The sequence below is a fragment of the Arthrobacter sp. P1_D12 genome, from assembly GCF_056406175.1.
The window spans coordinates 57,251-114,921 of the sequence record NZ_JBFUAR010000010.1 but is presented as its reverse complement, the minus strand read 5'-3'; the positions used below and the strand labels follow the sequence as shown (position 1 = coordinate 114,921).

The 57,671-nt window shown below is 63.2% G+C and carries 39 protein-coding genes and 2 pseudogenes (2 of these 41 running past the window's edge); 26 read left to right on the top strand and 15 right to left on the bottom strand.

Features of this window, described 5'->3' with window-relative positions; genetic code table 11:
• Window positions 1-594: the 3' portion of a dynamin family protein gene (locus AC1DZV_RS09715; RefSeq protein WP_476953570.1), read on the top strand. It extends 1,179 nt beyond the left edge of the window; the window shows 594 of its 1,773 coding nt (coding positions 1,180-1,773); the start codon falls outside the window, past its left edge; the stop codon is at window positions 592-594.
• Window positions 591-2,243 (top strand): GTPase, encoded by a 1,653-nt coding sequence (locus AC1DZV_RS09710; RefSeq protein WP_476953560.1) that lies wholly within the window; start codon window positions 591-593, stop codon window positions 2,241-2,243. Before AC1DZV_RS09715 ends, AC1DZV_RS09710 begins: the two co-directional genes overlap by 4 nt.
• A 34-nt stretch (window positions 2,244-2,277) precedes the next feature.
• On the opposite strand, the gene AC1DZV_RS09705 is transcribed toward AC1DZV_RS09710, so the two are convergent.
• Both AC1DZV_RS09705 and AC1DZV_RS09700 read right to left on the bottom strand, forming a co-directional pair.
• A complete protein-coding gene (locus tag AC1DZV_RS09705; protein WP_476953559.1) occupies window positions 2,278-2,814 on the bottom strand; it encodes a DUF1697 domain-containing protein in 537 nt (178 codons plus the stop codon).
• Between the two features lie 13 nt (window positions 2,815-2,827).
• On the bottom strand, window positions 2,828-3,547 hold the full coding sequence (locus AC1DZV_RS09700; RefSeq protein ID WP_026266447.1) for an IclR family transcriptional regulator: 720 nt from the start codon (window positions 3,545-3,547) through the stop codon (window positions 2,828-2,830).
• A 130-nt stretch (window positions 3,548-3,677) separates the two neighbouring features.
• Between AC1DZV_RS09700 and leuC the strand changes: the two genes are divergently transcribed.
• Window positions 3,678-5,132, top strand: coding sequence for a 3-isopropylmalate dehydratase large subunit (leuC, locus tag AC1DZV_RS09695; protein ID WP_223916419.1), 1,455 nt, complete (start codon window positions 3,678-3,680; stop codon window positions 5,130-5,132).
• Window positions 5,133-5,206: 74 nt separating this feature from the next.
• The gene (leuD, locus tag AC1DZV_RS09690) at window positions 5,207-5,809 is read left to right on the top strand and encodes a 3-isopropylmalate dehydratase small subunit (protein ID WP_476951170.1); all 603 of its coding nucleotides are present in this window, start codon (window positions 5,207-5,209) and stop codon (window positions 5,807-5,809) included.
• Window positions 5,810-5,895: 86 nt separating this feature from the next.
• On the opposite strand, the gene AC1DZV_RS09685 is transcribed toward leuD, so the two are convergent.
• Window positions 5,896-7,509: a PIG-L family deacetylase gene (locus tag AC1DZV_RS09685; protein ID WP_476953558.1), complete on the bottom strand. Its 1,614-nt coding sequence runs from the start codon at window positions 7,507-7,509 to the stop codon at window positions 5,896-5,898.
• A 566-nt stretch (window positions 7,510-8,075) separates the two neighbouring features.
• On the opposite strand from AC1DZV_RS09685, the gene murA reads away from it, so the two are divergent.
• The 4 genes from murA to AC1DZV_RS09665 are packed head-to-tail and all read left to right on the top strand — an operon-like array spanning window position 8,076 to window position 12,412.
• Window positions 8,076-9,401 (top strand): UDP-N-acetylglucosamine 1-carboxyvinyltransferase, encoded by a 1,326-nt coding sequence (gene murA, locus AC1DZV_RS09680; RefSeq protein ID WP_028278332.1) that lies wholly within the window; start codon window positions 8,076-8,078, stop codon window positions 9,399-9,401.
• A 10-nt stretch (window positions 9,402-9,411) separates the two neighbouring features.
• Window positions 9,412-10,218 (top strand): lysophospholipid acyltransferase family protein, encoded by an 807-nt coding sequence (locus AC1DZV_RS09675; protein WP_476951172.1) that lies wholly within the window; start codon window positions 9,412-9,414, stop codon window positions 10,216-10,218.
• On the top strand, window positions 10,215-11,267 hold the full coding sequence (locus AC1DZV_RS09670; RefSeq protein WP_476953557.1) for an NAD(P)H-dependent glycerol-3-phosphate dehydrogenase: 1,053 nt from the start codon (window positions 10,215-10,217) through the stop codon (window positions 11,265-11,267). Before AC1DZV_RS09675 ends, AC1DZV_RS09670 begins: the two co-directional genes overlap by 4 nt.
• A gap of 14 nt (window positions 11,268-11,281) precedes the next feature.
• Window positions 11,282-12,412 (top strand): D-alanine--D-alanine ligase family protein, encoded by a 1,131-nt coding sequence (locus AC1DZV_RS09665; RefSeq protein WP_476951174.1) that lies wholly within the window; start codon window positions 11,282-11,284, stop codon window positions 12,410-12,412.
• A 63-nt stretch (window positions 12,413-12,475) separates the two neighbouring features.
• Here AC1DZV_RS09665 and AC1DZV_RS09660 read toward each other — a convergent pair whose 3' ends face one another.
• The gene (locus AC1DZV_RS09660; protein ID WP_476953556.1) at window positions 12,476-12,976 is read right to left on the bottom strand and encodes a DUF3515 domain-containing protein; all 501 of its coding nucleotides are present in this window, start codon (window positions 12,974-12,976) and stop codon (window positions 12,476-12,478) included.
• 583 nt (window positions 12,977-13,559) lie between these two features.
• Between AC1DZV_RS09660 and AC1DZV_RS09655 the strand changes: the two genes are divergently transcribed.
• From AC1DZV_RS09655 to AC1DZV_RS09615, 9 genes are all read left to right on the top strand, one after another.
• The gene (locus AC1DZV_RS09655; protein WP_476951176.1) at window positions 13,560-13,835 is read left to right on the top strand and encodes a hypothetical protein; all 276 of its coding nucleotides are present in this window, start codon (window positions 13,560-13,562) and stop codon (window positions 13,833-13,835) included.
• A 2-nt stretch (window positions 13,836-13,837) separates the two neighbouring features.
• Window positions 13,838-15,091 carry a glycosyltransferase family 4 protein gene (locus tag AC1DZV_RS09650; protein ID WP_476951177.1) on the top strand — a complete coding sequence of 418 codons (1,254 nt, stop codon included), beginning with the start codon at window positions 13,838-13,840 and terminating at the stop codon, window positions 15,089-15,091.
• Entirely contained in the window at window positions 15,088-16,836 is a 1,749-nt protein-coding gene (locus AC1DZV_RS09645) for a glycosyltransferase family 4 protein (protein WP_476951178.1), read from the top strand. The genes AC1DZV_RS09650 and AC1DZV_RS09645 overlap by 4 nt, the downstream gene beginning before the upstream one ends.
• Window positions 16,836-17,723, top strand: coding sequence for an ABC transporter permease (locus AC1DZV_RS09640; RefSeq protein ID WP_476951179.1), 888 nt, complete (start codon window positions 16,836-16,838; stop codon window positions 17,721-17,723). Before AC1DZV_RS09645 ends, AC1DZV_RS09640 begins: the two co-directional genes overlap by 1 nt.
• A complete protein-coding gene (locus AC1DZV_RS09635; protein ID WP_476953555.1) occupies window positions 17,710-18,597 on the top strand; it encodes an ABC transporter ATP-binding protein in 888 nt (295 codons plus the stop codon). The genes AC1DZV_RS09640 and AC1DZV_RS09635 overlap by 14 nt, the downstream gene beginning before the upstream one ends.
• A 53-nt stretch (window positions 18,598-18,650) precedes the next feature.
• Complete coding sequence (locus tag AC1DZV_RS09630) at window positions 18,651-20,504, top strand: glycosyltransferase family protein (protein WP_476951181.1); 1,854 nt, start codon at window positions 18,651-18,653, stop codon at window positions 20,502-20,504.
• Window positions 20,485-21,765, top strand: coding sequence for a UDP-N-acetyl-D-mannosamine dehydrogenase (gene wecC / locus AC1DZV_RS09625; protein ID WP_476951182.1), 1,281 nt, complete (start codon window positions 20,485-20,487; stop codon window positions 21,763-21,765). Before AC1DZV_RS09630 ends, wecC begins: the two co-directional genes overlap by 20 nt.
• A 188-nt stretch (window positions 21,766-21,953) precedes the next feature.
• Complete coding sequence (locus tag AC1DZV_RS09620; RefSeq protein ID WP_476953554.1) at window positions 21,954-25,016, top strand: bifunctional glycosyltransferase/CDP-glycerol:glycerophosphate glycerophosphotransferase; 3,063 nt, start codon at window positions 21,954-21,956, stop codon at window positions 25,014-25,016.
• A gap of 94 nt (window positions 25,017-25,110) precedes the next feature.
• A complete protein-coding gene (locus AC1DZV_RS09615) occupies window positions 25,111-28,971 on the top strand; it encodes a CDP-glycerol glycerophosphotransferase family protein (protein ID WP_476953553.1) in 3,861 nt (1,286 codons plus the stop codon).
• Window positions 28,972-29,053: 82 nt separating this feature from the next.
• On the opposite strand, the gene AC1DZV_RS09610 is transcribed toward AC1DZV_RS09615, so the two are convergent.
• Complete coding sequence (locus tag AC1DZV_RS09610) at window positions 29,054-31,426, bottom strand: CDP-glycerol glycerophosphotransferase family protein (protein ID WP_476953552.1); 2,373 nt, start codon at window positions 31,424-31,426, stop codon at window positions 29,054-29,056.
• Window positions 31,427-31,755: 329 nt separating this feature from the next.
• On the opposite strand from AC1DZV_RS09610, the pseudogene AC1DZV_RS09605 reads away from it, so the two are divergent.
• Window positions 31,756-32,037 (top strand): annotated as a pseudogene (locus AC1DZV_RS09605) (IS21 family transposase); the annotation flags it as partial.
• 18 nt (window positions 32,038-32,055) lie between these two features.
• Window positions 32,056-32,849: pseudogene (istB, locus tag AC1DZV_RS09600) on the top strand (IS21-like element helper ATPase IstB).
• A 28-nt stretch (window positions 32,850-32,877) separates the two neighbouring features.
• Here the strand turns inward: istB and AC1DZV_RS09595 are convergent.
• Together AC1DZV_RS09595 and AC1DZV_RS09590 are read right to left on the bottom strand one after the other, a co-directional pair.
• Window positions 32,878-33,333, bottom strand: a complete 456-nt coding sequence (locus AC1DZV_RS09595) for an SRPBCC family protein (RefSeq protein WP_476953551.1) — start codon at window positions 33,331-33,333, stop codon at window positions 32,878-32,880.
• Between the two features lie 175 nt (window positions 33,334-33,508).
• A complete protein-coding gene (locus AC1DZV_RS09590; RefSeq protein WP_476953550.1) occupies window positions 33,509-36,025 on the bottom strand; it encodes a discoidin domain-containing protein in 2,517 nt (838 codons plus the stop codon).
• 523 nt (window positions 36,026-36,548) lie between these two features.
• Here AC1DZV_RS09590 and AC1DZV_RS09585 point away from each other — a divergent pair.
• Window positions 36,549-38,138: a glycosyltransferase gene (locus AC1DZV_RS09585; protein WP_476953549.1), complete on the top strand. Its 1,590-nt coding sequence runs from the start codon at window positions 36,549-36,551 to the stop codon at window positions 38,136-38,138.
• 286 nt (window positions 38,139-38,424) lie between these two features.
• Here the strand turns inward: AC1DZV_RS09585 and AC1DZV_RS09580 are convergent, their stop codons facing one another.
• The 7 genes from AC1DZV_RS09580 to rfbA form a co-directional block, all read right to left on the bottom strand.
• Window positions 38,425-40,275: a fibronectin type III domain-containing protein gene (locus tag AC1DZV_RS09580; protein ID WP_476953548.1), complete on the bottom strand. Its 1,851-nt coding sequence runs from the start codon at window positions 40,273-40,275 to the stop codon at window positions 38,425-38,427.
• 386 nt (window positions 40,276-40,661) lie between these two features.
• Window positions 40,662-44,504: a CDP-glycerol glycerophosphotransferase family protein gene (locus tag AC1DZV_RS09575; RefSeq protein WP_476953547.1), complete on the bottom strand. Its 3,843-nt coding sequence runs from the start codon at window positions 44,502-44,504 to the stop codon at window positions 40,662-40,664.
• 57 nt (window positions 44,505-44,561) lie between these two features.
• A complete protein-coding gene (locus AC1DZV_RS09570) occupies window positions 44,562-45,260 on the bottom strand; it encodes a phosphocholine cytidylyltransferase family protein (RefSeq protein WP_476951191.1) in 699 nt (232 codons plus the stop codon).
• Between the two features lie 268 nt (window positions 45,261-45,528).
• Entirely contained in the window at window positions 45,529-47,349 is a 1,821-nt protein-coding gene (locus AC1DZV_RS09565) for a TIGR03767 family metallophosphoesterase (RefSeq protein WP_476953546.1), read from the bottom strand.
• Between the two features lie 51 nt (window positions 47,350-47,400).
• Window positions 47,401-48,546, bottom strand: coding sequence for a non-hydrolyzing UDP-N-acetylglucosamine 2-epimerase (wecB, locus tag AC1DZV_RS09560; RefSeq protein WP_476953545.1), 1,146 nt, complete (start codon window positions 48,544-48,546; stop codon window positions 47,401-47,403).
• Window positions 48,547-48,599: 53 nt separating this feature from the next.
• Window positions 48,600-48,836: a hypothetical protein gene (locus AC1DZV_RS09555; RefSeq protein WP_476951194.1), complete on the bottom strand. Its 237-nt coding sequence runs from the start codon at window positions 48,834-48,836 to the stop codon at window positions 48,600-48,602.
• 224 nt (window positions 48,837-49,060) lie between these two features.
• Window positions 49,061-49,924: a glucose-1-phosphate thymidylyltransferase RfbA gene (gene rfbA / locus AC1DZV_RS09550; RefSeq protein WP_476951227.1), complete on the bottom strand. Its 864-nt coding sequence runs from the start codon at window positions 49,922-49,924 to the stop codon at window positions 49,061-49,063.
• Window positions 49,925-49,976: 52 nt separating this feature from the next.
• Between rfbA and rfbB the strand changes: the two genes are divergently transcribed.
• A complete protein-coding gene (rfbB, locus tag AC1DZV_RS09545; RefSeq protein ID WP_476953544.1) occupies window positions 49,977-50,975 on the top strand; it encodes a dTDP-glucose 4,6-dehydratase in 999 nt (332 codons plus the stop codon).
• A 3-nt stretch (window positions 50,976-50,978) separates the two neighbouring features.
• Window positions 50,979-52,391 carry a sugar nucleotide-binding protein gene (locus AC1DZV_RS09540; protein ID WP_476953543.1) on the top strand — a complete coding sequence of 471 codons (1,413 nt, stop codon included), beginning with the start codon at window positions 50,979-50,981 and terminating at the stop codon, window positions 52,389-52,391.
• A gap of 52 nt (window positions 52,392-52,443) precedes the next feature.
• Here AC1DZV_RS09540 and AC1DZV_RS09535 read toward each other — a convergent pair whose 3' ends face one another.
• Entirely contained in the window at window positions 52,444-53,025 is a 582-nt protein-coding gene (locus tag AC1DZV_RS09535) for a YdcF family protein (RefSeq protein ID WP_476953542.1), read from the bottom strand.
• Between the two features lie 60 nt (window positions 53,026-53,085).
• On the opposite strand from AC1DZV_RS09535, the gene thiL reads away from it, so the two are divergent.
• The 4 genes in view from thiL to rsmD are tightly spaced (at most 39 nt apart) and all read left to right on the top strand, a layout consistent with a single transcriptional unit that may run on beyond the window.
• Entirely contained in the window at window positions 53,086-54,168 is a 1,083-nt protein-coding gene (thiL, locus tag AC1DZV_RS09530; protein WP_476953541.1) for a thiamine-phosphate kinase, read from the top strand.
• Between the two features lie 22 nt (window positions 54,169-54,190).
• On the top strand, window positions 54,191-55,297 hold the full coding sequence (locus AC1DZV_RS09525) for a DAK2 domain-containing protein (protein WP_476953569.1): 1,107 nt from the start codon (window positions 54,191-54,193) through the stop codon (window positions 55,295-55,297).
• Entirely contained in the window at window positions 55,287-57,539 is a 2,253-nt protein-coding gene (locus AC1DZV_RS09520; protein ID WP_476953568.1) for an ATP-dependent DNA helicase RecG, read from the top strand. Before AC1DZV_RS09525 ends, AC1DZV_RS09520 begins: the two co-directional genes overlap by 11 nt.
• 39 nt (window positions 57,540-57,578) lie before the next feature.
• On the top strand, window positions 57,579-57,671 hold the 5' end (the start) of the coding sequence (gene rsmD, locus AC1DZV_RS09515) for a 16S rRNA (guanine(966)-N(2))-methyltransferase RsmD (RefSeq protein ID WP_476951200.1). It continues 522 nt past the right edge of the window; the window shows 93 of its 615 coding nt (coding positions 1-93); its start codon is at window positions 57,579-57,581; its stop codon lies beyond the right edge, outside the window.

Here is a 57,671-nt window from a genome sequence, read left to right as displayed (position 1 = left end):
CGGGGTGAACCGGCGCCTGCGGTCAGGGTGGAAACCGCGATCGAAACGGGACTGCAGGCGGTCATTGTCGATCAAGCCGCCAAGGCCGCCGAGCATACCGACCAGCGGTGGCGTTCAGACCCCGCCGGCAGGCAGGTGCTGGGCACCGACGATCTTTCGGGTGCCTCCGAGGGCTTCGCGGACGCTGTGGCGGCCGAGATCCGCGCTTGGCAGGGGAACCTGATGGAACTCATCCGCACCGAAGGCCAGGGCAAGCGCACCCAGGCCCGCTGGTTGTCTTTCGGCATCAACGGCCTCGGCGCTGCCCTGATGATTGTGGTGTTCTCCATGACCGCGGGCCTGACCGGGCTTGAGATCGGAGTCGCCGGCGGCACCGCCGTCGTGGGTCAGCGCCTCCTGGAGGCAGTATTCGGGGAGGACGCCGTCCGCCGGCTGGCCCGGACCGCGCGCGAAGACCTGCATCTGCGGTGCCGGGGCCTGCTGGCGGCGGAGTGCCAGCGGTTCTTGACCCGGCTGGAGGTCGACGGCGGCGTGCCGCCCTCAGCCATCGCGGGCCATGCGGCGGCACTGCGCCGGCTGGCGGCCACGTCATGAGCCGTCATGGCGCCGCCCGCGAGGCGTCCCAGCTCGATCGCAGACTGGAAGCGCTCAACAACGCCACAGAGCTCGCAGACGGAGTCCTCCCGGAGGAGACCCTGGCCGGTGTCCTGCAGGTGCTCGACCGCGCGAGTTCGCGGCGGTCGCTGTCCGGAGACCACACGGTGGTTGGGTTTTTTGGAGCCACAGGCAGCGGCAAGTCATCGCTCTTCAATGCCGTAAGCGGCGAGGAGATCGCGACGGCGGCCGTGCGCCGTCCGACCACCACCGAGCCGCTGGCGGGCATTTGGGGCGTCCAGGGCAGCGATGCGCTGCTGGATTGGCTGGAGGTCCGAAAGCGCCACGCTGCGGCGCCGATCAAAGGGTTCGCCGACGACGACACCGGGCTGATCCTTCTGGACCTGCCGGACTTTGACTCGACCAGGGCCGCCAACCGGGGGATTGTGCAGCGGATGGTGGGCCTCGTGGACGTCCTCGTCTGGGTCCTCGATCCGCAGAAATATGCCGACGCCGCCGTGCACAACGATTTCCTGGCACCGCTGTCCTCGCACGGGGCCGTCACGATCGTGGTGCTCAACCAAATCGACAGGCTCCCGGAGCACGAGGTGCGGCCGGTCCTGGAATCCCTCACAGCTATCCTGGCGCGGGACGGGCTGGACAAAGTTCAGGTCCTCGGGGCTTCCGCCGTGCTGGGGGCGGGGGTGGAGAAGGTGCGGGCCGCGATCCGGCAGGTGGCGAAGCAGCGTAAAGCGATGTCACAGCGACTTGCGGCAGATGTCACGCTGGCCGCCGCCAGGCTTACCGAGGCGTCCGGCCTGCCCCCGGGTGGCACGACGGCCACGGGTGGCGGGACGGCCGCCGGTGCGACGGCCGCGGCCAAGTCCCGGCTGGCGGGGGAGTTGGCTGTGGCCGCCAATGTGCCGCTGGTGGTCGACGCCGTCGCCCGGTCCTACCGGCTGGAGGCAACCCGGCGCACGGGCTGGCCGGTGACCCGCTGGCTGGCCAGGTTCCGGCCGGATCCGCTGCGGCGTCTGAACTTGCGCCGCGAGGGCGCCAAGCCTGAACTGAACCGGACCTCGCTGCCTCCTGCCGGGGCGCCGGAACAGGCGCGGACAGATGCCGCCGTCCGGGAATTCGCTGAGGCGGCGTCCGCCGGTGCCCCTGGCCCGTGGCGGGCGGCCATCCGAGGCGCCGCCCGGGAAGGAAACGACCGGCTGCCGGATGCACTGGACCAGGCAATTGCCTCCACAGAGTTGTCCGCTGGCACGAAGTCCTGGTGGTGGGGTGTGTTCAATGCGGTTCAGTGGCTCGCCTTGGTAACGGCCCTGGCCGGATTCGCGTGGCTGGGAGTCCTGGCTGCGCTCGGCTACCTGCAACTGCCAGTGCCAGAGGTCCCACGGGTCCAGGGCTGGCCGGTTCCTACGGTGATGATCGCCGGGGGAGTGCTGCTGGGCATCGTCCTGGCGATTGGGGCGCGGTTCATTTCCGGAGCCGCAGCAGCGTCACGCAGTGCCGTGGCACGGAAGCGACTGACAGCCGCCGTCGCCGCCGTCGCGGGGGAACTCGTCGTGGCGCCCGTGGAACGTGAGGTCAGCCGCCTGGCGAAGTTCACTGCCACGCTGAAGGCCGCCGCGGGTCGGCAGTGAGCCGTCCGTGCGCGGCCGGCCGGATGCGGCCTGCCTAAATCCCGGCCGCGGCGTCGCGGACCTTGATCATGGTGCGGAGGTTGCGTGTGGTGGTGGCAGCCTTGTACTTCGCCTTCGAGGAGAGCTTGCTGAAAGGGCTGTCCAGGGTGCCGCCGGCGGGGGCGAGCCAGGCCAGGGCTTCCGGGCCCAGCCGGGTGAGCTCTGCCTCGTCCAAGGCCCTGCCTGCCTCGAGCAGCTCCGAGAGGACCTCTTCATCAGAGGCGAGCGTCAGGTACGTATGGGTGGACGCGTCGTCGGCCGGGTAGGGGCACGCGTCGACCAGGGCTGCCACACGGCCCGCGGTGAGCACAACCACCCAGGCGTCGTAGCCGAAGGTTTCCCGCAGGCACGCCTCGAATTCCTTTTTGACGCCGGCCGGATCCAGCTCGCTGGCCAGCACGACGTTGCCGCTGGCCAAGAGGGTCACGACACCCGAAAATGGCCGGGACTTCAGGGCGTTCTTGAGATCGGCCATCTTGATATTGATGCCGCCCACGTTGATGCCCCGCAGGAAGACCGCATAGCTGTTCATGGGCACAGCATACTTAGTCGTTGGTCTTGCGCAGCGCTTCCGTCAGGACACGGCCTGCGTTGCAGACCACTTCGGCGTGCAGGCGCCCCGGCTGGCGGGTCAGGCGCTCGATCGGGCCGGAGATGGACACCGCGGCAATCACGCGGCCGGACGGCCCTCGGACGGGGGCCGAAACGGAGGCGACACCGGGCTCGCGTTCGCCGAGGCTCTGGCCCCAGCCCCGGCGTCGTACTCCGGCCAGGACGGTGGGGGTGAAGCGGGCGGACTGGAGGCCTTCCAGGAGGCGGTCGTGGTCCTCCCACGCCAGCAGCACCTGGGCGGCGGAACCGGCCTTCATGGACAGCTGGGTGCCGACGGGGATGGTGTCGCGCAGCCCGATCGGGCGTTCGGCGGAGGCCACGCAGACGCGCCAGTCACCCTGGCGGCGGAAGATCTGGGCGCTTTCGCCGGTGGCGTCGCGCAGCTGCATGAGAACGGGGCCGGCGGAGGCGATGAGGCGGTCCTCGCCGGCGGCGGAGGCCAGTTCCACCAGACGGCTCCCGAGCACGAAGCGGCCCTGGATATCGCGGCTCACGAGCCTGTGGTGCACCAGCGCGAGAGCCAGCCGGTGCACGGTGGGCCGGGCCAGTCCCGTGGCCGCCACCAGCTGCGCCAGGGTGGTGGGGCCGGCCTCAAGTGCGTCAAGCACATGGGCCGCTTTATCGATGACACCGACTCCACTAGAATTGTCCATGTAATGATATTGACGTCTCATTATCTGAGATGCAAGTCAACGCGCTGGCGTATTACTTGGCTGTGCTGGTTCAGTGGAAGAGATAGTCCGTCGGAACGCACAATACTTACCGCAGTGAAGGGAGCAGGCCGTGGCAAAGACACTGGCCGAGAAGGTCTGGGACGCGCACGTTGTGCGCAAGGGGGACGGCGAAGGAGCCAACGCCCAGCCGGATCTCCTCTTCATTGACCTCCACCTGGTGCACGAGGTGACATCGCCGCAGGCTTTTGAAGGTCTGCGGCTCGCCGGCCGCAAGCTGCGCCGGCCGGACCTCACCATCGCCACCGAGGACCACAACACTCCCACGCTGGATATCGACAAGCCAATTGCCGATCTCACCAGCCGGACCCAGATCCAGACCCTGCGCAACAACTGCCAGGAGTTTGGCGTCCGCCTGCACTCCCTCGGCGACGCCGAGCAGGGAATCGTGCACGTGGTTGGCCCCCAGCTGGGCCTCACGCAGCCCGGCATGACCGTGGTGTGCGGCGACTCGCACACCTCAACCCACGGCGCCTTCGGAGCGCTCGCCATGGGCATCGGCACCTCCGAGGTGGAGCATGTCATGGCCACCCAGACGCTGTCCCTAAAGCCGTTCAAGACCATGGCGATCAATGTTGAGGGCACGCTGCGCCCCGGCGTGAGCGCCAAGGACATCATCCTGGCCGTCATCGCCAAGATCGGCACCGGCGGCGGGCAGGGCTACGTGCTGGAATACCGCGGCTCCGCCATCCGTGCGCTGTCCATGGAAGCCCGGATGACCATCTGCAACATGTCCATCGAGGCCGGCGCCCGCGCAGGGCTGGTGGCTCCGGACCAGACCACTTACGACTACATGCATGGCCGCCCGCATGCGCCCGAGGGCGCCGACTGGGATGCCGCCGTCGAATACTGGAACACGCTGCACACCGACGACGACGCAGCGTTCGACGTCGAGGTGGACCTTGACGCCGACACCCTGGAACCCTTCGTGACGTGGGGAACCAACCCGGGCCAGGGCGTGTCGCTGTCCGCAAAGGTGCCCTCGCCCGATGACTTCGGCGATGAGAACGCCAAGGCCGCCGCCGAACGCGCCCTGCAGTACATGGGGCTCGAGGCCGGCACCCCGATGAAGGACATCCGGGTGGACACTGTGTTCCTGGGGTCCTGCACGAACTCCCGGATGGAGGACCTCCGGGCCGCCGCCGACATCATCCGGGGCCGGACCAAGGACCCGGCCGTGCGCATGCTGGTGGTGCCCGGCTCCGCCCGCGTCCGGCTTGAGGCTGAAGCCGAGGGCCTGGACAAGGTCTTCAAGGACTTCGGGGCCGAGTGGCGCTTCGCCGGCTGCTCCATGTGCCTGGGCATGAACCCGGACCAACTGGAGGTGGGGGAGCGCTGCGCCTCCACATCCAACCGCAACTTCGAGGGGCGCCAGGGCAAGGGCGGCCGCACCCACCTCGTCTCGCCCGTGGTCGCTGCGGCGACGGCAGTCCGAGGCACCCTGAGTTCGCCGTCGGATTTGGACCCTGCTCCGGAGTCCGCTGCGGTCCGGGTCGGCGCCGCGTAGCCTCCGCCTTCCCCGCCCAGATCCGAAGCCTCGCTCCACACAGCCTCGATCCACACAGTCCCGAAGGATCCGCCATGGAAAAGTTCACCACTCACACCGGAATCGGTGTCCCGCTGCGCCAGAGCAACGTCGACACGGACCAGATCATCCCCGCCGTGTACCTCAAGCGCATCACGCGCACCGGCTTTGAGGACGCGCTCTTCGCCGCGTGGCGCAAGGACCCGTCCTTCATCCTGAACCAGGCGCCGTTCAGCGCAGGATCCGTTCTGGTAGCGGGTCCCGACTTCGGCACCGGCTCCTCCCGCGAGCACGCCGTCTGGGCGCTGAAGGACTTCGGCTTCAAGACGGTCCTGTCCTCGCGCTTTGCCGACATCTTCCGGGGCAACTCCGGCAAGCAGGGCCTGCTTGCCGCCGAAGTCGCCCAGGACGACATCGAGCTCATTTGGAAAGAACTTGAAAACGCTCCGGGCACCGAGGTGACGGTGGACCTCGTGTCCAAGACCGTGCAGTGCGGCAATATTGTGGCGCCGTTCGAGATTGACGACTACACGCGGTGGCGCCTCCTCGAGGGCCTGGACGACATCGGGCTGACCCTGAAGCACGAACCCGACATCACCGCGTACGAGGCCACCCGGCCCTCCTTCAAGCCCAAGACGCTGCCCGCCCGGTTGTCCTGAGGCCCCATTGGCGTAGCCGGCCGGTCCGATGCTGCGAGGCCGCAGTCAGCCACACAGTGGTCTTGTCGATTCGATGAAGGCGGCCGCTATTCCGTGTAGGCCTGGAGTTCGGAGAGTCCGATGTTCCTGGTGGTGCCGCTGACGGTGGTGACTGTCAGTCTCAGGCTCGTGGTGGCACGGGCCGTGAAGGTGACGGTGGTCGCTTTGCCGGCGTTGTCCAGGGAGGGCACGGCCACGGTGCTGCCGTCGGAGAAGGTGAGGGTGCCGGCCGTGATCTGGTCGGCGGCATTGGGCCGGTCGAAGAGTACGACGAAGTTCAAGTCGACGGCGGTGGGGAAGGTGAGCTCGAGGTAACTTCCCGTTTTGCCACCGGCGGTGGCCCATTCCCGGCTGGAGTCAGTGGGGTAGCCCGCGGCGACGCCGTCGATGGCCTTCGTTGTGGTCTGGCCCGAAACGGAGTTCTGGGAACTGGCGGTGACCATCGCCGATCCAGCCACGTTGGCGCTCGTGTAGGCCTGGAGTTCGGAGAGTCCGATGTTCCTGGTGGCGCCGCTGACGGTGGTGACTGTCAGTCTCAGGCTGGTGGTGGCACGGGCCGTGAAGGTGACGGTGGTCGCTGTGCCGGCGTTGTCCAGGGAGGGCACGGCCACGGTGCTGCCGTCGGAGAATGTGAGGGTGCCGGCCGTGATCTGGTCGGCGGCATTGGGCCGGTCGAAGAGTACGACGCGGTTCAAGTCGACGGCGGTGGGGAAGGTGAGCTCGAGGTAACTTCCCGTTTTGCCACCGGCGGTGGCCCATTCCCGGCTGGAGTCAGTGGGGTAGCCCGCGGCGACGCCGTCGATGGCCTTCGTTGCAGTCTGGCCAGAAGCGGAGTTCTGGGAACTGGCGGTGACCATCGCCGACCCAGCCACGTTTGCGTCGCTACTCCGAGTCATGGCAGGCAGGGCGACGGTGTATGACCGGGAGAATCGGGCGCCCATCGCCTCGGTGGCACAAACTTCGGCCGTGTTGCAGGTCCTGTAGTCGTATTGCGCGTATGTCAGGAAGGCGTTGGTCTTGGTGGTTAGATCTGGTTCGGAAACGTTGGACGGTCGTAGGACGATGCCATATCCCTGATATCCGGTGAGAGTGTGAGGGAGGCTGTACCGTTGCTGCGTCGCGAGTACGAGGTAGGCCACGGTGTGGTGGTCGCTGTGGTCGCCGTCGCCATAGCTGCCAGCGAAGTCCAGCGTGGCGATCTGGTCCGGCTGGTAACTGTTCATCAATGCCAGCAGGGTGTCCTGGAGCGTCGATAAGGTGTACGAGGAGGAGCCATCTACGGTGGTTATGGTGTTGAGCACACCGCCGTACAGTTTTTGGAGACTCTGGTATCCGTTGTTGGACCCGCCACTTCCGTCGGGGAATCCGTCAGGCAACCGCATGAATGCGAGCGAAATTTTCGTCGCACCGTCGAGCGTCGCCACCGGAATCGGGTGGCCGGCAATTCCGGCATCCGTTGTCGTCCAGGTGTTTGCGACGCCGGCGAGCTCCGCGTAGGCAGCTCTTACGCCATTCTCGCGTGATGTCCAATAGTCGGCGGTTTGGTTTGCATCGCCGGCGGTGACGTAGAGGGTACGAACGCACAGGCCTTCGCGGATCACGGAGATGAGCGCGGGGCTCTGGAAGAGCAGGTCGTCGTCCTGGTGGGCGACGATGTTCATCACAGTACCGGCAGGGCATCCGGGGTCCGCGGACGCGCCAGGGGCGGTTGCAGTGCTCCAAGCGAGCGCGGCGACTGCCGCCACAGCGAAGAATTGTTGGGACAGCCGACGAAGTCGGGGAAACGCCATTGGACTCACCCTCACTGGTCACCATGCAATTGCCCGTTTGGTGACAACCGCACCGCTGTTGTCACTGGCTCGACGAGCGGTTACTTTCGAGGATGGTGGCCTCCGGCACGCCCCGCTACGGGGACGGTTACTCGTTAAGTTGGTCGCGCCACGTGTCTTTGGGCGGCGACTACTTGGTTCGTCCGGGTTCGACCAACAGGTAGCGCGTTACGGGCGTCGGGGCCAAGGTCTTGCGACGCGTAGCGCGTCGACCTTGAGAAGGAGGCCACGGGAGTCTGCCCAAACCGTGACTTACGGGGCGACTGGTCCGGCGTCGTCTATCCGGGCGCCGAAGGCATCTCGATGGGCACGTATTTCAGATCGGTAACGGATGCTCCTATGCTTAGCTGGTGCCTTTGTAAGGATTTGGGGGCTAGTAGTCGTGAGGAAACCGGTATATGAGTAGTGTTCTGACAATCCGCGGAGGCGTCCCGCTAACTGGCCGCGTCACCGTTCGCGGGGCCAAGAATCTTGTCCCAAAGGCCATGGTTGCTGCCCTTTTGGGCAACGAGCCATCGGTGTTGCGCAACGTGCCTGAAATCAAGGACGTCGAGGTTGTCACCAGCCTGCTCCAGCTCCACGGCGTCAGGGTGGACAAAGATCCCGTCACCGGCGATCTGACGCTTGACCCGAAGGGCGCCAAGACGGCTTCCAGCACGGCCATCGACGCTCACGCCGGCGATTCGCGCATCCCGATCCTGTTGTGCGGACCGCTGATCCACGCCATCGGCGAAGCCTTCATCCCGGACCTGGGTGGCTGCAAGATCGGCGACCGTCCGATCGATTACCACCTCAATGTCCTGCGACAGTTCGGCGCCGTCGTGGAAAAGCGCCCCGGCGGCATCCACATCTCCGCGCCCAACGGGCTCAAGGGCGCCAAGATTGCGCTGCCCTACCCGTCCGTGGGCGCCACTGAGCAGGTCCTGCTGAGCGCCACGCGCGCAGAAGGCATCACCGAACTCTCCGGGGCGGCCACCGAACCGGAAATCGTGGACCTCATCGCGGTGCTGCAGAAGATGGGCGCCATCATCAGCGTCCAGACTGACCGCACCATCCGCATCGAAGGCGTCCGGGACCTCGGCGGCTACAACCATCGCGCCCTCTCGGACCGCAACGAGTCCGCCTCCTGGGCTTCCGCGGCCTTGGTCACCCGCGGCGACATCTTTGTCGAAGGCGCCACCCAGCGCGACATGATGACCTTCCTGAACACGTACCGCAAGGTCGGCGGCGGCATGGACATCGGCGACGACGGCATCCGCTTCTACCACCGCGGCGGCAAGCTCAACCCACTGGTCCTCGAAACAGACGTGCACCCCGGATTCATGACGGACTGGCAGCAGCCGCTCATCGTAGCCCTGACCCAGGCCGAGGGCGTTTCGATTGTCCACGAGACCGTGTACGAGAACCGGTTCGGCTTCACCGATGCACTGATCCGCATGGGCGCCAATATCCAGGTCCACCGCGAGTGCCTCGGCAGCGTGCCGTGCCGCTTCGGCCAGCGCAACTTCCTGCACTCCGCCGTCATCTCCGGTCCGGCACAGCTCAAGGGCACCGACATCGACGTCCCCGACCTGCGCGGCGGATTCAGCCACCTCATTGCCGCCCTGGCCGCCACCGGCACCTCCCGCGTCACGGGAATCGACATCATCAACCGCGGCTACGAGCGCTTTACCGAGAAGCTCGCGGGCCTCGGCGCCGATTTCGACATCACCTCGGCCAAGTAGCGGGGGTCCCGTGAAGGAATCCGCCAAAAGTCACGTCACGTTCGTGACAGTCGCCGGGATCATCCGGCCCGTGATGAACCTCCTCATGGGCAAGAAGTGGGAAGGCCTCGAAAAGCTCCCCGTCGGCGGCTTCATCGCCGCGCCCAACCACTGCACGGAGATCGACCCGCTGGTGGTGGGGCACATGCTCTACAACCAGAAACGGATGCCGCATTTCCTCGCCAAGGCCGGCCTCTTCAACGTGCCGGTGCTTGGCGCTGTCCTGCGCTCCACCAAGCAGATCCCGGTGGAGCGTTCGACGACGGGGGCGAACCGTTCGCTGCAACTCGCCAAAGAGATCGTGAACGAGGGCGGTGCGATCATCATCTACCCAGAGGGAACCCTGACCCGGGACCCGGCACTCTGGCCGATGAAGGGGCACACCGGTGCCGCGCGCATGGCTCTGGAGAGCGGCATTCCCGTGGTGCCCATCGCCCACTGGGGTGCCCAGGAGGTCTTCCCGCGGTATGCGAAACGTTTCTACATTTTTCCCCGCAAGACCTCCCGCCTGGTGGTCGGGGATCCCGTGGACCTGAGCGCCTTTGAGGGCCACCCGCTGGACAAGGCGACGCTCGACGCAGCCACGAATGCCATCATGGACGCCATCACCGGCCTCCTGGCAGGACTGCGTGGTGAACAACCGCCCCCGCAACGGTGGAACCCAGCGGCGCACAACCAGTCCACGCAGGGCCGCTTCGTCGAGCGGGGCGGCGCCAAAGGTAAAGCCATCCAAGAGGGTGGCGCATCGAACGAGAACATTGGGGACAGCACCGGATGACGGTTAACTTTGAACGAGCAACATCCGCCACCACCGTGGCCGTCCTGGGGGCAGGTTCCTGGGGCACCACCTTCGCCAAGGTTGTTGCCGACGCCGCCACGGCCTCCGGGGTCGAACGAACCATCCGCCTCTGGGGCCGGCGCCCCGAAATCGTGGACCAGATCAACACCCTGCACCGCAACGAGCAGTACCTGAACGGCATCACGCTGCCCTCCAGCATCACTGCGTCGAAGGACGTATCCGAAGTCCTGGCGGGCGCGGAACTGGTCATCCTGGCCGTGCCGGCACAAACCCTGCGGCCGCAACTGCAGGCCTGGAAGGAACATCTGGCGCCCGGCGCCGTCGTGGTGTCCCTCATGAAGGGCCTCGAGCTCCACACCGATGCCCGCATGAGCGAGGTCATCAGCGCGGAGCTGGACCTGCCTGCCGACCGGGTCGCCGTGGTTTCCGGCCCCAACCTGGCCATGGAAATCGCGCGGGAGGAGCCAACAGCCTCGGTGGTGGCCTGCACGGACCCGATCACGGCAGGCTGGATCGCCCGCAGCTGCACTGCCCCCTACTTCCGCCCCTACACCACAAGCGACGTGATCGGCGTCGAAATCGGCGGCATCGTCAAGAACGTGATCGCCCTGGCCGTGGGAATCTGCGAAGGAAAGAAGATGGGGGACAACACCAAAGCCTCCGTCATCACGCGCGGCTTGGCCGAGACCTCACGGCTGACACTCGCCCTTGGCGGCGAAGCCCGGACCATGGCGGGGCTCGCAGGCCTGGGCGATCTCGTGGCGACCTGCTCCTCCCCGCTGTCCCGAAACCACACGGCCGGCAGGCTGCTCGGCAAGGGGCTGACCCTGGACCAGGTCACCGCCGAAATGAAGCAGACGGCTGAAGGCATCAAATCCAGCCAGGCTGTCAACGAACTCGCCGGAAAGCTCGGCGTCGACATGCCGATCACGGCCGCCGTCGTCGCGGTCCTTGCCGGAAAACTGTCCGTCGATGAACTGGGTCCGCTGCTGCTGTCCCGGGATCTGAAAGCCGAAGGCGACCACTGAGAGTGTCAGGGAACATGACCACAGAAGACCGTCCGGTCCAGTCCAAACCCCGCGTGGCGGTGCTGTTCGGCGGCCGCTCCAGCGAGCACGCCGTCAGCTGTGTGACAGCCGCCGGCGTCCTGGGAGCCATCGATAAGGACAAATACGACGTCATCCCGATCGGGATCGCCAAGACCGGCCAGTGGGTTTTGGCGTCCGGCGGAACCGACGAGTGGTCGCTCTCCGCCTCGTCGCTGCCCGAGGTGGCCCCCTCGGCACAGACCGTCACCCTGGCCGAGATCGGCGGCGAGCACCAGCTGATCGTCGCAGCCCCGAATACCGTCCCGCAGGAGCTGGGAGCCGTCGACGTCGTCTTCCCGCTGCTGCACGGGCCTTTCGGCGAAGACGGCACCATCCAGGGCCTCCTGGAACTGTCCGACACCCGCTACGTGGGCGCGGGCGTGCTCGCGTCCGCCGTCGGCATGGACAAGCACTTCATGAAGGTGGTCTTTGAATCGGCCGGGCTCCACGTGGGACCTTACATCGCCGTGACTGACCGGCAGTGGCGCAACGATCCCGAGACCGTCCGCAAGCGCGTGGACCAGCTCGGCTTCCCGGTATTCGTCAAGCCGGCCCGGGCAGGGTCTTCCATGGGCATCTCCAAGGTGGACTCCCTCGAGGGCCTCGACGCCGCCATAGAGATCGCCCGCGAGCACGACCCCAAGCTGGTCATCGAGGCCGGCATCACGGGCCGCGAGATCGAATGCGCCGTGCTGGAGGGCCGGGGGACCGATGCTCCCCGGACGTCCATGCCGGGCGAGATCTCCGTCGCGGGCGGCGGCCATGAATTCTATGACTTCAACGCCAAATATGTGGACGACGCCGCGGCCCTCAGCTGCCCGGCCGACCTCCCCGAAGAAGCGATCACCCGTGTCCGGGAACTGGCCGCGCTCGCCTTTGACGCCGTCGGCGGCGAGGGACTGAGCCGCGTTGACTTCTTCTACACCTCCGATGGCGAACTGATCATCAACGAGATCAACACCATGCCCGGGTTTACGCCTAAGAGCATGTACCCGCAGATGTGGAAGGCCTCAGGACTGGGCTACGCCGAGCTGATTGACGAGCTGATCCACTTGGCCCTGCACCGCAAGACCGGCCTGCGCTAGAACCGGCTGCGCTAGAACCGGGCAGCGCTAGAACCGGGCGGGCGCGGACGCGCCTGCCCGGGCCTACTTGCTGTTGGGGAGGTTCTGCAGGTCCTCTTGGCCCACGCATTTCCGGGTTGCCGGGATCTTGAGCGCGGCGGCGGAGAGGTCGGCCAGCACGGTAGCCGAGCTGGTCTTGTCCGGATCCATCAGAATTTCCGTCGCCGGTTCACGGCCGAACGTGGTCAGCGTCCACACCGGGTCGCCTTCCTTGATGACCCAGTCGACGTTGTTGACGCTGACGCAGCGGTCCGTCGTGGGGCCCGGGACGTTGACTCCGCACCGCAGAATCACCTGCGACGGATCGCCCCAGGCCGCCGTGGCCTGGGCATTGGTCTTGCGCAGCCTGGCATCGCCGATCGCGTCCGGCAGGGCCAGCATCATGGGCGCGCAGGCGGCGTTCCCAGCGTCCTTGGCCGGCGTGACGTCGACCACCGGGGAGCAGGACGTCAAAACAAGACCGGCTGCGATGGCCGCAACAGCGAGGGAAGGGCGCGCAGAAACGAACCGTCTGAAATGGAGCATCCACCCAGCTTATCCCGGTCCGCGTGGCGCAATCGTCCCGGCCCAGCCTCCGCTATATCATGGCCCGGTGGTACTTCGATGAACAGCCGGTGTCTTCCGTCAAGTAGACTGGGGGGACCGTGCAACGCTGGGGTTTTGCCGACAATGACGTTTGTGATGGCCACGACCGCACACACCTGATTAAATCTCGTACCTGGGGGAGGGCCTGTCGATGACGTCGCGCAGCCAAAAACTGAAGTCCGCACGCGTCGGGCTGGGAGCACTGCTCCTGGCCCTCTCCGTCGCGGGAACGGCCGTTCCTGCCCACGCTGAAGACCCCCTTCCCGTTGGCGGTGGACCTGTGGTCACGGCCTCTCCGACTCCTTCGCCCACTGAGACGGCGCCGGTGGTGACGCCCCCGACCATCATCGAAACGCCGCCCGTTCAGAGCCCGGCCCCGCCTATTCAGAGCCCGGCCCCGCCTGCTCAGAGTCCGGCCCCGCCGGTCAAAATCGCGCCGGCGCCGCCGGCTGCGCCGGTTGTGACGCCCGCGCCTGTTATCGAAACGCCGCCGGTCGTTGCACCCGCGGTCCCGGTAGAGCCCGTGCAAGAAACACCCTCGGCAACGCCGACCCCCTCGGCCACCCCGACTCCGACGTCGGCCCCCTCTACCGCCCCTGCGGTGATCGCCACCCCCAGCGAGCCACCCGTCATGGTGAAGTCCGAAGTCAAGGCCGCGGTTGCGGTAGCTACCGGCAGCCCGCTGGGGATTCAGCTGGTCACAGTCCTGATCCTGCTCGGCGCGGGTTTGGTCTACTTCCGTTTCCTCGGCGGGAAGACTAGGGTTCGTCCCCGCCAGGGCGGGAAAGTAACACCCTAGACATGCGCCACGAATTCGTTGACCGCACACCACAAGGGACGCAGGCCGAGAGCCTTCGGATAACCCTGCTGACCCACTCCTACTGGCCGGAACAGAGCCCTCCCCAGCGCCGATGGACCGCCATGATCAAGGAGTTTTCGGCATCCGGCTGGGACGTCGACGTCGTGACACCCGTGGCGCACTATCCTTTCGGCCGGCGGGCGCTGCCCCGCAAGATGGCCGGGAGGCCTTTCCAGCCGCAAAAAGGGCAGTTTACCGAGAAGATACTCCGCGTCCCCTACCTCCGCCACGGCAACTCCCGGGCGGCACGTTTGCTGGATCAGTGCTTTTCCGCGGCATTGTCGATTCCGGCCGGTTTCATGGTCCGCAAGCCCGACGTCGTCATTGTCACGGCGCCGGGTCTGCCTTCCTTGGGAGCCGGCTACATTCTGGCCAAGGCCCGCGGCGTGCCCCTGATCGTGGAAATGCGGGATGCGTGGCCGGACCTGGCCCGCGACGCCCGGCTGGTCCAGGGCAGCGTGAAAGGCGTCGTTGAGCGCGTCGTGGATTTTGTCCAGCACCGCGCCGACCTCGTAGTCACCGTGACCGAGGGATTCGCCGCGACGCTTCGGGCGCGCGGCATCCGCAACGTAGCAACCGTCAGCAACGGCGTGCACCTGGACTCCATCCCCGTCATGGGACCGCCGGAACTCGACCGCGACGTCTTCGAAGCTTTGTACCTGGGGAACCACGGCGAGAGCCAGCGGCTGGACGTGGCCATCAGGGCAAGCGCCCTCGTGGGGGACTCCATGCACCTGCACTTGGTGGGCCACGGGACTCAGCGGCCGGCGCTGGAGAAGCTGGCACGGGAGCTGAAGGCCCCAGTCACGTTTCACGCACCCCTGACCGGGGACGCCATGCTCGAGCGATATGCGTCGGCCGACACCTGCCTGGTGTCCCTTCGAGACGACTGGAAGTCCTTCGACACCACCGTTCCATCCAAGACCTACGAAGTTCTGGCCATCGGCCGCCACATCACTGCTGTGGTGCGCGGCGAAGCGGCCCGCATTGTCATGGACGCGGAAGCCGGGGACATTGTTGCCAGCTCTCCGGAAGCTGTGGCGGATCTGTGGCGCGAGCTCGCAGCCGACCGAAGCAGGCTGGTCCGCAACGGCGACAGCCGTCAGTGGGTTAAAACCCACGCAGAATATGGACACCTCGCCAGCCGCTACATGCAACTCATCTCCGAGCTTCTGGCGGACGTTCCCAGCAAATGATCCAGCATCTCAAGAATGCGCGGCTCGCCGCGAGTGTCATCAGCCAGCACCTGGTTGATGATCCGGTTCTCCTGTACCTGCAAGCTGCCCGCCGTCTGCCCGCCGTCGTGCGCCCGTTCGGCCGGGTTGTGACCGCCATCTTTCCGAGGAACTCGGTGGCGGTTCCCGTCATCCTGGCCGCGCTCAGCAACGGAAACGACGCCGATGCCAAGCGCCGCCTCGAACTGGCCGCGGATGGCCCCACCCAGGGGGAACCGGCCCGGCGCCTTGCGGACGTTGCCCTGTCCGCCGGCCTGCTGGAGATATCGGACGACTTATTGGCCAAGGCAGGGAATGCCCGCGGCCTGAAGTCTGCGCGGGCCCGCAGATTGTGGCATGACGGGGACCTCAGCGGAGCCGTCAAGACCCTCGACGGCTCCGGCGCTGCAGGACGGCGGCAGCAGGCACGCCTCGCCGGTGAGGCGGCGGTCTACGCCGGCGCGGCTCCGGTGCTCCGTCGGCAGGATTTCGAACCGGTTCCCGGCCGGGTCCTGCACTTGCTCACGAATTCACTGCCGCACACCGCCAGCGGCTACGCCCAGAGATCCCACTCCATCATGGTGGCCCAGCGGGAAGCGGGCTGGGGCGTCCTGGCGGTCACGAGGCTCGGGTACCCCGTGCAGGTCGGCAAATTCCTGGCGCGGGCCACCGACGTGGTGGATGGCGTCCGTTACCGGCGCCTCCTCCCGTCTCGGCTGGCCCCCACCATGGACGCGCGTCTGCAGCAACAGGCTGAGGACTTACTGCGGGTGGCCCTGCAATTCAGGCCGAGCGTTTTGCACACCACCACACACTTCGTCAATGGATTGGTGGTCCGGGCCGTGGCCGAGGCCCTGGGCATCCCGTGGGTGTACGAGGTCCGCGGCCAGTTGGCAGACACGTGGGCCGCCACGCGGGGACCTGCGGCACGGAACAGCGAAAAGTACGCGCAATTCCAGGCCCGGGAAACCGAAGTCATGCGCGACGCCGATTTGGTCGTGACGCTGGGCCATGCCATGAAGGCCAATATTGTGGCCGCGGGCATTCCGGGCGGGAAGATCGTCATCGCTCCCAATGCCGTGGGCGGGGCATTCCTCGACCAGCCCGGGGACGCCGCCGACGCGCGCCGCGAACTCGGCCTACCCGGGGACGGACTCTACATCGGCACGGTCAGCAGCCTGGTCGCGTATGAAGGCCTGGATGACCTGGTCCGCGCGTTCGCGCTCCTGGCGCCGGAATTTCCGCAACTGCGCCTGCTGGTTGTTGGGGACGGCGTGGCCGGTCCCGCCCTGCGGGAGCAGGTCCGGGGCCTCGGCCTGGCGGGGCGGGCGGTCTTCACGGGCAGGGTGCCCCGGGATCAGACCCCGCTTTATCATCAGGCCCTGGACGTGTTCGTGGTGCCGCGCAAGGACCTGGACGTGACCCGTGCCGTGACCCCGCTCAAGCCGGTCGAGGCGCTGGCGAGTGCACGGCCGGTGGTTGGAAGCGACCTGCCCGCACTTCGGGAGATAATAGACGACGGCGGCAACGGGCTTCTGGTCCCTGCCGCGTCACCGGTCGAGCTTGCGCGCACGATCTCGGCGTTGTTGCTCGACGCGAGCCGACGGGCGTCGATGGGGCGCGCGGGCCGGGCCGCAGTCCTGGCCGAGAGGACCTGGGCGGCCAACGCCGAGGCGCTGGCCGCGCGTTACGCTGGGCTGCACCATGAACATGAGGAGATCGAGTAGTGTCCGCAGATAGTGCAATAGACCCGGAGCCGGTGGCTGTGCAGCCCCTCTCCGTGGACATGCGGCGGCTGACCCGTGTCGGTTCGCGGCCCAACTTCCTGGACTATCTTGTTCAGCTCTGGGACTTCCGGCAGTTCATTTTTTACGATGCCCGCGCCCGGGTGCAAAGCGGAACGCGGCGAGATCGACTGGGCAGCGCATGGCTGCTCCTGAACCCCATTTTCAACGGCCTGACCTACTTTCTGATTTTCGGGCTGTTGCTCAAGACCAGCCGCGGTGTTGAGAACTTCGTGGGATACCTGGTGGTAGGAATTTTCGTGTTCCAGTTCAGTTCCGGTGCCATCACCTCCGGCGCACGCTCCATCAGGAGCAACAAGTCCGTTGTTCAGGCGTTCAACTTCCCGCGTGCCGCACTTCCCATCGGCGCCAACGTTCGGGAGTTGTTGTCGGCCGTGCCCCTCATGCTCGCCATGCTCCTGATCGTGGTGGTGCTACCTCCAGCCGAGAACATCACCTGGCTGTGGGTATTGGTGATACCGGCCATACTCCTGCAATCGCTATTCAACCTGGGGGTGGGGCTCATCCTGGCCCGGATTATCTCCCGCGTTCACGACGTCACGCACCTGCTGCCCTTCGCGCTCCGGGCGTGGATGTACGGATCGGCGATCTTCTACACCTATGAGCGCTTCATCACCCATCCCCAAATGCTTGCCGCCATCAAGCTCAACCCCTTGTTCAACGTCATCGACATAGTCCGGGATTGCGTCCTCTATGCCAGGGTTCCCCAGTGGCAGTCGTGGGCAATACTCGCTGCCTGGGCTTTGGGGGCCCTGGCTGTTGGGCTTGTCTACTTCTGGAAGGGGGAGGAATCCTATGGACGCGGGTGAGAAGGAAATCTTCATCGAGGGACATCCCTGCGTAGTGGTGGACAGCGTACGGATGCGCTATCGCGTCGCCTCAAGTGCGACGTCCGACGCGGAGCCCGACACGACCAAGCCCCGGTTCCTGCGCCGCGCCGTCAACAAGCCCAACATGGTCACCGTACAGGCCCTGAATGAGCTCTCCCTGGTGGTGGAACGCGGTGAATCCGTCGGCATCATCGGCCGAAACGGATCCGGGAAAAGCACGCTCATGAAGATCATCAGCGGCCAATCCAAGCCGACGTCCGGGGCCGTCTATGCCTCCAGCACGCCGATCATGCTCGGCGTTAACGCAGCCTTGGTCCAAGACCTGTCGGGGGACCAGAATGTCATCCTTGGGTGCCTTGCCATGGGCATGAGCCGGGCCGAGGTAGACGAGAAGTACAACAGTATTGTCGAACTGTCCGGACTCGAGAAGTCCATTCACTTACCGATGAAGTCTTATTCTTCGGGCATGGCGTCACGCCTCCGGTTTGCCATCGCCGCGAGCGTCGATCCCGAGATTCTCCTGGTGGATGAGGCGCTCAACACCGGTGATGCCCAGTTTGGTGACCGCAGCAAATTGCGGATGGACGAGCTCCGCGAGCAGGCAGGTTGCGTCTTCCTGGTCAGCCACAGCCTGGACACGATCAAGTCCATGTGCACGCGCGTGATCTGGCTGGACAAGGGCGACCTCATCATGGACGGTGAGCCGGAAATCGCCATCAAGGCCTATCAGGACTTCACCCGGCACCTGTCAAAGGGCAACAACATTTCAGCCGCCAGGATTCTCGACGACGCCAAAGCGAACCTTGTGGCCACCGAGGTCCGTGGGCGGTCCTCACGTCGGAGCCGAGGCTGATGCCGGGCCTCCGAGAGCTCCGGAAAGGCCTGTGGCATTTGCGCAGAGGCGGTTTGGCACAGTACAAGACCTGGCGGTCCCGTGAGCGGACCGAACAGGGCTTCGCCGCGCCCCGCAACGTTCAGGGCGTGGAAGCGGCCTGGACGGGGCGGGGGCGCAAACGCCGGCTCTCGCTGATTCCGGCCGCCCTCCCACAGCACCAACCGTCCCGGCCCGACGTCCGGGCCGCAGTGATCCTGGACGACTTTTCCGCCTTGGCCTTCGGCTACGAGTGGGCCACCAGCGCCGTGCACCCCCACACCTGGCGCAGCGTCCTGGCGTCCGGAGCCGTTGACCTCCTGTTTGTCGAGTCGGCCTGGGCCGGTAACGGTGGGCTGTGGCGTGGCAAGCTGACCGGCCCCAACGGACCCAGTGACGAGTTCCGGGAGCTGGTCCAGTGGTGCCGGGAGCAAGGAATCCCCACGGTTTTCTGGAACAAGGAAGACCCGCCGCATTACGAGGATTTCCTGCCCGCTGCCCGGCTCTTTGACCACGTCTTCACCTCTGATGCGGGCCGCATAGCCCAGTACACCGTTGATCTCGGGCATGAAAGTGTGGCGGTTCTTCCGTTTGCGGCTCAGCCCGCGATTCACAATCCCGTGCGTCCCGGGCATGGCCGGCACCAGCGTGATGTTGCCTTCGCGGGAATGTACTTTGCCCATAAGTATCCCGAACGCCGTGCCCAGATGGACTTTCTCCTGGGCGGCGCGTTGGACGCGTCCACCCGGATGCGGACGGGGCTGGAGATATTCTCGCGTCAGCTTGGCGGCAATCCCGAGTACCAGTTCCCAACGCCGCTGGACTCGCGCGTCGTCGGTTCGCTGACTTATGCCCAGACCCTATCCGCCTACAAGGCCTACAAGGTTTTCCTCAACGTAAATTCGGTTGTGGACTCGCCCAGCATGTGTGCCCGGCGCATCTTTGAAATCTCGGCATCCGGTACTCCGGTCATCACTGCGCCCAGCCAGGCCGTGGGAGCGTTCTTTACGGCTGCAGCCGTGCCCGTGGCCGCCAGCCGCAAGGACGCGGAGCACCTCACACGGGCTCTGGTTTCCAATCCGGAACTGAACGACCGCACGGCCCATTTGGCCCAGCGGACCATCTGGGCGCACCACACCTATGCCCACCGGGCCGCGACGGTGTTGGAGCACGCCCTGCCGGGAAATGCGACGACCGTTGCACAACCGTCCCTGTCGGTGCTGTTGCCGACCATCCGGCCCCAAAACCTGGAAAATGTTTTCCGGACCCTGGCCGGACAGCGCGGCGTAGAACCGGAACTGGTGCTGCTCACCCACGGCTTCCAGCTCTCCGCAGAACGCTTGGCGGAGCTGTCCGAAACGTCCGGGTTGCACAACGTCGTGCTCCTTGAGGCACCGCGGGACGTGTCACTGGGGGAATGCCTGAACCGGTGCGTCGCCGCGGCCAGCGGGCAGGTCCTGACAAAGATGGACGACGACGACCACTACGGCCCGCACTATCTGAGTGACCAGCTTCACGCCTTGGCCTACTCGGGGGCAGATGTCGTTGGGAAACAGGCCCATTACATGCACCTTGAGACGGCGAACGCCGCGATCCTGCGGTTCGCGGCCAGGGAACACCGGTTCACCGACTTCGTCATGGGGCCAACAATCATGGCCCGCAGGGAAGTCTTCACCGACCACCCCTTCCTGGACGTCACAGTCGGCGAGGACACGGGATTTCTGCGTGCTGCGCATGCCGCCGGTAGGATCATTTACTCGGCGGACCGCTTCAACTACTTCCAGGTCCGTACCGGTGACGGGCACACGTGGCAGGTGGAGGACGCAGAACTGCTGGCATCCGGAGACCTGAAATTCTATGGAAAGTTAAATGAACATGTTGACATCTAAGTCTGCAGAGACCGAGGCCCCCATCAGGACAGTCGCCGTCGTTGGACTGGGCTATATAGGGCTGCCCACGGCTGCCATCCTGGCCACCAACGGACTCGATGTGATCGGAGTCGACGTCAATCCCGGCACCGTGAAAGCCGTCAACAACGGCGACGTGCCCTTTGTGGAGCCTGATCTGGGTGTCCACGTTGCTGGCGCCGTCAGCCAGGGCCGGCTCCGGGCTCAGCTCGAAACCCCCGCCGCGGATGCCTACATTGTGGCTGTGCCCACCCCGTTCATGGCAGACAAGTCCGCCGACATGTCCTACATTGCCGCTGCTGCCCGCGCTATCGCCCCGAAACTGGCTGGCGGCGAACTGGTGATCCTCGAGTCGACGTCCCCTCCCGGCAGCACGGCCCGGCTTGCCGAGCTGATCCTGGGACTGCGGCCGGACCTCAGCCTGGACGGCAACGACGGCAAGCCGAAACTGCTCATGGCACACTGCCCTGAAAGGGTGCTGCCAGGCCGGATCATGATTGAATTGGTCACCAACGACCGCGTGGTGGGCGGCCTTACCTCTGAGGCTGCAGAGGCTGCCGCCGCGCTATATGCGGTGTTCTGCCAAGGCGAAATCCATCTAACCGACGCCGCCACGGCCGAGATGTCCAAGCTCGTCGAGAACGCCTACCGGGACGTCAACATAGCCTTTGCGAACGAGCTGTCAGTTATCAGCGACAACCTCGATATCGATGTGTGGGAGCTCATCCGCTTGGCAAACCATCATCCCCGCGTCAACATCCTTCAGCCGGGCCCTGGGGTAGGCGGCCACTGCATCGCCGTGGATCCGTGGTTCATCGTTGCTGCCGATCCCGAAAATTCCACCCTGATCCGGACCGCCCGCGAAGTCAATGACGGCAAGCCCGGCTACATTGTGGAACAGGTCCAAAAGGCGGTCAGGGACATCAGCAGCCCGACGATTGCCTGTCTGGGCCTGGCCTTTAAGGCAAATATCGACGACGTCCGTGAGTCCCCAGCCGTGGAGATCGTCCGACGTGTGGCCGTGCAACATCCGGATGCCGAGATTCTCGTCGCGGCACCGCACAAGGATCATCTGCCCCAGGTGCTGGCCGTGCTTCCCAACGTCCGTCACGTGGAGACGGACAAGGCCATCGAGGCTGCCCAGGTGGTGGTGCTTCTGGTGGATCACGACAAATTCCGCGAAGTGGAGCCGGCCAGCCTTGAAGGCAAGCAAATCATCGACACCCGCGGTTTTTGGCGCTGAGCGATGAAGATAGGCGACGGACTGCGATGAATTCCTCTGGCATGGGAGGATCGCTCCGATTCCAGCAGACTCGCCGGTTTCGACGCGTAATAGCCCGCCTCACCGGGGCAATGCATCCGGCTGACAAGTCGCGGCTTCACCGTCTGGTCAGGGGCCGTCACAAGCGTCTGGGGCGGCTGTCAGTGATAGTGCCCGTATTCAATGTCGAGCCCTACCTGGCCGACTGCCTTGCAAGCATCGTCGCGCAAAGCTACACGCACCTGGAGATCATCGTCATCGATGATGGCTCCACAGATGGTTCACGGGCAATTGCCGAGGATTTCGCCCGCCGCGACCGAAGGATCCACATTCTTGATGTTGTCCACGGTGGAAACGGCCGCGCCCGAAACGCGGGCCTCGAAAAAGCTACTGGCAGGTTCATCACCTTTGCAGATTCCGACGACCTGGTGGCCCCTGGCGCTTATGGGGCCATGATCGCGAAGCTGCACGAGACGTCGTCCCAGTTTGTCGTGGGCTCCTCCGACCGGCTGCTGGGACGAAAGCGATCACGAGTGACGATGATGGACAAGCTCCACGCCCTCCCTCGGGATGCAATCAGCCTGTCTGACTACCCCGACATCCTGTCGGACGTCTTCCTGTGGAACAAGATGTTTCGCAAGGATTTTTGGGATTCGGCAGTCGGGCCGATTCCGGAGGATGTCCTGTACGAGGATCAGGAAACCTCGGCCCGGGCCTACGCGCGGGCCCGGACATTCGACATCATCCCGGACACCGTCTACCACTGGAGGATCCGTCACGACGGATCCTCCATTACCCAGAACAAGCACTCCATTGGGGACCTGGAAGACCGCCTCTGCGTTGTGGATTCCGTCAGCCAGCTGCTGGTGGCCGAAAGCGGACCGGATGCCCTCCTAGCATGGTTTACGAGAGTTCTCGGATCGGACCTCGTGCCTTACTTCGAACAGGTGCCGTACGCCGGTGACGACTACTGGAACGCACTTCACGCTGGCCTGGCAAAAATACTGTCGTCTGTGCGGAGCCTGGAGAGCGAACTTTCTGCGGCCGTGCTGAAGAACATCGGGCCGCACGAGCAAATCCTGTGCAGCCTGGCAGCGCAAGGAGCCCGCGATGACTTCGAAATGGTACTTATATATCGGTTCGAAAACGGCACCGGGTTCGAGACCCACATTCGCAACAATCGATTTCTTGCTCGGCTTGAATACCTCCCCTCGCTGACCACGGCCGACTCCGACGAGCTGCTGGAATTCCCCTCGGCAGCGTTGACGCCGGATTCGCACGTCCGCGGCGTGGGGTGGGCAAAGGACGGCGCCGTCATGTTGGGCGGGCACTTCTATCTGTCGGGACTCGATTCGGCAATTTACCCCGGCGAGATCAGCGTCTTGATTACGGACGGCGCCGGGAAGCTCCGGGACGTGGGGGTCGACCGCGTGCAGGATCCGCACCTGGACGTGCTTGCCGGCGATCCGCATGCCAGCCACACGGGAGCGGCTTTCACTTGTCGCGTCGGTGCCGAGCTCATCGGCGAAGTCGTCACGGCACCCATCGAAGTTGTCGTCAGGTTGGCTGTTGCCCAGGAAGTCTTTGAACGCCGGCACATCGTGAGTCCTCCGCTCCGGGACACCAAAGACGTTGTCAGCGGCCCCTCCCTGCGGCAACCCGTGGTCACTGACGTCACCTTTGATGAAGAGCGGGACGAGTTCAGTGTCTGCGTCCGGGTCCCGCGTCCAGTGGCGTCCGGGTTGGCGACGTTTGACGTCGCCCTGGTAACGGCACGGAATACAGTGCGTCCGACGTCAGTGGAGGACCGCCGCCCGGACGCCCGGGTGTTTACATTCTCCCTGAAACAGGCCACATGGGGCAGGGAGACCGCTGCGCCAATCTCCGGCGCCTACACGCTGCGTTTTGTAAGTGGGGGAGACAGCCTCAATCAGTCGTCCCTGCCGGTCAAGACCGATGATCGATGGACGGGCGTTCTTCCCCTGGAACACGGCTTTGCGCACGCCACGGTCAGAGTGTTTCAAACCGCATCCGGAGCCTGTGCCGTGGGGATCGCACCGCCGCTAAAACTCTGGGAGCGCGGGAAATACAACCAACGGCGGCTCCGCGATGAGTACGCCATGAGGACAGGCCCCGACACACTCACTGACGCCGTCTTCTTCGAGAGCTTCGCTGGTAAGAGCTGCACCGACAGTCCACGCGCCATCTCGGACGCACTGCATGCAAAGTCCGCCAACGTGCCCATTTACTGGTCTATCAACGATTTTTCCGTGGAGTATCCCGAGTACGCGGTCCCGGTTCTCCGTGGCTCCCGCGATTGGTTCGTCAGGCTCAAGACCTCCAGGATACTTGTCAATAACAACAACTTCCCGTCGTTCTTCAGGAAATCCGAAGGGCAGCGGTACGTGCAGACCTGGCACGGCACACCGCTGAAAAAGCTGGCTCGGCACGCTCCCAGCCGGTATCTCTCGGCCTCCTATCGAATGCTCATGGAACGGGAAGCCAGGACGTGGGACGTCCTGCTCGCACAAAACGGGTTTGCGGCCGACGTCCTACCCGAGGCCTTTGGGTACGGGGGAGAGGTCCTGACGCTCGGCTACCCACGCAACGATGCTCTGGCTGCGCCGGACTCGGAACGCCGGTCCGAACGAGTCCGGCAGGATCTGGGGATAACTCCAGAGCAAATAGCGGTTCTCTATGCCCCTACGTGGCGCGACAATGCCAAAGATGGATCAGAGCACCATACCCTGGTGGCCCATTTGGATTTCGCCAGGGCATTGTCGAACCTCGGCTCAAACTACGTGTTCCTCATTCGTGGGCACCACAATGTCGTCGCCGCCTCGTCCACCCAAGTTGGCTCCAACCTGATCGACGTTTCGATGTATCCGGAAATCAACGATCTGATCCTGGCTTCGGACCTGCTCGTGACAGACTATTCGTCGATTTCTTTCGACTATTGCGTGACCGACAAGCCACTGTATTTCCTGGTGCCCGATCTCAGTCAGTACCGGGATGAGATTCGCGGATTTTACCTGAACTGGGAGGCAATGGCTCCAGGCCCGTTATGTTCAGACACAGACCAACTCTGTGAAGCTATCGCGTCAGGTATGCCATCTGATGACGCCGCATACCGGCACTTCAAGGCGACTTACGCGGCACAGGATGACGGCGGAGCCGCCGGCAGGGTTGTGGGCAAAATTTGGCCCGCTATAACTGGGGCCTTTCAAGGGTGAACCGTGGGTCTGCCCTGTTGGCACCGTAAGCTTTAGGGATGGACAGGGCCGGCAGCGCGTCTGCTCGGCGGTTCTTTTAACATGGAGGATATTGATGATTGGTTGGCAAATCGGCTACTGGGGCGGCCGCGAGCTCGAAAAGCGCGGCAACTGGAAATCGGCCGCCTCCGTCTATCAGAGGCTCTGGGACCAGGGGGAATCTACCAACGCCAAGGTCGCCTTCAAGCTCGGTCACGCTTACTTCCGGCTGGAAAACTTGGACCTTGCCCATGAGTATGTCTCCAGTGCCGTTAAGCTGGATCCAAAAAACGCCGCTTGGCACTACCGCCTCGGGTTTATCCAGGAACGTCTGAAATTGTGGACAGAGGCGCTGCACTCCTACACTTCGGCTACCGGACTGGACCCTCACCGGGCCGAGTGGTTCTACCGGAAAGCCCAGTGTGAACAGTCATTGGGCGAAAAGGTTGCAGCGCAGGAATCCCTGCGCTCGGCTATTCATCTCGACCCGCGCAATGCCAAATTCCATAAGGGTTTGGGAAAACTGCTAGGCAAAGGTGCTGCCCGGTGGCAGGAGATCGAGGCGCTGGAGGACGGCCTGGCGCTCCACCGGCAAGACGCGGATTGGCTGATCAAGCTTGCCCAAGCCTACTTTGAAATGGAACGCTTCTCAGAGGCGGCCGAACTCTTCGAGCTCGCACTGCAATTGCGGCCTGATGATGCGCGGCTGTTGTTTAGTACCGGCCGCGCGCACGCAGACGGGGCTGACCGCGCCGCTGCGCAAGAATGGTTCAGCCGCGCGGTGGCGGCTGATCGCGAACTCAATGCGGCACGATTCGGGCATGGAGTCTTCTTTGAAGACCTAAAGGACTGGAACAGTGCTGCCGGCGCGTATCTGGAACAGCTTAAGTACCGGCCGTTGGATTCGGAACTGCATTACCGTCATGGATTTGCCTGCGACCGGGGCTACAAATGGTCCGACGCGGAATCTTCGTACCAGGCTGCGGTAGCCTTGAAACCGGATGAAGCCTATTGGCATTACCGGCTCGGATTCGTCCAGGAGCGCCAGCAGGATCTGCAAGCGGCAGCGGAATCGTACGGGGCCGCAATCCAAGCAAGTGAAACTCAAAAGCCTTATTGGCTATTTCGGCGGGCTTATGTTCTCCACGAAGCGGGCCGCTTCCAGGAAGCCATTGAATCTTATATCGCGGCGGCGAAGCTGACGCCACTCGATCAAATATTCGACGATTCAATTGAGTCGCAAGCCACAGAGGTGAAGGACCGGCTTCAACGACTCGTGAGGCAACTCGCCAGCTCTATAAGAACCAAGCTGGACGCAAATTCGTTTTTTGACGTGGGCATGGATGCCGAAAAACTCGGGGACTGGCGGGGTGCAGCTGAGCTCTATCACCAGGCTGTGCTTCGCAGCAATGACCACAAACCTGCTTGGTATAACCGGCTGGGCCACGCCCTCGCGAAGGCAGGCGACGCCGAGGAGGCCTGTGACGCCTTCCGAATGAGTCGGATATTCGCGCGACCGTATGGAGTAAATGAGCAGGGGTATTCCAAGACTGCCGCGGTTAAGACCGTTATTGAATACGTCGAGTATTACGAGACACGGCCTGTAGCCAAGAATACAATTCTCTACGAGAGCAACCTGGGCGGGTCCATCGATTGCAATCCTCTGTCTATATTTGAAAAAATTATTGATGATCCGAAATATTCCGACTTCACGCATATCTGGACCGTCGCAGATCGGGACGTCTCATTGCCCGCCAGCATCCTCGGACGCGAAAATGTTCGCATTGTGGTCAAGCAGTCTGATTTGTATCTGCGGTACTTGGCCACGGCCGAGTATCTCATCAACAACTCAACCTTTCCGTCTTACTTCATCCGCAAAGACGGCCAGTCATATTTGAATACCTGGCACGGCACGCCTTTGAAGAAAATGGGAACCGACGTGGAGGGGGCTGCCCTCGAGCATGCCAACGTCACCCGCAATCTGCTTCAGGCCACACATCTTCTCAGTTCGAACGAACACACGACAGATGTGCTCACCCGGGCATTCGGCGTGGATCAGCTCTTCAGCGGTCGCGTGGCGCTCACCGGATATCCCCGTATCGACAAAACGGTACGATCTTCTGCTGCCAGCCGCGAGGCAGTTTCCCGCGAGCTTGGGATAGATCCCAAGGATCCCAAGCCAATTGTTCTGTACGCCCCCACTTGGCGGGGCAGCATGGACGCAAAGGTTCTCGACGCGGAGGCAATGACTCGGGACATCGAGGCACTCGCTTCGGCCAAGGACTTCCACCTGGTGGTGCGTGCCCACCACTACACCGAGGACCTCCTGATCGGCGGTGAACAGCCGATCGCCGTTGTACCGCGGAATCTCACCACAAATGATCTGCTGTCCGTTGTTGACGTGCTGGTTACCGACTACTCGAGCGTCGTTTTCGACTACATGTCCACTGGGCGCCCCGTGGTGTTCTATGTCCCGGACCTCGACGAGTATTCGGCGGAACGGGGACTCTACTTTGATATGGGCAGCCTCCCCGGTGCAGTGTGCCGCACGGTCGAACAAGTTTTGGCTGGCGTGCGGAACGGACTAGCCTCCGAACAGGTCCATCCCACGTATGCGGCGAACCAAAAACGCTTCACGCCGGCCGAGGACGGAAATGCTGCAGCGAGGGCAGTCGCCTTCTTCTTTGAGGGGGACACCAGCCACGATGTCTTGCTGCCGAAGAAGGAAAGTTCCCTGCTTTTCAGGCACGGCATGAACCCGAATGGCATGACGGCTTCCTTGCTGAACCTGCTTCAGGCGCTGGACCCGGAACACCATGCCTTGACGTTGCTCATTGATGCGGCGGGGGTCTCTAACGATCCCCAGCGGCATGCCGCTTTCACGTCACTTCCCGGTAACGTCCGCACGGTTGGCAGGGTGGGTCGCCACGTCGCTTCCGTGGAGGAGCGGTGGATAATTTCAACCTTCAAAAGGTTGAACAGCTTTTCAACAGAAGAGCAAAAGCAGCTATATTTCCAGGCGTACAGCCGCGAATTCCGTCGGCTGTTCGGCAAGTCTGCCTTCGATGCCCTCGTGGAATTTGACGGTTACTCACCCTTTATGGCCTCGATCCTGCTCGGCGGCCGCCACGGAACGAACAAGAGTGAGATCTTCCTGCACAACGACATGCTGGCCGAGTCCAGTTCCAAGTATCCGTACTTGCGTGAAATGTTTGCCCTTTACCGCGAGTTTGACGGAGTGGTTTCCGTTTCGAAGGCGCTCAGCGACGTCAACGCCACAAAGTTGTCGGACAGCTTCGGTATCCCGAACGAGAAATTTGGCTATACGCCCAACGTCGTGATCCCGGAGCGGATCCTCGCCCGGGCCGCCGAACCTGTGGACTCCGCCCTGGCTGATTGGCTGTCGGGCCCTGGCAAGGTCTTCACGATAAGTGCGCGCCTCTCCCCGGAAAAGGACCACGCCAAGCTGCTGCGGGCCTTCAAGCAAATCGTTGACGAGTCACCGGATACGCGCCTCATCATGATCGGTGATGGGGTACTGGCCGGGGAGTTGCGGAGATTGTCCAGCGAGCTTGGCCTGGAGGGCTCCGTCCTATTTGCCGGAATGCAGGACAATCCATTCGCCATCTTGCGAAGAAGCGACTGTTTCATCCTCTCGTCTAACCATGAGGGTCAGCCTATGGTCCTCTTGGAAGCCATGGTTCTCGGCATGCCGATCGTCGCGACAGACATTGACGGTTCACGAGGCGTCCTCGCAGGTCCGGACGGGGAACACGGACTGCTGGTGGCGAACACGGTGGGAGGCCTCGTCGAAGGCATGCGCGCCTACCTGGCAGGGGAGGTACCTCAAGCCCAATTCGATGCAGACCAGTACGTCGCCGGCGCCATAGCCAAGTTCGAGAGCATCGTCGGAGCGGATGTTGCACTGACCCGATGACATCGAGCCGATGACAAAAGAGCGGCTAACGGATGGCGATCCGTTAGCCGCTCTTTTTGTGCGGACAACTGCCTTGACGGCCTCAGCCCTTTGCGGGGGTGTCTCGAAGTTCGAGGATGCGGGAAAATACCGCCACGGAGGACTTGGGATTGTCCCAGGGATTGAATTCTTTGCGCCAGGCTGCGTAGGCCTCGTGGTACAGCTTGTCGGACTCAGGGAGATCCTGCAGGGCCGCAATCACTTCTTCGCGGGTGTGGCAGAGGGGACCGGGGGCTTTGTCCGCCAAGTCGAAGTACACTCCCCGGCCCGATCCTGTGTATTCGTCCCAGTCCGGAACATAGAAAATTATCGGTTTCCCAGTGACAGTGAAGTCGAACATGATGGATGAATAGTCGGTCACTAGGACGTCGGCAGCTGCCATGAGACCGGAAGGGTCATTAAACGAAGTGACATCGATGACGCCCGCGGCATCAACGTTCTGGCCTCTCCGCAGGCTGACTGAATGACCGCGTAGCAGGACTGTGAAGTCCGGACCCAGCGCCTCGGCCATGGCGCCCGCCTGGATGAGGTCAGGCGTGCCGGCACTGTCTTCCCTCCATGTCGGTGCATAGAGGACGACTCTATTACCGGCGGGGATATTCAGTGACTCACGGACTTGACGACCGAGGTCGTCACTTTCGAACAGCGCGTCGTTGCGCGGATAGCCCGACTCGATGATTTCGCCGGCGTAGGCGTACGCCTGCCGAAAGACCTCCGTGCTGTGGGGGTTTTGGGAAATCAGCAGGCTCCAGTCGTTGGCTTCCCGCTCGATTTTGGATACTCGACCCGCTTTTTCCCTGGAGCCTGGCCGGTCCAGGCCAAGGAGTTTCAACGGAGTCCCGTGCCACGTTTGCACAAGGATCTGTTCCGGGTGCCGCTCAAACCGATCCGGCACCCAGCAGTTCGTGATGACAAATTTGGATTCGGCAAGCGCCATCCATGATTTGCGGCTGTTCCGTACTACCGGTATGGCGCCCTCGGGCAGTGCCACGGACAGATCTGCCACACCGACGTAAAGTTTCGCGTCGGGAAGCCGCCGACTGGCCTCCTTGAAGAGAGCCAGGGGACTATCGGAGAAGTTCTTTCCGAACCAGCTTTCAAAGTAAAAGCTGTCCTCCCTAAGATCGGATACTTTTTTGGTTGCAACTCTTATTTTCCGCTGGTTGAATGCACCCAACTCTTCGGGCAAGAGCGGCGGACTAACATTCACGTAAACTTCGTTGGCAGGAGAACGCTCCAAACGAATGTTGAGGCTGTCAGAATAGGCGGCCTTGTACAGCCCGGCGGTAAGCGACTTCGCCGGGCGTAAACGCTCGTAAGACTCGTCCTCGAAGTGGACAGACACCCGGTACCCCCCCGAGGGGACGGGAGCGGTGCCGGATTCCGCCGGCCTGACAAGCGGAACCGAAAAGATAAAACGACCGGCCTTGTTGGTAACGAGTACTCCCGGAACGCCGGTTCGTTGCCCGTCGAGGGAGAGTGCTACAGGCCTCGACTCGTCGCCCGCGTACGATCCCGAAACCGTGAGGTGCGGGCTGGGAAGGGGATAAAAATCGATGGCGGACGCCTCGATATTGTGCCGGTAGCGGTCAAACCTCAGGACGCCGCTCGGACCGGTAGTTAGAACGAATCCATCCTCCCGCGGACTCGCCTGCGCGGGGATGTGGTCCGAATGCGCGAGCCTGCGTTTATCGTCCTGCTGGAGATAGACTCGCCAACTTTCCTGGGTTTCCGCCGCAAACTCCGGCAGATCCGCGATGTTGAAAGCGACTTCAACCCAGCTTCCCTCCCGGTTGAAGAATGACGGCTGAGCCTCACGCTCTGAATCATCTTTCAGCACGGCGAGATCCGGGGTGAAGAGTCCGCTGCTTTTGACCCAGAGTCGAAGTTCGTCTCCGACAAATGAGACTGCATGGGCGACAGCAATACGTTCCACAACCTTGAATTGCAGTCCGTTTGCGGTCCAACTTGGGACGACCTGTACGCCATTTTCGAAGCTGCAAGCCTCCAGCGCGCCGGCCGATCCCCACCTGTAACGATCAGTAAATTTCGATTCGTGGCTCTGACGACCATCAGATATGGCCATGTGAGCCGTCAGCACGCTTCCTCGCGCAGAAGCGGCGGCAAGATGGCAGTCGAAGTCGAATACTGCCTCAAAGGCACAAGTTGAAACATCAACTGAAGTATTGGAGCTCCCTTCGTTGGCGGCAGGCTCCGTGTATCGGCGCACTAATGCATCCGTGCGACGTCCTTCCTCGTCCTGAAGCCAGAGCTCAATGTCCACGCTCGCAGACTTCGATGTTTCCGGCAGCAGGTAGGCCCAAAATCTAACCGTGAACGTCCGGGCGCCTGTCCATTTGGCGGCGCGAAGCTCGGCCCTCGAGGGAAGGACTTCCTTCGTTGTTTCCTTGTTCATCTTAAGAAGATTCGCCTTTGATTAGGTTCTATGGGTGTTCGACTCTGAATTCTATCGTGGATCGTTTTTCGGCAGAGTCGAGGGACGCGTTGGCGTAATCAGAGGGTCTCCGCTGTAATCTCAGCAGCAGATGGCACTTCAGAGAGGCACAGTGCGGCTCCCAGCGTGTGCCAGTGATCGGCTAAGGCGCTGTTCTGCGGCATCAGCCAACCGGCTGAGGCGGACTGTCGTCTGAATATGGCAGTTTGATTCAGGACCGGTGTGACGGCTTGAACCAGGACCACCCCCTACTCGCCGGTTGCTTGCGACGGTTTGAGTCAGGACCACCAGCGGCCGATCTGTCGTATTCGACGGTGCGAGACTACGTGCGGGTCCGACGGCCGCAGATCGATGTCGAGGCCGGCCGCCGGGTGGAAGCGTTTGTCCCGCAGGAACACGCGCCGGGCGCGGATGCCGAGGCGGACTTCGGTGAAGTCTGGGGCACCCTGAATGGGGTGAAGACCAAGTGCCATATGTTCGTTTTGCGGCTCTCGCACTCCGGCAAAGCGATCCACCGGATCTACCCAACGCAGGCTCAGGAGGCTTTCCTGGAAGGTCACATCGAGGCGTTCAACGAGACGTCCGAGGTCGTGGTGTTCCTCACCCCGACCCTGCGCCGGCGGCGCGGCCTGACCGAAAAGGCCGCTGGCGCGGCCGTGGACCAGGCCTGCCGTCGACTGCGCACCGTCCGGGCGGTGCTCGATGAAGCGCTTACCGTTGCGGGGAAGGAACAACTGAGCTACCAGGGGTTCCTGGCCGAGTTGCTGCTGGCCGAGTGTGATGGCCGGGACCGGCGCTCCTCCATCCGCCGCGTCAAAGCCGCCAACTTTTCCCGGGACAAATGGCTGGGGGACGATTTCGACGCGAACCCGAACATCAAACCCGCCACTTTTCAAAGCCTTGCGACCGGGGACTGGATCCGCAAAGGTGCACCACTGTGCCTCATCGGGGACTCCGGGACTGGAAAATCCCAAATGCTCATCGGCCTCGGCACCGCCGCGGCGGAGCAGGGGTACCGGGTGAAATACGCCCTGGCGACCTGGCCCGTGAACGAACTTGTAGAAGCCGCCGACGAAAAGATGCTGGCCAAAACCATCGCCCGCTACGGGCGCGTCGACCTGCTCTGCATCGACGAACTCGGCTATATGGAACTGGACCGCCGCGGCGCCGAACTCCTCTTCCAGGTCCTCACCGAACGCGAAGAGAAGAACTCCATCGCCACATCGTAAGCAACGAATCATTCTCCGGCTGGACAAAGACCTTCACCGACCCCAGGTTGTGCGCCGCAATCGTGGACAGGCTTACGTTCAATGGAGCCATCATCGAAACCGGGACAGACTCCCACCGACTCGCTCACACCATCGCCCAACAAACCGGAGGCTAGCCGGGTGTCGTTGGACTACTGATGCGAACTATCCGCGCGTGGGATCCTCGGTAAGGTGCCGATTCCGCCTCTCGATTAGCTTTTGGAGGTAACGGGCCAGCACCAGCCTCTCCACCTGACGCCCTATGGGCCCGAACGGTGCCGCGAACTCGATCCGATCAATCATCGTGGTGCCCGCCAGATCCTGACTGAACTCATGGACGTGCCGGAACCGCCGAAACGGACCTTTAACCTGCTCATCCACAAAATAGTTCGGGGACTCCATCTCGGTGATCCGGCTCGTCATATGGAGCGGAACGCCGAAGTGCCAAGCTCGCCACGTGACCTCCTCACCCAAAGAGATGAGCCCGGACGTGACGCCGGCAACCGCCTCTTCACGAGAGTGCGCCATCGAGTCCTTGTGGGCGTCGATACTCCGGGCACGGTCAAACAGTTCCGATTGGGGCGTGCCCGTCCGTGTCGTGCACTCAAAGTAAACGGCCATTGTCAGAGTATGGCAGTTCGTTCAGGGTCTGCTCGAACCGCGGAAGCCCTGGCCCACTGCGCCGTCGCCTCCTGATGTGGCAAGGTCCAGCACTCAGGCCAACAGGGTCGTGCGTGGTTTTGGATCAGGCCGTCTCAGTGATCCTGAAACACGTTGACATACTCAGTCGTCGTGATCAGCTGATCAAGATGGTCGAGGCGACGCTGGGGACCCCGTTGCCGTCCAATGCGAAGAGCATATACGTGCCGGGGACCAGCACGCCGCGATCCGCCGGCAACTTCAGCGTCGCGGTGTTCCCGGACACTGCCGTCGCGGTCACCGGGATCCGCCGCTGGTCGGTGTTCACCGTATGGGTTACAGTGCTCATCCGCATCAGGGAGAACTTGCTGATCGGCGTTTTAGTGGTGACTGAAATCGTGCTGCCGGCCGCGGCGGTAGCCGGTGCGGTCGCAATCGTCGGCCTGGTGCGGGCGCTGCCGTCGGCATTGAGCAGATAGGGCGGTGTGAAGATCTCTCCGTCCAGATGATTGGTGGTGCAGCCGTTGCACAGGCCGCCGCCGCCGACGAAAACCCGGCCGTCAGAAAGAAGCGTCGCCACGCTGTGGTAGGTCCGGGGAATGGCCATCGGGGCCAGCGTCGTCCACTTTCCAGTTGCCGGGTTCCAGATTTCCGGAGACATCCTGGCGTCGGTGTCGGTGAACACCACGGGATTGGGCTGGCCGCCGACCACGAACACCTGGCCGTCGGGTAATGCGACGCCGCTCGCGAACGACCGGGTGAATGCCATGTCCGCGGTCCGGGACACAGTGGCGGTCTTGTTGATGTCGATGGTGTAGGCCCGTGCCGTAGCTATGCCATTATCGTAGGCGGTTGCCCCGCCCACGGTCAGGATCTTTCCGATGTCGTACATCACGGCGTCGGCGTTCATCGCGTCAGGGCTGTCCGACCGCAGACCGGCCGAGGTGATGCTTCCATCGCCGCTAGTAGTGATCCAGTTCATCTGGCGGCTCGGCCCGGCTTGGAAAACCCGGCCACCCGAGGTGGCAAACAGCCAAGGGTGATTGTCGGAACGATACCCGCCCCGGGGATCGGCTGTCAGGATGCTGTCAACGGGTACATTCGGCAAAGTTCGCCAGCCGCCTGCAGCGGACCATATTTCGCCGTTCTTGCCGCCGATGCCGCCTGACCACGATCCCCCGATGGTGAACACCTCACCGGTGGAGGTGGTCACGTTGCTTTGGTAGCCGCGGGCGATCTTCATGTCCGGCCCCGAGGTCCAAGTGTTAGTCTTCGGGTTGTAAATGGTGGTCTTCGAGCTGTTGGCGCCGCCGCTGATCATGATCCTGCCGTCCGCCAGCATCGAGATCCCGGGGCAGAACATGTCGTGACCGGTGTTGACAACCGTGGCCGGGCTCACCACACCGGTGGTGAGGTCCAGGATGGATGTCTGCGTGTAGCCATTGCTGCCGCCGTAAGCGATAGGTGAATAGGCCGACCACGTCAGCAGCTTGTTGCCCGGCAGCACTGCAGCCGCGACCGGAACGAGCGGGAAGTTGATGGTCGGACCCCAGGAACCTCGCGACGGGCCGAGGAGATTGATCTCGGCGGCGCTGCTCCATGGACCGCGGTTGCCGGCCTCGGTGGTTGCGGTCAGCCGGACATAGCGGGCACCGACCGTGGGGAAGGTCACCGTCTTCTCCTCAATGGTGTCCGGCCACGTCCCGCTGGCTACCGCACGCCAGACGATACCGTCTGAGCTGACCCCGATCGAGTATTTGCCGATCCACCCGTTCTTGCCGTCAGAACGCGGGAGATAGCGGAGTCCCCCGATGCTTCGCGCCGCCTTCGTGTCGATCGTGATGGTGTGCGGCAGCGGTGCTGCGGGCGCCGGCGACCACCTGCTGTGCCAGATCGTCGTGGCACTGCCGTCCAGTACATTGCTGGCCCTGCCGTTGGCCCGGATGACCTCTTCGTCGCTGGCCGAAGCCGTCCAGCCGGTCCGGGGCAGAACACTGGTGGGAGTTACTGTCTGCCCGGCGAGCAGGTTGATCTCGGCGGCGCTGCTCCACGGACCGCGGTTGCCGGCCTCGGAAGTGGCAATCAGCCGGACATAGCGGGCGCTGACTGAAATGAAGCTCACCGTCTTCTCCGTGCCGCTATCCGGCAAGGTTCCGCGGGCCACCGGGGCGCTCCAAGTGGTCCCGTTGGTGCTGACCCGGATCTCGAAGCTGCCGACCCGTCCGTTCTTGCCGTCAGAACGCGGGAGATAGCGAAGCCCCCCGATGCTTCGCGCCGCCTTGGTGTCGATCGTGATGGTGTGCGGCAATGGCGTAGCCGGCGCCGGGTACCAGCGGCTGTGCCACATGGTGGTGGCGCTTCCGTCCAGCACGTTGCTGGCTTGGCCGTTCACGCGGGTGGTTTCCTCGTCGCTGGCCGAAGCGGTCCAGCCGGTCCGTGACAAGGGAAGCGGAGCGGCCTCCGTCGCGGCGGCCGGCAGCGCGGCATTGTGAATGTGAGGTCCGTCCACGCCCGACAAGCCGTCCAGAGTCGCCTCTGCCGCGGCCGGCGGCACCGCACTGTGAATGTGCGATCCGGTCGCCCCCGACGGCACGTGCAGAACGAGTGCCACAAGAGCCGTGATCAGCAATGATCCGATCAGAAGTAAGGACACCCGGCGTATGTCGGTACGCACCGCCAGCAGGATCGCAGGCCGCGGCAGACGGAACGACGCATGTATCACCGCCGGCGTTGCCGGCAGAATTTCAGAGTTGGGACCTGAATTTCTGCCGGAGTCTAAGGCCCGGTCGGAGGGCGGCCCCCAGAACCCGTGGCGGACGTTCCTGCCCTGCTTCCGGCCTGTCGCCGAACGTTCCATTTTAGCCCCCCTGCTGCAATTCCCCCTGGCAAGACAGACTGTAGGGAGGGCAGCATGGGAAAACCTTGGGCCTTAAACGTGGACAGGGCGCGGAGTGCAGCGATCTTCTCGACGCCCGATCACGTGGCCCTCATTCAGAGTCAGGCGGCAGCCGCCCCGATAGTCAATGAGGACCAACTGCGGATCGGTGGAGCGATGCCGAGGGCTCGCTGAGCGAGCAATGCGTCCTTGGGGCGTCCGCGCGTTTGCAGTCCGCCTCCTTGGGTCGCCCGTTGCCTGGCGCGGGAGCGCAGCTGAGCCGATCACTGGAATACCTTCATCGCAGAATAAGATGGCGCTTATGACAAGTTGGAGTGAAGACGTAGGCCCGAGCGAAACCGTGATCGTCCAGGTCCTCGACAGCTTGGGCAGGAATCGTGGAGGCCTGACCAGAGCTGTATTTGACCGCTTCCGTGCAGTCTCCGAGGGAAGGCGCGCGATCCTTGTCACCGTGGCCTTTCAGTCGGACGTTGAAGAGCTCTTCGACGAACTGAAGAGGGACGGGTCGCTTCCTGCGCATGCCGAACTCGTCAGCTTCCATCAGGATCTCCGTCGCCGTACCCGCGAGTCACGCCAAAGAATGGTATTTGAGCATCCAGAGTGGGAGTCGAGCCCAGCATTCCAGTCGGTATCTGAAAACGCGGCCTCTTGGAGCCTTCGACGATATTTCGCTTCGGGTGCGTTCGTTGGTCTGGTCGGCAGAGCGGCTAACGGGGAGCTGCGCCATGTCGATAGACACGACGACGACCGGCCTTGGCTCCGGATCTACCGTGATACGGGCTGGCCGGGCGGAGCCATTGCAAAGCGGGACTATTTTGACGACGAAGGAAATGTCCGCTTTAGGACCTACGTTGGAGTGGACGAATGCGCGTATATTTCAACGTGGGTCAACCCGGGCGGATATGAATACCGAACCGTCGAGCACACGTCCGGGGACCCTGTACTCCACAACGATATGCGCTGGGCCAACAGCGCCTGGCTGGCCGAGAAGCTGGACGAATTCGGGCCGGCGGTTGTCTTCAGCGACGAGCCCCGGACTAGCTTCGCGCTGGCAATCGCCTCTCCGGGCGTCTTTCATGTGGCTTCAATCCATACCACGCACTACAAGAACAATCGAGACAATGCCGACGGCTTGAAGCAATGGATGAAGCACCACGTAGAGTTCATCGACAACGTTGGACTGTTCGTCTTTTTCACTGATACACAGCGGCGCGACTTCATCCAGGACACCGGTTGCCCCTCAGAGCGAACGACGGTTGTCCCGCACGCGGCTCCATTGGATCAGGGGGCCGCTTTGCAGCGCACCCTGAACCGGGTGGAGCAGACCTTCGTTACCGTCGCCCGACTTACTGACGACAAGCAAGTTGACCACGCCATAAGGGCCTTCGCTAAGGTGCATAGCGCATTCCCGGAAGCCAGATACAAGATTTTCGGAATCGGGTCCGCTGAGGCAGCTCTTCGAAAAGTCATCTCCGAGTGCAAGCTTGACGGTATAGTCACCCTCGAAGGCCACACCACTGAGCCCCTCAATCAATTTGCCACAGCTGACTGTTCGGTCCTGACGTCCCGTTATGAGGGATTCGGACTGGTGCTTACGGAGAGTTTCGCCTGCGGCACTCCGGTGATTTCGTACGACGTCGTCTACGGCCCGCGGGATATTGTCCAACATGGTCACAACGGACTGCTGGTCCCGCATGGCGATATCGAAGCACTCGCGAATTCGATGATCGAGTATCTGCAGAATCCTGCGTTGAGGGCGTCCTTGCGCGCGGGGGCGGCCTCCACAGCAAGGCGCTTCGGGCCTGATACCTGGAGACAGGGCTGGATGTCCACCGTGTCAGGCCGTCCTACGGATGATAGAGAACCGCTGGGCCACAGCGGTTCCCTATGACCATGAAGGTATAAAGACGAACGAGCTCCGCAAATAGGATCATCGCCTCGGAGTCCGCCCCGCGGTTCTGCGCTGCCGTTAAACGTGCCTGAGGCCTGCATAACTGTATTGAGGGCCGCCGCATACTGCGGCGCAGTCCCCAAATCGCCGGCAGATCCATTGCGTCATTCCTGGCCATGTCCACATCACTTCGCCCAGGAAGTTTATTGCCGGCAACGCAAAAGCCCGACTGGTATACCCAGCCGGGCTTCTGCGTGATTTGCTGCTACACCCTAAACCTTCAAGGCTAAGGCAGACCGACGGTCGCAAACTGCATGTTGTGATCCGAGGGAATCGTCCCCACATAGTTTCCCAGTGCGTCGATTTTGGCAACGTTTTCGTAGTACGAGACCCTCATTTTTGACGTGAAGATGTAATCGATGTATGAACCGCTGGTTCCGGCCGCGCCCTGTCTGGCTGCTCGTTCAAATCCGTTCCAGCTGTTGACGCGCCGGTTGACAACCATTTCGGCGGTCGCTGCGCCACTTGGGTACCAGCTCTTATAAGTGTTGCCCAAGGGATCGACGAGCCCCGTGCTCGTGACAACGTCGTAGGGGCCGTTGGAAGGGTCCGTCCACTTGTTTGAGTTCATATCGCCGACAAGAACAACCGGCAGGCCGTTAGGGTTTTGGGTCCTAATGGTGTCCGTAACGGTCTGGGCCTGCTGCTTGCGCAGGGTGTTGGACGCAGCGTCCTTTCCGGTCTCCAGATGAGTGTCGGCAAAGAACACGTGCTTTCCTGTGGGAATTTGCACCACCTCAGCCCATGCTACGTAACGCGCGCCGTCACTTCCCGTGGCTCCAGGGAGCTCCTTGGAACCTGACCGGAACGGCTTGACCGTCTTGGAATTATAGAAAATCTTCGTTCCGCCAGATGCGCCTCTGTCGGCGTAGACGCAGTTCGTCGGACGCGTTGAGTCCACACAGTTGTTTCGGTTCGCGTTGATAAGTTTGTAAGCTCCGCCCGCGGCTGTGAGCCGATCTCGGAGATCTTCAAATTGCGTATAACCGCCCGGTCTGGTGTCGCCATCAATCCATGACTGTGACGCCTCCTGAACGCCAAGGACGTCCGGCATTTTGGCGACGATGTTCTGCACTATGCCGCCCCGCCGGTCCGCCCAAGTCTTTTCCTCCGGCATGCCGTCATGACATTTTTCGCAGTGAATGTTGTACGTCGCAACGGACAGGGGATGAGCGATTGCCGGCATCACGGGCACTGCTGCCGTTGTTGCCTTCACAACGGCCGAGTATGACGTGATAGCGGATCCGGTTGCTGAGAGCGCACGGACCTGCGCATAATACGGCGTTGCGGGTGACAAGCCACGAACCTCGCCTGACGGGCCTGAGGTGGTCAGGTAGCCCGGCGAACCCATGTCAGCCCTACTGCTCCATGCCAGCCGATACTGCGGGGCGTTGGCAACGACTCCCCAGGCGAAAGTCAAGGTCGTAGTGCTTTGGACCGTGGACTTCAGTCCTGCCGGGGGAGCGGGCGCGGCCACCAGGGTTTTCGCCGTCACAGCGGCTGAATATGCGGTGAGGTCCGCTCCAGCTGCGTTCAAGGCTTTGATCTTGACGTAGTAGGTCGTTGACGGCTTCAACCCCCCGTAGCCTGCGGTGAGACCTGACGCGACATTTCGATAAAAAGGAGCCCCCATGTCTGACGCGGTTGAATACATGAGCCGGTAACCAACCGCGCCGGAAACAGCGTTCCAACCCATGGTCAAGTAGCTGGAGGTCTGGGAAATCGCTTTGAGGCCGGTCGGGGGGGCTGGCGCGGGCGGGAGGGTTTTGGCCATCACGGCCGCTGAATATGCGGTGAGGTCTGCGCCGGCTGAGTCCAAGGCCTTGATCTTCACGTAGTAGGTGGTTGACGGCGTCAAGCCCCCGTAGCCACCGGTGGTGCCGGACGCGATGTTGCGGTAGAACGGCGCACTCATATCCGACGCGGTCGAATACATGAGCCGATATCCGACCGCGCCGGTCACCGGGTTCCAGGACATGCTCAAGTAAGTGGACGTGGTCTGCGACGTGGTCTTCAGCCCGGTCGGAGGTGCCGTAGCGGCGATGGCACTCGGTGTTCCCATGCCGAAAACAAGCATTAGTGTCAGGAGAATCGCTGCAGCGCCCGATCCCGTGCGTCTTCCTGTGCGCAAACGCGTCAACATCTGAGACCTTCCATAGAAGCGTATTTTTTTGTGCAGGACACCCTTCGCCCCCGCGGCGGATGTTCTGGGCAGGTTGTTGCCGGTCAGCCGCCAGTACCACAGCGGCTCAGACAGTCCCTAATCCTACAACCCGATAATGGGTACGATCGGCAGGATCTTCCCGGTAAATCGGCAGGATTTTCCCGGTAAATCGGCAGGATCTTGCTTTTAATGGGTACCATCGGCAGGAGTTTCCGATTGGTCGGATGTGTTTGTTCCTCGGCTATGGTGTGGGGACCATGATGGTCCAGCGATGGCCATCAGCTATCGAATGCGAGGCACTACGAAGATGAGAGAGCGGAACGGGCGCTACCGGGAATAGCGGCGTTGTCGGATTCGCCGGGGAGCGCAGACTGCACGAACTGGGCGTGCGCCATCTGCTGATATTTCGAAATATTGAAGACTCGCCTGGGTACACGGCCCTCAACGTACTGTTGCAGGCCTTTGTGGACGCCCTCCACTGAATTCTCAACAAGTAGTCCGTATCCGTCTTGAAGAACGTACCTCGCCCCGATGATGTCCGTGGACACTATGGGCTTCTTGAGCGTGAGGGCTTCCAGGAGCACCATGGGCTGACCCTCATGGTTTGAGGACAGCACGAAGCAATCCGCGCGGGCAAGAGCCGGGAAAGGGTTGTTTCGCAGGCCAGCCAACAAGACGTTCGCTGAAAGATCAAGATCAGCTATCAGCATTTCGAGAGATTGCCTGAGTGGTCCATCCCCAAGGACCACCAGGCGACCGGTCGGGTCCGTCTTCCGGAATTCATGAAAAGCGCGGATTAACTTCTCATGATCTTTTTCCGGCGACATTCGTCCCATGGTGATGAAGGTTCTGAAGTCGGGTGAGAACCAATCAAGCAAGTCTTGGTCCAAATCCTCGTCGGCCAACTCGAGTGTCTTGGTCGGGTTAATTTGGTTCACAGCATGCACGAATTTATGGTCAGGCAGAGCCAAAAATGAACCCAGGTGGTCGCGGTTTTCTTCGCTTATGACCTCAGAGACGGAGACGAGGGCATCAAAGGAGGGGTAAATGCGGAAAATCGATTCAAGGTGCGGGAAGCGCCCCAGCCATTCGCTTCTCATATCATTGTGCAAAAATGCAATCCGCCGCGAAGGTTTGGGAGCCGAGCTCATAAGCGCAGTCCAGAATGTGGAATATCCCTCAAATTCAATTACGGAATCAAATTTGTGCGGTCCAAATATTCTCGTGAATTCCCGAGCAAACGTTCGTCGATAAATTTTCATCTGCGAATCATTCGCCAAAGTGCGGTGTTTATTTAGACGGTCCACAACCCATTTCTCCTCGGGCGTAAAAAGCTGACGCCCGACCCTTCCTATGACCCTTACATGGGGAGGGACTTTTTCGAATTGTTCAACTCTCTCCGGATGCGCTGCAGTGTCGTCTACCGGTACCACCACCGTAACGTCGTATTCCTCAGGGTCGATGTAGTTCAGAAGGTTGAGCAGGGACGACGTGATTCCGTTTGGAATAAAACTGTGATGGAAAAGGAGTGACTTTTTCGCCGGGGCGTAACTCGTCAACATATGCGTATCATCGCCGAAGAAGAAGAAGTCCACAACGCGTGCGGATGCCCTTCCGTCTTCTTGCGGGCAATACTCCTCGACCAGGTCCGCGTGGAGGTTAGTTTGATCATCATTGGCTAACTGCTCAGCAACGATCTTGACAAGTTCGTCGATGGTGTTCGCTGTGGGGATGCCTATTGAGCTCGGATCTATGTACAGGCCCCGTTCGTTCTGATACTCATCGAGGTCGTAGGTGTACAACGCCACGGGTTTCCCGGTGGGCAGGAAGTCAAAAACAATGCTCGAATAGTCAGTGATCAGTAGGTCTACGGCCGCGAGGAGTTCATTCGTCTCGATGCTATCGGGAACTATAGTTGCGCTCAGGTCTGCTCCGGCCAGAAGCTCCTGTGTCCTGTGGTGCGCCCGAAAAACTACGTTGCAATCCAGGTTTGCGAGCGTTGTGAGATCGGAGGTCAGCCGCTCCATATCGAAATGTGTCGTGCTCAAACCTCCGCGCCATGTGGGGGCGTAAAGGACCACCGGCCGCATATCGGATGCGGGGATTCCGAGCGCCCGCCGCAAGCCGATGCGCGCTGGCACCGAGGCGTTGAGTGTTCGGTCGACTCGCGGGTAGCCGGTAACCGCAACGCGCCCGGACATTATGGTGTCCACATCGTAGCGCCGCGTCAGGACGTCAGCGGTAAATTGATTCGCGGCTATGAGGTGGGTGGCGTGCAGGAAGTTGCGGGCCACGTTCTTGTGCTCTAGAAAGCCAGTTCCGATGTCTTTGCCGAGGGTTTTCAAAGGCGTGCCGTGCCAGGTGTTCAGGTATTGCTGTCCGGGCCGTGCGGCGAAGTAAGCCGGGAACGTGACGTTGTTAATCAGGTATTTTGCTGTGGCAAGGTGGCGCCTGTATCCGGCAGTGTTGCGCCTGACTATGGCCACGTTTGGGTGCGTGTTTACGCTGTGCGGGATAAAGGTATTGTCATTGGCGACCCACACGTGGAGGTAGCCATCAAATTCCCGGCGTCGTATTAGTTCTTCGAAGATCGCCAAGGGGTTGCAGCTGATGGACTCGCCGTGGAAGCTCTCGTAAAGAACAACGTTTTCCCTTAGCGGCAGACTTTCCCGCCAGGATGTGTAGTACATGACGTCGAGAAGGGCTTTGTCTTTGCGGTAGCCCGTTGTGTCCACCCCATGGGCGTGATCGAACACTCTGCCCATACGGAAGCTTGCCGCCGCCGACTTGAACTCGTGAGTGAGCGTCAGGGACTGGCCCAGCCGGTAAAACCAGCCCGAACGGATTTCGTTGCTGCGATCTATGGCTGCTTGATACGCATCCGCCGCCTGGCTATAGAGACCCAGAGAGAACGCTTTGTCGGCCACTTCCATGCTCGCTTGCGGCGCCGGATTTCTTAGAGCAGCTTGGAGTGCGTCGTCAACGTATTTTTCAGCGTAGTCTGACGCTGTTGATGCAGCACCGTTTGAAGCCGCGATGCTGTCAACGGGCGCAGGCCCACCCAGCCAATGAGCCGCGCAAGCCTCTTCATACCGTTCCAAGCGTTCGAGCACGAACCCGCGCCGGTAGGCCCAGTAGGCGGACGGTTTCGAACTTGACGCGAGGCCAAATGCATACGCGTCCGCAGCATCAGCCCAACGCTCCAGGCGTTCATACACGAAGCCACGCCGAAAGTGCCACGAAGTCTCGTTGGGACTCATGGCCGTTGCCCGACGGTACATTTCCGCCGACGCCTCCCATTCGTAACACCTTTCGAGCGCGTGTGCCGCCCGGTATGCAAGCGTCGCATTGTGGGGCTGACTGCTAAGTTCGCGGGTATATGCAAGGGAGGCCTCAGTCCAGGCTCCGAGCTGCTGGTAAAAAACGCCCACACCGAACGAGGCTGCATTGAGCTTCTCGTCCATTGCCGCTGCCTTGGCAAACGGAGCGTTCGCCGCCTCGGGATTCCCTCCGCGTTGTCTGCAGGATCCCTCCTTGAAGTGAATCTCCGCCGCACTCGGGTCCAGACGGTTGGCCGCGGCATAGGCTTCGGCTGCTTGCTCGTACCGGTTCATGGCCTCGCGCGCCTCGCCGAGCCGAATGTGCCATGCTGCGCTTGCGCCGTGCAGTTCGAGTCCGGCCTCCAGCGCTTGGATCTCCAGCCAGCGGTGACCGGAACGTTTATGTTCGGCTGCGAGAGCCGAGTGATCAACTGCCGTACTGTCCGGTAGGGGGACCGCCGGGTTGCCGTTGGCTTCCTCAGTTCGTTCGGGTGCTCCCGACTTGGGCGGTGCCAGATCCGGGCTGGATTTCACGTCGACGACAGTTACCCCCGGGTTGCTCCGCAGAAGCGTGAGGCGTTCCCGCCAGTCGTCGTTGGCTGGCTCCATGGAGACGGCCTCTGCGAGGAGCGCGTGGGCCTCTTGCAGGGCGCCGAGCTGCAGCTGGGCAACGCTGTAGTGGAAGACGACAGCACTGTCTCCACCGTGCCCGTTGTGATACAGGTCGCGGTATCCTTCGAGCGCGGCCGGCCAATCGTCGTTGATCTCAAACTGGCGGGCGGCAGCAAACGCAGCCGCGGTGTGGGGGTTGTTGCCCGCCACACGGCTCAGGTCGGTCTCGCGGCACCTTCGATGCGAAGGGTGGTTAGATCAACGGGTTCAGATGCTGGCGTTTGCCCGGACCAAGTCGTCCGGGAAGTCAACCTCAACGGCGTAGAACTCGCTGATGTCCACCGGGGTCCACTTGACGTCGTCCTGCTTGATGGTCAGTTCAATGGCGCCCTCGAAGTAGTCCTGGTCGTCGACTTCGATAAGCCGCTTCAGGAACTTCTTCTTGTCCTTCGAGCTGACGTAGTTAATTCCAACAGCCTCGCCCTGGGCAACGTTGGCTGGCACTGTCTTGGAGAGCTCCAAAATGTTGCCGTCTGCGTCGGTGATGTACTTGACTTCTTCATCGGAAACCGAAGACACATCAACGGTAATGAAAGACTCATCGCGCTTGATGTAGGGCGCCAGCATCTGAAGTATGTCGGGGTCAAACACGACGTCGCCGTTCATCCACAGAACGCCGCCCTTGGCCGAATTCCGGATTGCCTTCAGGAGGCTCTTGGAAGTGTTGGTCTGGTCAAAGTTCTCGTTGTACACAAACGACGCGTTCGGCACGTGTTCGAGGATCATTTCGAGCTTGAAGCCGACAGCAATAGTGAGGCGGAGCCCCTTGCCGAATGCTTTCTGCAGGTTGTGGACCTGCTGGTGCATGATGGTGCGTCCGTCACTAAGCTCTGTCATGGGCTTCGGGTGTGGGCGCGCCAGCCGCGTACCCATTCCGGCTGCAAGGATTACGGCCTGAACTTTCATGTGTCTTTTCCTCTTCTAGAGCGATCCGGGTGGCGGGAGCGGCGAGCCATTGCATCGCTAGAGATCGCCCCGGAACCGTATGCACGGGCCAGAGGGCGCTTCCCCCGCGTCCAAGCATAAGGGTTCAGTCACGGGACGCCCAATGACGCTCGTTACCGAATGTTGGCGGTGCGTTAACTTTCAGTTGGTGCCCGCGTCGGCCGGGTCGGCAACGCGGGCTTTGAAGTCCGCATCCCGGTCGGCTGGCCGGCGGGTGCGGGTGCCGGCGCTAAAAAGGTTTCCGCAATATCAACTCGACGTTTTGGTCGATGTCCTGTCCCAGCATTCTCTCGCGGTCAAGTCCTGGGCGGTTGCCGGAGAGTTCGAGGCTCAGCGCCGCCAGGGACGGGGCAGTCTGGGTTCCTTCATGCGTGACCGACTCTGGTGCTGAATGGTCGATCAACGTGCCCGCGATCGACAGTGTCCCGTCGCCGTTGTCCAAGAGTTCAATGATCCTTGATTGTTGCGGATAGTCGATGAGGGACGCGGTCGTGATTTCCCAGAATCCGCCGGTTTCGTATTGCGACTTGTGAGGGGTAATCCTGTGCCTATGTATATGGCCGTTCATCCAGGCGACCACGTTGGGAAAACGGGAGATGAGCTCTACGACAGCGGAACGGTTCAACGGCTGCGGTCCGCTGGTGGAGGAGCGCTCATCCTTCTCAAAGGAGGACAACGGATGATGGCTGAACAAGATTACAAGGCGATCTTTGGCATCAGACTTGGTGAGTTTGCCCTTTGCACTGTAGAACTTCTGGGATACATGCCGAAGTTGATCTTCCAGCCACTCCGCCTGGGGCGCGTCCAGCTCGGCTTTGATGCTGCCATTGGGTCTCGCGGTGTTCAGCATGATACCCATAACATCTGGTGAGATCTCGAATGTGTAGTAAGGCGCCTCACTGGAGCTTCGGCCAGGGGCGGACCGGGTCTGGGCGGCATCCGCCGGCAAGGCATCAAAAAACTCCGCCTTGCTGAACGGACGGCGAAGCGTGGACGCGCGCACCGGCCGGGAAGGCATCGACTTTATGAGGTTCCTGCGTTCGCTGTCACTTGCGCCGTCGACTATTTTCCAGAAGTCCGAGGTGTCCATGCCATGAGGCAGCCGGATCGGAAGCCGGCTGCTGACTCGGACAGTGTCGACGAATTCGTCCTTTGGCGACAGGAACGACCGTCCTGATTCATCGTGATTGCCGAAGCCGATGTGCCATGGGACATTTGCCCCTTCCGCTGCTACCGGCTTGACTGCAGCTGCGAGGAGCCCGGGAACCGTGGGGTAACCATGAAGCGTTTTCCAGTCGTCCGGGGGTATCAATGAAGTTTCGGGTTCGGGATGCCAGATGCTCTTGGACAGCTGCAAGGGGGCCGGGCCATCGTCCTGGACTCCCTGGTAGCCGCCGCCCGGGTGCGAGGAAACCTCAAGGCCTTTGAACACACCGATCGCTGCCGCCAGTTCACTGACCGCATAAGCGTTGGTAAGGTCGCCTGTAGCCACCAGACAGTCCAGGGGTCGTTCACAAATGGGGCCGCGTCGGACGGCGTTAAGTTTCCGAATTGTGGCGTCCAATACGTGGACGGTAAAAAGATCTTGTGGCCGAAATCTCGTTGAACTGGGAAATTCATCCGAGAAGTCATAGTACTGCCAAAGAAACGTCAGCCGACCCGGATTGGCTGCGTCGAGCACATGGGTGTCGGTCAAATGGCCGAAAGTCGCCAGAGCTGTGCGTTGGGTGTTCGAGGTGCTGTTCCGGGTCGATAACTCTTCCCGTACGACTGTCTGAATAGCCGGCCCGCGTGCGAGCCGCCGGTACGGCAGACGCTGCTGGCGCAGGGGTCCGAAAGTGACTGAGGCGTCCAAAGTTGTCAGCGTTGAATCTAGGTCAAGCTGCGCCGGCCTGGCGCCCGGGGCGTCAGGCACCAACAAGCCCGTGGACTCGGACAGTCCCAGAACAGTGGCCCCTATCGCGGCACTTGTTGCCCAGCGAATTGCGTCACGTCGTGATAATTGCATCTTGCCCTGCTCTGCGCTGCTCAAAATGAGGTCTTCACTCAACTTAGGGCTGGCTTTGGACCGGACCAGATCGTCAGTGAATTCTACCAGCGCCTATGCGCCGTCGAATTCGCGAATCCGGGTCCCTACGCCTACCAGTTCTTCGATCGCTGCGACCGTGCGCGCGGCGGCCTTACCGTCCCCGTACGGATTAACGGCGTTTGCCATTGCAGCAAAGTGCGCGGAATCGTGCAGCAGGCGGTTCACTTCGGCAACAATCCGCTCTTCGTCGGTGCCGATCAGCAGCACCGTCCCCGCGACTACCGCCTCGGGCCGCTCGGTGTTATCCCGCATCACCAGGACGGGCTTGCCCAGGCTAGGGGCTTCCTCCTGGACTCCGCCCGAATCCGTCAACACCACGTGGGCAGCGGACAGCAGGCGGGTGAACTCGCCATAGGCCAGCGGTTCAGTGACCAGCACGTTGGGTTTGCCGTCCAGCGACGGCAGCACGGCCTCGCGAACCACCGGGTTCTTGTGGGCGGGCAGGACAATCACGAGATCCGGCTCGGCGTCGGCGATCCGGGCCAACGCCCGTCCCACGCTGCGCATGGATTCGCCCTGGTTTTCGCGACGGTGCGTGGTAACCAGCAGGATTCGGCGGCCGCTGGTTGCCAGCTCTTCCAGTCTGGGGTCCGTGAAGGGGAGCCGCTTGTCCACCGTGGCCAGAAGGGCGTCAATCACCGTGTTGCCGGTCACGACGATGTCCTCCGGGCTGACGCCTTCCCTCAGCAGGTTTTCCCTGCTGGTGGAGGTGGGAGCCAAATGCAGCCGCACGATCTGGCTGGTGATCTTGCGGTTGGCTTCTTCCGGAAAGGGCGAGAGCAGGTCTCCGCTGCGCAGCCCGGCCTCGACGTGCACCACGGGGATGCCGTGGTAGAACGCTGCGATGGCGGCGGCCGTGGACGTCGTGGTGTCGCCCTGGACAACGACGGCGTCCGGCCTCGACTCGGCAAAGAGTGTCTCCAGGCCGTCGATGGTGCGCGTCATAATGGCGGACAGGGACTGCCCCTGCTGCAGGATGTTGAGGTCATGGTCCGGAACAATGCCGAACAGTTCGTTGACCTGGTCCAGCATCTCGCGGTGCTGCCCTGTGACCGTCACGATGCAGCGGAAGTGTGGGGCCTCGTGCAGAGCACTGACGATCGGGGCCATCTTGATGGCCTCCGGTCTGGTCCCGAAGATTGGCATGATGGTGTGCATGGACTGTCCCCCAGAAGAGTTGGTTGAGGTGGGTAAAAGCTGGCAGGGCCGCGTCAACCCAGCAGCAGCAAGGCGATGATGAGGGCCGGGACGCTGACTACGACGAATACGACGGCAAGCAGAGCCGTCAGACGCTTGCGGCGGTAAGCCATTTCCTCGTCGTCGTGGTCCAGGTCGGCGGCCCGCTTGGCCGGGGCTGGCCGATCGCTTTCTTGCTCCTGCGTCTTCGGTTCACGCGGTGCGCGGGCGGCTGGCAGCGGTAGTGGCTCGGCGTCTGGGACCAAGAGCATATCGGGAATGTCGCCGTGCAGGCGGCGCCGGCGCAAGTGCCGCGGGGCTGCAACTAGCGGGGGACTTTGCTCGGCGTCATCCTTCAACGTCAGTCCTCCTCGCTCGTAAAGTCGCCGGCTTGGTCGACGACGTCTACCGGGCCAGTCTCAATTCTTACATCCCCGCGTGCTGAATCTGCATTCGGGTCGGCCGGAACCTGTGCTCCACTCATGAACCATGCGGGCTACGACTCGAGCAGGCCCAATAAGTAGGAACCGTAGCCGCTCTTCAAGAGGGGCTCGGCCCTGGCCCGCAGTTCGTCATCAGAGAGGAAGCCCAAGCGCCACGAGATTTCCTCCGGTGCACCGATGATCAACCCTTGGCGTTTCTGGACCGTGCGGACAAAATTTGATGCGTCGTTGAGATCGTCGAACGTCCCTGTGTCCAGCCAGGCTGTGCCGCGAGGGAGGATCTCGACGTGAAGCTTATCCAAGGCCAGATACGCCTTATTCACATCCGTGATTTCGAGTTCGCCGCGGGGAGAGGGTTTCAGTTCGCGGGCAATGCCGACGACGTCATTGTCGTAAAAGTAAAGGCCGGGGACCGCGTAGTTGCTCTTTGGCGTCGGGGGCTTCTCTTCCAGCGTCAGCACGCGGCCGGAACCGTCGAACTCAACGACGCCGTAAGCCCCCGGATTCTGCACCCAATAACCAAAAACTGAGCCTCCGTCAACGTCTGTGTATTGCCCGAGTTGGGTTCCCATTCCGGGGCCATAGAAGATGTTGTCACCGAGGACAAGGGCCACCGAATCGTTGCCGACATGTTCCTGGCCCAGGATGAAGGCCTGGGCGAGCCCGTCCGGGGACGGCTGGACTTTGTAGGTGATGGAAACCCCAAACTGCGAGCCGTCCCCCAGCAGACGGCGGAACGGGTCGGTATCCTGCGGGGCCGTGATAATCAAGATGTCCCTGATTCCGGCCAGGATGAGGGTGGACAGCGGATAGTAGATCATCGGTTTGTCATAAACCGGGACCAGTTGTTTGCTGATGCCAAACGTAATGGGATGCAGCCGTGAACCGGTTCCCCCGGCAAGAATGATTCCGCGCATGGGCACATCCTTTATGTTTATCCAAGCAACCGCAACCGGTAGGGTCTGAGTCATGCAGCGACTTCTCGTCACGGGTGGCGCCGGCTTCATCGGCTCGAACTTTGTCCACTATGTAATGGAAAACACCGACGGCCATGTCACGGTGCTGGACAAGCTCAGTTACGCGGGCAACCTGGAGTCACTTAAAGGCCTGCCGGAAGAGCGCTTCCGGTTCGTGCAGGGGGACATCTGTGACGCCGCGGTGGTTGATGTCCTGGTGGCGCAGGCCGACGTCGTGGTTCACTACGCGGCGGAATCCCACAACGACAACTCGCTGCACGATCCCCGCCCGTTCCTGGACACCAACATCATCGGGACCTACACCCTGATCGAGGCCGCGCGGAAGCACAACAAGCGTTTCCACCACATCTCCACCGACGAGGTCTACGGAGATCTCGAGCTCGATGACCCGGAGCGGTTCACCGAGAGCACGCCCTACAACCCCTCCAGCCCGTATTCCTCCACCAAAGCGGGCTCGGACCTGCTGGTCCGAGCCTGGGTGYGGTCCTTCGGCCTGCAGGCGACCATCAGCAACTGCTCCAACAACTACGGCCCGTACCAGCACGTGGAGAAATTCATCCCGCGCCAGATCACCAACGTGATCGACGGCATCCGCCCCAAGCTGTACGGCAAGGGCGAGAACGTCCGCGACTGGATCCACGCCAACGACCACTCGTCCGCTGTCCTGGCGATCATCGCCGGGGGCCGGATCGGGGAGACCTACCTGATCGGCGCCGACGGCGAGAAAAACAACAAGGACGTCGTCGAGCTGATCCTCAAGCACATGGGGGAGGTGCCGGACGCGTACGATCACGTGGTGGACCGGCCCGGCCACGACCTGCGGTACGCCATCGATTCCTCCAAGCTTCGCGACGAACTCGGCTGGGCGCCGCAGTTCTCCAACTTCGAGGCCGGCATCGATGACACCATCGCCTGGTACCGGAACAACGAGGACTGGTGGCGGCCCCAGAAGGCGGCCACGGAAGCGAAGTACAAGGAACAAGGCCAGTAGATTATGTCGATCGAGTTCTCGAAGAAGCTCTCAGCGCACGAAACCCCGATCCCCGGCGTCGTCCTCTACGACCTTCCGGTCCACGGTGACAACCGGGGCTGGTTCAAGGAGAACTGGCAGCGGGAAGAGATGGTGGCGCTTGGCCTGCCCGACTTCCGTCCGGTGCAGAACAACATCTCGTTCAACGAATCCGCCGGCACCACCCGCGGCATCCATGCCGAGCCGTGGGACAAGTTCATCTCGGTGGCCACCGGCAGGATTTTCGGCGCCTGGGTGGACCTGCGCGAAGGCCCGACCTTCGGCGCCGTGTTCACCGCCGAGATGGACCCCAGCCAGGCCATTTTCATTCCCCGCGGGGTGGGGAACGCCTTCCAGACGCTGGAGGACAACACCGCCTACACCTACCTCGTCAACGACCACTGGTCCGCCGACGCCCAGGGCCAGTACACGTTCCTGAACCTCGCCGACGAGACCGCGGCCATCGGCTGGCCGGTGCCGCTGGGCCAGGCCGAGCTCTCGGACAAGGACAAGGCGCACCCGCGCCTGGCGGACGTCACGCCGATGCCGCCGAAGAAGGTCCTCGTGGTCGGCGCCAACGGCCAGCTCGGCAAGGCGCTGCGCCGGCAGTACGACGGCGACCCGTCCGTTGAGTTTGCCGGCCGGGACGAGTTTGACCTCGGCAGCGAGGACGCCTTCGCCGTACGGAACTGGAAGAACTACTCCACGATCATTAACGCCGCGGCCTACACCGCCGTGGATGGCGCCGAGTCGGCCGAGGGCCGCGCGGCCGCCTGGGCAGTCAACGTCACGGCCGTGGCGCGGCTGGCCCGCACCGCCGTCGAACACGACCTCACCCTGGTGCACGTGTCCTCGGACTATGTCTTCGACGGCACGCGCGCCACGCACGATGAATCGGAGCCGGTGGCGCCGCTCGGCGTCTACGGCCAGACCAAAGCCGCGGGCGACGCCGTCGTCAGCGTGGTGCCCCGCCACTACATTGTGCGCACCAGCTGGGTCATTGGCGACGGCAACAACTTTGTCCGCACCATGGCCTCCCTCGCTGCCCGTGGCATCGAAGTGTCGGTGGTCAACGATCAGATTGGGCGCCTGAGCTTCACCCAGGACATCGCCGCGGGAATCCGGCACCTGCTCGAGACGGGCGCCCCCTACGGCACCTACAACCTCAGCAACACAGGGGAACCGCAGTCCTGGGCAGACATCGCGGCCGATGTGTACGAACTGCAGGGAAATCCCCGGGACGCCGTCACCGGGGTCACCACCGCCGAATATTTCCGCGGAAAAACATTTTCACCCCGGCCGGAGAGCAGCGTGCTGGATCTGACCCGGATCACCGCCGCGGGCTTCCACCCCGCGCCGGCGCACGAGAGGCTCCGCGAGTTCAGCGACGAGCTATGAGGGCGGCTGTGCCGGACCCGGCCCAGTCCGTCCGCGGGTCGGGAGCGTCGGATCAGTTGCGGTCCGTGGCGCATTCCGGCCGCAGCGACACATCGATCAGGCCGCCCGTTTCGATGACGAAGCGTCGGATCCACTGGCCCAGATCCAGGTCCGGATGCGAGGCGACCATCTGTACGTCCGCCGTCGTGCACTGCCCGATCAGGCGGCCCGCACGGGTGACGTGGTAGCTGGAGGTCACTACGGTGACGGACTTCCAGCCGTTGGCCTCGATCAGACGGGAGACGGCCCGCGCTTCTCCACGAGTGTCCAGGTTGGGGGGCCTGAAACAGATGACAGACGGGTTCGGAAAGACTGCTGCATTGCACGCCTCATCCGCAGCACGGTTGCCGAACGTGTCCGTGTGCGAGATTACCAGGACAGGGATGTGAAATTCGGCCTGGATCTGGCGGGCCACTGGCAGGCGTTCGGTGGCCGCGCCGCCCAGCATGATGATGGCGTCCGTCCGGCGCACGCTGAGCGGATCCACGTTGACGAACAGTTGAACCGCAATGAGCAGCCAGAGCAGGATGCCCCCGGCGGCGAAGGCGAGCACCCTGCGGGTGGCGGTATTTACCGCGGGGACGGAAGGAGGCACGGCTAAGAGTTTACGTCGCTCTCGCCAAACAGGTGTCGGGCCTCGCGGTAGCGTAGGGCTGTGCCTGAAACTGTGCCTGAAACTCCTGTCTCCGACGCCGTGCGCGCGGACGTCGCACTGACCGTTGCCCGTCTCTCGGAGTCCCAGCTGCTGGGGCGCATCTTCCCGCGGCTGACGATCCCGCAGCCCGATGGCGCCCCGGCGGCGGCGTCGTACTTGCTGCTGGGGCCGGGGGACGACGCCGCGATTGTCGCCGCACCGGACGGGCGGACCGTGGTGAGCATCGACACCCAGGTGGCGGACCAGGATTTCCGGCTCCAATGGAACAACGGCTACCGGACCACCGGGTACGACGTCGGCTGGAAGGCCGCGGCGCAAAACCTCAGCGACATCAACGCCATGGGCGCCCGGGCCACATCCGTTGTGGTGAGCCTGACCATGCCGCCGGAGACCCTCGTCTCCTGGGTGGAGGATTTCGCGGACGGCCTCGTGGCCGGCATCAGGGGGCTGGGGGCTCCGGCCTGCGCGGTGGCCGGCGGCGACCTCGGCCGCGGCCGCGAACTGGCGGTCAGCGTGGCGATCCTGGGGACCCTTGACGGCAAGGAGCCCGTCCTGCGCTCCGGGGCCCGGCCGGGGGACACCGTGGCCCTGGCGGGAACGGTAGGCCGGGCCGCCGCCGGGCTGGCGCTGCTGGAGTCGGACGTCCCGGTGGGCGCCCTGACTGCCGGGCAGCGTTCCCTCCTGGACACCCAGTGCAGGCCGCAGCCGCCGCTCGCCGCCGGACCGCTGGCCCGTGAGGCGGGGGCGTCCGCCATGATGGACATCTCGGACGGCCTGGTCCGGGACGGAAACCGCATGGCGGCCGCCAGCCGCGCGGTGCTGAACCTGGACGCCGCCGCCCTGAAGGAGCTGGCCGCCCCGCTGCTGCCGGCGTCGGATCGGTTGGGGGCCGACCCGATGGCCTGGGTTCTCGGCGGCGGTGAAGACCATGGGCTGCTCGCCACTTTCCCGGCAGGGGTTCCGCTCCCGCCCGGGTTCACTGCGATAGGCTCAGTAGAGGCCCCTGCACCAACCGAAAGCACGGGAGTTACGATTGCGGGCAGGCCCGCTGACGCTGTGGGATGGGATCACTTTGCAGACTAAGATTGCCGCCAACGCGCAAGCGATGAAGCGGTGGTTGGGCAAGGCGGAAACAACGCTCGGCAACCACAGCGACCGCCTGAACGCCATCAACATCTTTCCGGTAGCCGACGGCGACACCGGCACCAACCTCTACCTGACCGTCCGCGCCGCGGCTCACGCCGCGGACGCCGCCGTGCCGGGACACCCGGATGGGGCACCGGACCCAACCCTGCATGACGTTGGCGCCGTCCTGGCGCAGGCCGGCCAGGTTGCCATGGAGCAGGCCCGCGGGAACTCGGGAACGCTGTTCGCCGTCTTCCTCTGCGCTGCCGCCGAACCTCTGGCCGGGCACACCCGGATCAGCTCACCTCTGCTGGCTGCGGCCCTGAACCGGGCCCAGATCCGGGCCTGGTCCGCGCTGAGTGATCCAGTGCCCGGCACCATGCTCTCCGTCATGGAGGCTGCCGCCCGGGCCGCGGCCGCCGTGGACTCCGCGCACGACGGGGATGACAGCAACCAGACGCTGGGGCTGGCCCTGGACGCCGCCGTCGAGGCGGCCCTCGCCGCCGTGGTCCGCACGGAGGAGCAGCTCGATGCCCTGCAGGCCGCCCACGTGGTGGACGCCGGCGGCGTGGGCATGCTGCTGATCCTGGACTGCCTCCGCTCCGCCGTGCTGGGCGAGGAGCTCCAGAGCGAACTGCTGGACGGACTGCACGGCTACGACGTCCAGGATCCGCATATCCACGTCGGCATGCCGCGCGACGAAGGTGTCGAAGTCATGTGCACCATTTCCCTGTCCCCGCTGGACGCCGCCATGATGCGCCAACGGCTCGACGAAATGGGCGACTCGGTGATCATGAGCCAGGTTGGCGGCGGCGCTGACGCCGCCGGGCGCTACCGCTGGCGTGTCCACGTCCACGTCCTGGATGCGGACCTCGCCGTCGCGCTGATCCGTTCCCTGGGCGAGCCCACGGATATTTCCGTGAGCGAACTCGCAGTCCCGCGCGACCCGGAGGCACCGGCCGCTACAGTTGCCGCCACCGCCGCCGCACCCGTTGTCGCTGCTGCTGCTGCTGCTGCTGCTGCTGCTGCTCCTGCTGCCCCGGCGCGTGCCGCCGAAACCCGAAACCCCGACGGACATGCACGCTGAACTTGAACTGGGCCTGGAGCGCCGCATCGGCAAGCGCTCCGCGGCTGTCATCGAAAAACACCTTGGCATCACCACTGTCGGCGGGCTCCTGAACTATTTTCCCCGCCGCTACCTCAGCCGCGGTGAGCTCACGCCCATCAGCGAGGTCCCGCTGGACGAGGAAGTGACCCTGATCGCCCGGGTGGTCTCCAACAGCACCCGGCCCATGCGCGCCCGGCGCGGCTCCCTCACCGACGTCGTGATCTCCGACGACGCCGGCGGTGCCGCTTCCACGCGGGCCGCCGGCGCACTGCCGGGCACGCTCAAGGTCAGCTTCTTCAACGGGTTCCGGGCCAAGGCCGAGCTGCAGCCGGGCCGGCGCGCCATGTTTTCCGGCAAGGTTACGCGCTACGCCGGATCCCTCGGCCTGACCAACCCGGATTTCCTGCTGCTGGACGAGGACCCCGAAACGCCGGGCATCGACCCCGAGAAGCTCGCCGCCATGCCGATCCCGGTGTACCCGGCCACGGCGAAACTGACCAGCTGGTCCATCCAGAAGGTCATCTCGACGCTGCTGGACACCGTGGAACTGGAAACGCTCGGCGACCCGCTGCCCGCCGAGATCGCGTCGCGGGAAAAGTTCCTGCCGGTCGCAGACGCCTACCGGCTGATCCACGCCCCGCAAACCCCGGCGGACTACCAGCGCGCCCGCGACCGGTTCCGCTACCAGGAAGCCCTGGTGCTCCAGTCGGCCCTGGCCCGCCGCCGCGCCCAACTCGCCGCCGAGGAAGCGACGGCCCGCCGCCCGGCACCGGACGGGCTGCTGCCCGCCTTCGACCGCCAGCTCCCGTTTACCCTGACCGCCGGCCAGGCCGCCGTCGGCAAGACGCTCTCCGACGAGCTCGCCCAGGACTCGCCCATGAACCGGCTGCTGCAGGGCGAGGTGGGCTCCGGCAAGACGATCGTGGCGCTGCGCGCCATGCTGCAGGTGGTGGACGCCGGGGGACAGGCTGCCCTGCTGGCGCCCACCGAAGTCCTCGCCGCCCAGCACTATGAATCCATCCGGCGCACGCTCGGACCGCTCTCCCGGGACGGGATGCTCGGCGGGTTCGGACCGGACGCCGTCCAGGTCACCCTGCTCACCGGCTCCATGCCCACCGCGGCGCGGAAGCAGGCCATGCTCGACGCCGCCTCCGGAACGGCCGGAATCGTGATCGGCACCCACGCCCTGCTCAGCGACAACGTCTCCTTCTACGACCTTGGCCTGATCGTGGTGGACGAACAGCACCGCTTCGGCGTGGAGCAGCGCGACGCCCTCCGGGCCAAGGCCAGCAAACCGCCGCACCTGCTGGTCATGACCGCCACCCCGATTCCCCGGACCGTGGCCATGACCGTGTTCGGCGACCTCGAAACCTCCGTGCTCGATGAGCTGCCCGCCGGCCGCGCCCCCATCTCCACCCACGTGGTGGGGCTCGCGGAACACCCGGGGTGGGCCACCCGGATCTGGTCCCGGTCGCGGGAGGAGATCGACGCCGGCCACCAGGTCTACGTCGTGTGCCCCAAGATCGGCACGGACGACGACGGCGACTTCACCCCGGGCGAGGCCGAACCGTCCGCCGCGGACCTCGAAGGCGAGAACGGTTCCCGGGAACTCGCCTCGGTCACCGGCGTCGTGGAACATCTCCAGGACGAACCGGCCCTTGCCGGGGTGGCTGTGGCACCGCTGCACGGCAGGCAGGACCCGGTCCTGAAGTCCGAGACCATGGCCTCCTTCACAGCCAACCAGACCAAGCTGCTGGTCTCCACCACCGTGATCGAAGTCGGCGTGGACGTCCACAACGCCACGCTCATGGTCATCCTGGACGCTGACCGATTTGGCATCTCCCAGCTCCACCAGCTGCGCGGCCGGGTGGGCCGCGGCGGGCTGCCCGGAACCTGCCTGCTGGTCACCACCCTGGAGCCGGGCCATCCGAGCCGGCGCCGCCTGGATGCCGTCGCCGCCACCACCGACGGCTTCGAACTGTCCCAGGAGGACCTCAAGCTCCGCCGAGAGGGCGACATCCTGGGCGCCTCGCAGTCCGGCGGGCGCTCCACGCTGAAACTGCTGCGCGTGCTCGAACACGAGGACGTGATCGCCCGGGCCCGGCAGGACGCCCAGCGGATCGTGGCCGCCGATCCCGCGCTGGCGGGCCAGCCCCGGCTTGCGGCCGCGATCGATGAATACCTGAACCCCGAGAAGGAGGCGTTCCTTGAACGCGGCTAGGACCACGAGCCAGGCAAACACGTCCGCGGGGGTCCGCGCATGAGCCGGATCATTGCCGGTGCGGCCGGCGGCAGCACGCTGAACAGCGTGCCCGGGAACCTGACACGGCCCACCACCGACCGTGTCAAGGAG

What these genes read in the sequence shown, in the direction of transcription:
- AC1DZV_RS09595 (WP_476953551.1), bottom strand. Translation starts at nt 33,333, where the DNA reads ATGGCCGTTTACTTTGAGTGCACGACACGGACGGGCACGCCCCAATCG.
- wecC (WP_476951182.1), top strand. Translation starts at nt 20,485, where the DNA reads ATGAACATGTTGACATCTAAGTCTGCAGAGACCGAGGCCCCCATCAGG.
- AC1DZV_RS09585 (WP_476953549.1), top strand. Translation starts at nt 36,549, where the DNA reads ATGACAAGTTGGAGTGAAGACGTAGGCCCGAGCGAAACCGTGATCGTC.
- wecB (WP_476953545.1), bottom strand. Translation starts at nt 48,546, where the DNA reads ATGCACACCATCATGCCAATCTTCGGGACCAGACCGGAGGCCATCAAG.
- AC1DZV_RS09660 (WP_476953556.1), bottom strand. Translation starts at nt 12,976, where the DNA reads ATGCTCCATTTCAGACGGTTCGTTTCTGCGCGCCCTTCCCTCGCTGTT.
- AC1DZV_RS09710 (WP_476953560.1), top strand. Translation starts at nt 591, where the DNA reads ATGAGCCGTCATGGCGCCGCCCGCGAGGCGTCCCAGCTCGATCGCAGA.
- AC1DZV_RS09705 (WP_476953559.1), bottom strand. Translation starts at nt 2,814, where the DNA reads ATGAACAGCTATGCGGTCTTCCTGCGGGGCATCAACGTGGGCGGCATC.
- AC1DZV_RS09615 (WP_476953553.1), top strand. Translation starts at nt 25,111, where the DNA reads ATGATTGGTTGGCAAATCGGCTACTGGGGCGGCCGCGAGCTCGAAAAG.
- AC1DZV_RS09685 (WP_476953558.1), bottom strand. Translation starts at nt 7,509, where the DNA reads ATGAACATCGTCGCCCACCAGGACGACGACCTGCTCTTCCAGAGCCCC.
- AC1DZV_RS09700 (WP_026266447.1), bottom strand. Translation starts at nt 3,547, where the DNA reads ATGGACAATTCTAGTGGAGTCGGTGTCATCGATAAAGCGGCCCATGTG.
- AC1DZV_RS09580 (WP_476953548.1), bottom strand. Translation starts at nt 40,275, where the DNA reads ATGCTTGTTTTCGGCATGGGAACACCGAGTGCCATCGCCGCTACGGCA.
- AC1DZV_RS09670 (WP_476953557.1), top strand. Translation starts at nt 10,215, where the DNA reads ATGACGGTTAACTTTGAACGAGCAACATCCGCCACCACCGTGGCCGTC.
- AC1DZV_RS09570 (WP_476951191.1), bottom strand. Translation starts at nt 45,260, where the DNA reads ATGAAAGTTCAGGCCGTAATCCTTGCAGCCGGAATGGGTACGCGGCTG.
- leuD (WP_476951170.1), top strand. Translation starts at nt 5,207, where the DNA reads ATGGAAAAGTTCACCACTCACACCGGAATCGGTGTCCCGCTGCGCCAG.
- AC1DZV_RS09555 (WP_476951194.1), bottom strand. Translation starts at nt 48,836, where the DNA reads ATGCTCTTGGTCCCAGACGCCGAGCCACTACCGCTGCCAGCCGCCCGC.
- AC1DZV_RS09635 (WP_476953555.1), top strand. Translation starts at nt 17,710, where the DNA reads ATGGACGCGGGTGAGAAGGAAATCTTCATCGAGGGACATCCCTGCGTA.
- AC1DZV_RS09650 (WP_476951177.1), top strand. Translation starts at nt 13,838, where the DNA reads ATGCGCCACGAATTCGTTGACCGCACACCACAAGGGACGCAGGCCGAG.
- AC1DZV_RS09525 (WP_476953569.1), top strand. Translation starts at nt 54,191, where the DNA reads ATGAAGCGGTGGTTGGGCAAGGCGGAAACAACGCTCGGCAACCACAGC.
- rfbA (WP_476951227.1), bottom strand. Translation starts at nt 49,924, where the DNA reads ATGCGCGGAATCATTCTTGCCGGGGGAACCGGTTCACGGCTGCATCCC.
- AC1DZV_RS09645 (WP_476951178.1), top strand. Translation starts at nt 15,088, where the DNA reads ATGATCCAGCATCTCAAGAATGCGCGGCTCGCCGCGAGTGTCATCAGC.
- murA (WP_028278332.1), top strand. Translation starts at nt 8,076, where the DNA reads ATGAGTAGTGTTCTGACAATCCGCGGAGGCGTCCCGCTAACTGGCCGC.
- AC1DZV_RS09520 (WP_476953568.1), top strand. Translation starts at nt 55,287, where the DNA reads ATGCACGCTGAACTTGAACTGGGCCTGGAGCGCCGCATCGGCAAGCGC.
- AC1DZV_RS09610 (WP_476953552.1), bottom strand. Translation starts at nt 31,426, where the DNA reads ATGAACAAGGAAACAACGAAGGAAGTCCTTCCCTCGAGGGCCGAGCTT.
- AC1DZV_RS09540 (WP_476953543.1), top strand. Translation starts at nt 50,979, where the DNA reads ATGTCGATCGAGTTCTCGAAGAAGCTCTCAGCGCACGAAACCCCGATC.
- AC1DZV_RS09665 (WP_476951174.1), top strand. Translation starts at nt 11,282, where the DNA reads ATGACCACAGAAGACCGTCCGGTCCAGTCCAAACCCCGCGTGGCGGTG.